At 40.5% G+C, this 56,670-nt stretch carries 63 protein-coding genes (2 of these 63 running past the window's edge); 25 read left to right on the top strand and 38 right to left on the bottom strand.

The genetic code is table 11. The features are described from left to right. The 8 genes from pdeM to BM192_RS03790 form a co-directional block, all read right to left on the bottom strand. A protein-coding gene (gene pdeM, locus BM192_RS03825) for a ligase-associated DNA damage response endonuclease PdeM (RefSeq protein WP_037440417.1) crosses the window boundary here: on the bottom strand, positions 1-533 show its 5' portion. 103 nt of this gene lie to the left of the window's left edge; only the first 533 of its 636 coding nucleotides appear in the window; its start codon is at positions 531-533; its stop codon lies beyond the left edge, outside the window. 2 nt (positions 534-535) lie between these two features. Next, positions 536-3,019 (bottom strand): ligase-associated DNA damage response DEXH box helicase, encoded by a 2,484-nt coding sequence (locus BM192_RS03820; RefSeq protein WP_037440415.1) that lies wholly within the window; start codon positions 3,017-3,019, stop codon positions 536-538. Further along, positions 3,016-4,608: an ATP-dependent DNA ligase gene (locus BM192_RS03815; RefSeq protein WP_037440413.1), complete on the bottom strand. Its 1,593-nt coding sequence runs from the start codon at positions 4,606-4,608 to the stop codon at positions 3,016-3,018. Before BM192_RS03815 ends, BM192_RS03820 begins: the two co-directional genes overlap by 4 nt. Position 4,609: 1 nt before the next feature. Then, positions 4,610-5,632, bottom strand: coding sequence for a ligase-associated DNA damage response exonuclease (locus BM192_RS03810; protein ID WP_037440411.1), 1,023 nt, complete (start codon positions 5,630-5,632; stop codon positions 4,610-4,612). Positions 5,633-5,948: 316 nt separating this feature from the next. Next, positions 5,949-8,123, bottom strand: coding sequence for a S9 family peptidase (locus BM192_RS03805; protein WP_037440409.1), 2,175 nt, complete (start codon positions 8,121-8,123; stop codon positions 5,949-5,951). A 20-nt stretch (positions 8,124-8,143) separates the two neighbouring features. Beyond that, positions 8,144-10,012: an LTA synthase family protein gene (locus BM192_RS03800; RefSeq protein ID WP_037440406.1), complete on the bottom strand. Its 1,869-nt coding sequence runs from the start codon at positions 10,010-10,012 to the stop codon at positions 8,144-8,146. A 61-nt stretch (positions 10,013-10,073) separates the two neighbouring features. Then, positions 10,074-10,745 carry a hypothetical protein gene (locus tag BM192_RS03795; RefSeq protein ID WP_037440454.1) on the bottom strand — a complete coding sequence of 224 codons (672 nt, stop codon included), beginning with the start codon at positions 10,743-10,745 and terminating at the stop codon, positions 10,074-10,076. 17 nt (positions 10,746-10,762) lie between these two features. Then, positions 10,763-11,539: an enoyl-CoA hydratase/isomerase family protein gene (locus tag BM192_RS03790; protein ID WP_037440404.1), complete on the bottom strand. Its 777-nt coding sequence runs from the start codon at positions 11,537-11,539 to the stop codon at positions 10,763-10,765. A gap of 329 nt (positions 11,540-11,868) precedes the next feature. Here BM192_RS03790 and BM192_RS03785 point away from each other — a divergent pair, with 329 nt between their 5' ends. From BM192_RS03785 to BM192_RS03720, 12 genes are all read left to right on the top strand, one after another. Beyond that, the gene (locus tag BM192_RS03785) at positions 11,869-13,092 is read left to right on the top strand and encodes a site-specific integrase (protein ID WP_234797501.1); all 1,224 of its coding nucleotides are present in this window, start codon (positions 11,869-11,871) and stop codon (positions 13,090-13,092) included. 159 nt (positions 13,093-13,251) lie between these two features. Further along, positions 13,252-14,640: a hypothetical protein gene (locus BM192_RS03780; RefSeq protein ID WP_037440401.1), complete on the top strand. Its 1,389-nt coding sequence runs from the start codon at positions 13,252-13,254 to the stop codon at positions 14,638-14,640. A 1-nt stretch (position 14,641) separates the two neighbouring features. Continuing rightward, positions 14,642-15,517 carry a DUF4238 domain-containing protein gene (locus tag BM192_RS03775; protein ID WP_074963894.1) on the top strand — a complete coding sequence of 292 codons (876 nt, stop codon included), beginning with the start codon at positions 14,642-14,644 and terminating at the stop codon, positions 15,515-15,517. A 676-nt stretch (positions 15,518-16,193) separates the two neighbouring features. Next, entirely contained in the window at positions 16,194-16,586 is a 393-nt protein-coding gene (locus tag BM192_RS03765) for a single-stranded DNA-binding protein (protein ID WP_037440395.1), read from the top strand. A gap of 44 nt (positions 16,587-16,630) precedes the next feature. After that, the gene (locus tag BM192_RS03760; RefSeq protein WP_037440393.1) at positions 16,631-17,704 is read left to right on the top strand and encodes a DUF932 domain-containing protein; all 1,074 of its coding nucleotides are present in this window, start codon (positions 16,631-16,633) and stop codon (positions 17,702-17,704) included. A gap of 52 nt (positions 17,705-17,756) precedes the next feature. Further along, complete coding sequence (locus BM192_RS21110) at positions 17,757-18,140, top strand: hypothetical protein (RefSeq protein ID WP_229678301.1); 384 nt, start codon at positions 17,757-17,759, stop codon at positions 18,138-18,140. Between the two features lie 16 nt (positions 18,141-18,156). Then, positions 18,157-18,495, top strand: a complete 339-nt coding sequence (locus BM192_RS03750; RefSeq protein WP_037440452.1) for a hypothetical protein — start codon at positions 18,157-18,159, stop codon at positions 18,493-18,495. A gap of 221 nt (positions 18,496-18,716) precedes the next feature. Beyond that, the gene (locus BM192_RS03740) at positions 18,717-19,319 is read left to right on the top strand and encodes a PRTRC system protein E (protein ID WP_037440389.1); all 603 of its coding nucleotides are present in this window, start codon (positions 18,717-18,719) and stop codon (positions 19,317-19,319) included. Positions 19,320-19,345: 26 nt separating this feature from the next. Then, a complete protein-coding gene (locus BM192_RS03735; protein ID WP_037440387.1) occupies positions 19,346-19,564 on the top strand; it encodes a PRTRC system protein C in 219 nt (72 codons plus the stop codon). Positions 19,565-19,581: 17 nt separating this feature from the next. Next, positions 19,582-20,736, top strand: a complete 1,155-nt coding sequence (locus BM192_RS03730) for a hypothetical protein (RefSeq protein ID WP_037440450.1) — start codon at positions 19,582-19,584, stop codon at positions 20,734-20,736. 10 nt (positions 20,737-20,746) lie between these two features. Then, positions 20,747-21,472 carry a PRTRC system protein B gene (locus BM192_RS03725; protein ID WP_037440385.1) on the top strand — a complete coding sequence of 242 codons (726 nt, stop codon included), beginning with the start codon at positions 20,747-20,749 and terminating at the stop codon, positions 21,470-21,472. Next, on the top strand, positions 21,472-22,278 hold the full coding sequence (locus BM192_RS03720) for a PRTRC system ThiF family protein (protein ID WP_037440383.1): 807 nt from the start codon (positions 21,472-21,474) through the stop codon (positions 22,276-22,278). Before BM192_RS03725 ends, BM192_RS03720 begins: the two co-directional genes overlap by 1 nt. Here the strand turns inward: BM192_RS03720 and BM192_RS03715 are convergent. Continuing rightward, on the bottom strand, positions 22,264-22,536 hold the full coding sequence (locus tag BM192_RS03715; RefSeq protein ID WP_037440380.1) for a hypothetical protein: 273 nt from the start codon (positions 22,534-22,536) through the stop codon (positions 22,264-22,266). The genes BM192_RS03720 and BM192_RS03715 overlap by 15 nt on opposite strands. 108 nt (positions 22,537-22,644) lie before the next feature. Next, entirely contained in the window at positions 22,645-23,022 is a 378-nt protein-coding gene (locus BM192_RS03710) for a Fur family transcriptional regulator (protein ID WP_037440378.1), read from the bottom strand. Between the two features lie 272 nt (positions 23,023-23,294). On the opposite strand from BM192_RS03710, the gene BM192_RS03705 reads away from it, so the two are divergent. The 8 genes from BM192_RS03705 (at position 23,295) to BM192_RS03665 (ending at position 29,153) form a co-directional block, all read left to right on the top strand. Beyond that, complete coding sequence (locus tag BM192_RS03705; protein ID WP_037440376.1) at positions 23,295-23,894, top strand: class I SAM-dependent methyltransferase; 600 nt, start codon at positions 23,295-23,297, stop codon at positions 23,892-23,894. A gap of 176 nt (positions 23,895-24,070) precedes the next feature. After that, a complete protein-coding gene (locus tag BM192_RS03700) occupies positions 24,071-24,397 on the top strand; it encodes a hypothetical protein (protein ID WP_028069035.1) in 327 nt (108 codons plus the stop codon). Positions 24,398-25,003: 606 nt separating this feature from the next. Continuing rightward, entirely contained in the window at positions 25,004-25,771 is a 768-nt protein-coding gene (locus BM192_RS03690; RefSeq protein WP_037440372.1) for a sensor histidine kinase, read from the top strand. Then, positions 25,771-26,433, top strand: a complete 663-nt coding sequence (locus BM192_RS03685; RefSeq protein ID WP_037440370.1) for a response regulator transcription factor — start codon at positions 25,771-25,773, stop codon at positions 26,431-26,433. The genes BM192_RS03690 and BM192_RS03685 overlap by 1 nt, the downstream gene beginning before the upstream one ends. Before the next feature lie 110 nt (positions 26,434-26,543). After that, on the top strand, positions 26,544-27,218 hold the full coding sequence (locus BM192_RS03680) for a hypothetical protein (protein WP_037440368.1): 675 nt from the start codon (positions 26,544-26,546) through the stop codon (positions 27,216-27,218). 84 nt (positions 27,219-27,302) lie between these two features. Continuing rightward, on the top strand, positions 27,303-27,878 hold the full coding sequence (locus BM192_RS03675; protein ID WP_074963891.1) for a hypothetical protein: 576 nt from the start codon (positions 27,303-27,305) through the stop codon (positions 27,876-27,878). Between the two features lie 187 nt (positions 27,879-28,065). Continuing rightward, a complete protein-coding gene (locus BM192_RS03670) occupies positions 28,066-28,671 on the top strand; it encodes a hypothetical protein (protein WP_037440363.1) in 606 nt (201 codons plus the stop codon). Beyond that, complete coding sequence (locus BM192_RS03665; protein ID WP_074963890.1) at positions 28,668-29,153, top strand: hypothetical protein; 486 nt, start codon at positions 28,668-28,670, stop codon at positions 29,151-29,153. Before BM192_RS03670 ends, BM192_RS03665 begins: the two co-directional genes overlap by 4 nt. Positions 29,154-29,522: 369 nt before the next feature. Here BM192_RS03665 and BM192_RS03660 read toward each other — a convergent pair whose 3' ends face one another. From BM192_RS03660 to BM192_RS03540, 25 genes are all read right to left on the bottom strand, one after another. After that, positions 29,523-29,966, bottom strand: a complete 444-nt coding sequence (locus tag BM192_RS03660; protein ID WP_051759847.1) for a response regulator — start codon at positions 29,964-29,966, stop codon at positions 29,523-29,525. Continuing rightward, entirely contained in the window at positions 29,963-30,220 is a 258-nt protein-coding gene (locus tag BM192_RS03655) for a hypothetical protein (RefSeq protein ID WP_037440359.1), read from the bottom strand. The genes BM192_RS03660 and BM192_RS03655 overlap by 4 nt, the downstream gene beginning before the upstream one ends. Positions 30,221-30,487: 267 nt before the next feature. After that, entirely contained in the window at positions 30,488-30,787 is a 300-nt protein-coding gene (locus tag BM192_RS03650; RefSeq protein WP_037440357.1) for a helix-turn-helix domain-containing protein, read from the bottom strand. Then, positions 30,768-31,079, bottom strand: a complete 312-nt coding sequence (locus BM192_RS03645; protein WP_037440355.1) for a helix-turn-helix domain-containing protein — start codon at positions 31,077-31,079, stop codon at positions 30,768-30,770. Before BM192_RS03645 ends, BM192_RS03650 begins: the two co-directional genes overlap by 20 nt. 338 nt (positions 31,080-31,417) lie before the next feature. Then, positions 31,418-31,960 (bottom strand): dihydrofolate reductase family protein, encoded by a 543-nt coding sequence (locus BM192_RS03640; RefSeq protein WP_037440353.1) that lies wholly within the window; start codon positions 31,958-31,960, stop codon positions 31,418-31,420. 65 nt (positions 31,961-32,025) lie between these two features. After that, positions 32,026-32,763, bottom strand: coding sequence for a helix-turn-helix transcriptional regulator (locus BM192_RS03635; protein WP_037440351.1), 738 nt, complete (start codon positions 32,761-32,763; stop codon positions 32,026-32,028). Positions 32,764-32,801: 38 nt separating this feature from the next. Further along, entirely contained in the window at positions 32,802-33,080 is a 279-nt protein-coding gene (locus tag BM192_RS03630) for a hypothetical protein (RefSeq protein ID WP_037440349.1), read from the bottom strand. A 101-nt stretch (positions 33,081-33,181) separates the two neighbouring features. Beyond that, positions 33,182-33,631 (bottom strand): DUF3872 domain-containing protein, encoded by a 450-nt coding sequence (locus BM192_RS03625; RefSeq protein ID WP_037440347.1) that lies wholly within the window; start codon positions 33,629-33,631, stop codon positions 33,182-33,184. 11 nt (positions 33,632-33,642) lie between these two features. Further along, positions 33,643-34,203, bottom strand: a complete 561-nt coding sequence (locus tag BM192_RS03620) for a conjugal transfer protein TraO (protein WP_037440345.1) — start codon at positions 34,201-34,203, stop codon at positions 33,643-33,645. Between the two features lie 20 nt (positions 34,204-34,223). After that, positions 34,224-35,117 carry a conjugative transposon protein TraN gene (gene traN / locus BM192_RS03615; protein ID WP_037440343.1) on the bottom strand — a complete coding sequence of 298 codons (894 nt, stop codon included), beginning with the start codon at positions 35,115-35,117 and terminating at the stop codon, positions 34,224-34,226. 87 nt (positions 35,118-35,204) lie between these two features. After that, complete coding sequence (gene traM / locus BM192_RS03610; RefSeq protein WP_037440341.1) at positions 35,205-36,545, bottom strand: conjugative transposon protein TraM; 1,341 nt, start codon at positions 36,543-36,545, stop codon at positions 35,205-35,207. Beyond that, on the bottom strand, positions 36,532-36,816 hold the full coding sequence (locus BM192_RS03605) for a nitrogen regulatory IIA protein (RefSeq protein ID WP_028069014.1): 285 nt from the start codon (positions 36,814-36,816) through the stop codon (positions 36,532-36,534). The genes traM and BM192_RS03605 overlap by 14 nt, the downstream gene beginning before the upstream one ends. Positions 36,817-36,834: 18 nt before the next feature. Further along, entirely contained in the window at positions 36,835-37,263 is a 429-nt protein-coding gene (locus BM192_RS03600) for a hypothetical protein (RefSeq protein ID WP_037440339.1), read from the bottom strand. Positions 37,264-37,273: 10 nt separating this feature from the next. Next, the gene (gene traK / locus BM192_RS03595) at positions 37,274-37,897 is read right to left on the bottom strand and encodes a conjugative transposon protein TraK (protein WP_037440337.1); all 624 of its coding nucleotides are present in this window, start codon (positions 37,895-37,897) and stop codon (positions 37,274-37,276) included. A 19-nt stretch (positions 37,898-37,916) separates the two neighbouring features. Further along, positions 37,917-38,912, bottom strand: a complete 996-nt coding sequence (traJ, locus tag BM192_RS03590) for a conjugative transposon protein TraJ (protein ID WP_037440335.1) — start codon at positions 38,910-38,912, stop codon at positions 37,917-37,919. Positions 38,913-38,914: 2 nt separating this feature from the next. Beyond that, positions 38,915-39,547 carry a DUF4141 domain-containing protein gene (locus tag BM192_RS03585; protein WP_037440333.1) on the bottom strand — a complete coding sequence of 211 codons (633 nt, stop codon included), beginning with the start codon at positions 39,545-39,547 and terminating at the stop codon, positions 38,915-38,917. 27 nt (positions 39,548-39,574) lie between these two features. Beyond that, a complete protein-coding gene (locus BM192_RS03580; RefSeq protein ID WP_037440331.1) occupies positions 39,575-42,079 on the bottom strand; it encodes a TraG family conjugative transposon ATPase in 2,505 nt (834 codons plus the stop codon). Next, on the bottom strand, positions 42,076-42,405 hold the full coding sequence (locus BM192_RS03575; RefSeq protein WP_037440329.1) for a DUF4133 domain-containing protein: 330 nt from the start codon (positions 42,403-42,405) through the stop codon (positions 42,076-42,078). Before BM192_RS03575 ends, BM192_RS03580 begins: the two co-directional genes overlap by 4 nt. A gap of 11 nt (positions 42,406-42,416) precedes the next feature. Further along, a complete protein-coding gene (locus tag BM192_RS03570) occupies positions 42,417-42,722 on the bottom strand; it encodes a DUF4134 domain-containing protein (RefSeq protein WP_028069006.1) in 306 nt (101 codons plus the stop codon). A gap of 199 nt (positions 42,723-42,921) precedes the next feature. After that, positions 42,922-44,001, bottom strand: a complete 1,080-nt coding sequence (locus tag BM192_RS03565) for a hypothetical protein (protein WP_051759845.1) — start codon at positions 43,999-44,001, stop codon at positions 42,922-42,924. A 27-nt stretch (positions 44,002-44,028) separates the two neighbouring features. Beyond that, a complete protein-coding gene (locus BM192_RS03560; RefSeq protein WP_037440327.1) occupies positions 44,029-44,853 on the bottom strand; it encodes a hypothetical protein in 825 nt (274 codons plus the stop codon). 47 nt (positions 44,854-44,900) lie between these two features. Further along, entirely contained in the window at positions 44,901-45,536 is a 636-nt protein-coding gene (locus tag BM192_RS03555) for a hypothetical protein (RefSeq protein ID WP_037440325.1), read from the bottom strand. Positions 45,537-45,548: 12 nt separating this feature from the next. Further along, entirely contained in the window at positions 45,549-45,854 is a 306-nt protein-coding gene (locus BM192_RS03550; protein WP_037440323.1) for a DUF3408 domain-containing protein, read from the bottom strand. Beyond that, the gene (locus tag BM192_RS03545) at positions 45,854-46,264 is read right to left on the bottom strand and encodes a DUF3408 domain-containing protein (RefSeq protein ID WP_037440321.1); all 411 of its coding nucleotides are present in this window, start codon (positions 46,262-46,264) and stop codon (positions 45,854-45,856) included. Before BM192_RS03545 ends, BM192_RS03550 begins: the two co-directional genes overlap by 1 nt. A gap of 12 nt (positions 46,265-46,276) precedes the next feature. Beyond that, positions 46,277-47,044: a ParA family protein gene (locus BM192_RS03540; protein WP_037440319.1), complete on the bottom strand. Its 768-nt coding sequence runs from the start codon at positions 47,042-47,044 to the stop codon at positions 46,277-46,279. 684 nt (positions 47,045-47,728) lie between these two features. Between BM192_RS03540 and mobA the strand changes: the two genes are divergently transcribed. Then, positions 47,729-48,166, top strand: a complete 438-nt coding sequence (mobA, locus tag BM192_RS03535; RefSeq protein ID WP_037440317.1) for a conjugal transfer protein MobA — start codon at positions 47,729-47,731, stop codon at positions 48,164-48,166. Positions 48,167-48,168: 2 nt separating this feature from the next. Next, positions 48,169-49,455 (top strand): conjugal transfer protein MobB, encoded by a 1,287-nt coding sequence (gene mobB, locus BM192_RS03530; RefSeq protein ID WP_037440315.1) that lies wholly within the window; start codon positions 48,169-48,171, stop codon positions 49,453-49,455. A 39-nt stretch (positions 49,456-49,494) separates the two neighbouring features. Here mobB and BM192_RS03525 read toward each other — a convergent pair whose 3' ends face one another. The 3 genes from BM192_RS03525 to BM192_RS03515 are packed head-to-tail and all read right to left on the bottom strand — an operon-like array spanning position 49,495 to position 52,376. Next, on the bottom strand, positions 49,495-50,736 hold the full coding sequence (locus tag BM192_RS03525) for a hypothetical protein (RefSeq protein WP_037440313.1): 1,242 nt from the start codon (positions 50,734-50,736) through the stop codon (positions 49,495-49,497). Continuing rightward, positions 50,729-51,175 (bottom strand): QcrA and Rieske domain-containing protein, encoded by a 447-nt coding sequence (locus BM192_RS03520; RefSeq protein ID WP_051759843.1) that lies wholly within the window; start codon positions 51,173-51,175, stop codon positions 50,729-50,731. Before BM192_RS03520 ends, BM192_RS03525 begins: the two co-directional genes overlap by 8 nt. A gap of 1 nt (position 51,176) precedes the next feature. Then, positions 51,177-52,376: a di-heme oxidoredictase family protein gene (locus BM192_RS03515; RefSeq protein WP_051759837.1), complete on the bottom strand. Its 1,200-nt coding sequence runs from the start codon at positions 52,374-52,376 to the stop codon at positions 51,177-51,179. 197 nt (positions 52,377-52,573) lie between these two features. Between BM192_RS03515 and BM192_RS03510 the strand changes: the two genes are divergently transcribed. The 3 genes from BM192_RS03510 to BM192_RS03500 all read left to right on the top strand — a co-directional run. Next, positions 52,574-53,242: a metal-dependent transcriptional regulator gene (locus tag BM192_RS03510; protein ID WP_037440311.1), complete on the top strand. Its 669-nt coding sequence runs from the start codon at positions 52,574-52,576 to the stop codon at positions 53,240-53,242. A gap of 121 nt (positions 53,243-53,363) precedes the next feature. Continuing rightward, positions 53,364-55,364, top strand: a complete 2,001-nt coding sequence (gene mobC, locus BM192_RS03505) for a conjugal transfer protein MobC (RefSeq protein ID WP_037440309.1) — start codon at positions 53,364-53,366, stop codon at positions 55,362-55,364. A gap of 261 nt (positions 55,365-55,625) precedes the next feature. Then, positions 55,626-56,670: the 5' portion of a cytochrome c/FTR1 family iron permease gene (locus tag BM192_RS03500; protein ID WP_037440307.1), read on the top strand. Its footprint extends 851 nt past the window's final position; the window shows 1,045 of its 1,896 coding nt (coding positions 1-1,045); its start codon is at positions 55,626-55,628; the stop codon falls past the right edge of the window.

Here is a 56,670-nt window from a genome sequence, read left to right as displayed (position 1 = left end):
GCGGTGTGGTCGCCAAAGTAAAAGCAAGGCAAATGTATGCGCTGTCTGGACCTCCCATACAGCGTTACACCCGGATGAATATGGCCGGAGATATTGTAATATTCATCCTGTCGCTTTGGGGGCTCATGGATAAAGCGATACGGAAAGCATAAATATTCTTTTTCGTAAACCTCAATATCCATCGCTATATAGTCTTCTGGAGTGAGCAGGTCATGATTACCTTTAATCAGTTTGAGATTGAGGCTCGGGTATTTTTTACGCCATTCCTGGAATAGAGCGACTTCAGTATTCAACTCAAAATGGACCAGATCGCCAGTAATAAGCAGTATATCCGGGATAATATTTTCAATAAGGTCACTTAATCTTTCTAAATCATCCGTTGCAATTGTAGCAGGAACCGGAATTCCGGATTTTCTGAAATGGGCGGCCTTGCCAGTATGAAGATCGCTGATGATCAGCATTTTTTTTCGGGGCCAGTAAATTGCCCTTTCAGGCATCAGTGTGATTTGTTCGTCTCGGCAATTAATAATCATGCTTATTTCTTTCTCTTTCCTTTTTGTGATTTTTTCTCCGCTTCGGCTGTCATACGCAGTATGCGTTCCCCTAATTCTTCAGTGCTCATCTGTTCACGCAGACTGTCAACTTTGATTGGAAAACAAAGGGGGGTATAGCTCTCAGCATAAACTACCACTATCTTACTCAATTGAATTCTGTGCAAAGCTGCGGCCAACCTTGGTTCCTCTATCTGCTGATAAAAAGCTTCGTCATAAGCTTGACGCAATAATAAGTTATGTTTGTCATAATCACTGAAAACGTTGAAAAATAGTGCCGCTGAAGACTGCAGGTGTTTGTTAGCTACATATTTACCAGGGTATCCCTGAAATACAAGTCCAGAAATACAGGCGATATCCCTGAATTTTCTGCGTGCCATTTCCGTCGCATTAATACTGGCTACGATGTCTTCACCGAGGTTTTCCGGAGTAAAAAGAGATTTCATTTCGTCTTCGCTGACCGGAATAGGTTTTTCACTCAGTAATTCAAAGCCGTAATCATTCATTGCGATAGAGAAACTGATCGGTTTGATTCTTCCCAGTCTATATGCAATAAGGGCAGCCATGATTTCGTGCACCTGCCTGCCCTCAAAAGGATAGGCGAAAAGATGATAACCGTCTCTGGTCTGAATCATTTCAATAAGAAATTCATCCGCAGAAGGTACATGTGAAACTTTAGCCTGCCTTTCAAATAATGGCTTCATCAGCGCCATTTCCTCGTCCTGAGGATTTTTATCCAAAGCCTGGTTATACTTGAAACGGAGAACTGCGCCCAGGTTGGCACTTAAAGACATTCGCCCACCGAGCCAGCTGGGCGACAGGGCGGTCTTCAATTTGCTTATCCGGACCATTACCATCATTTCCTTAACCATAATAAACTCCAGTACACGACCGGCAAGGGTAAAGCTGCTGCCTGGTTTAATTTTAGCAATAAAAGATTCTTCTACCATACCGATAAACCCACCTGTCAGGAACTTCACCTTGAGCATTGCATCGCTTACAATAGTGCCGATGTGGAGCCGGTGCCGCATGGCAATCTGGCGGCTCTTTACTTTATAAAGACCATCTTCTTTTTCTACTTTACTAAATTCGGTATAGGCTGTAAGACTGTCTCCTCCTGTTGTAATGAATTGCATGAGCCATTCCCACTCTGAGGGTTCCATTTCCGAAAAAGCATGGGTGCTTTTTACCTGCTGATATAAAGCCTCTTTTTCAAATCCATCGCCGACAGCCAATGTTACCATATATTGAATTAAAGTGTCGAAAGCCATTACAACAGGCTCTCTGCTCTCCACCTGATTGTGTTTTGCCGCCTCTTTAATAGCAGCAGCTTCTACCAGTTCAAGCGCATGAGTAGGCAGAAAATAAATTCTCGAAGTTTCGAAAGGAGAGTGTCCGCTACGTCCGGCCCTTTGCAGGAACCGCGCAACTCCTTTGGGAGATCCGATCTGTACAACCGTGTCGACTGGCTTAAAATCTACACCGAGATCCAGAGAAGATGTACTGATTACTGCTTTGAGCGCTCCTGTGTGGATAGCATCTTCAATCCAGTTCCGCAATTCAAAATCTATGGATCCATGATGGATAGCCAATTGTCCCGCTAACCCTTCATCTAATTTTAACAAATTCTGGTACCATAATTCAGCCTGTCCCCTGGTATTACAGAAAATAAGTGTTGTTTTGCTCTTCGCAATGATAGGCAGCAGTTTATGTGCTAGTTTATGGCCCAGATGCCCGGCCCAGGGTAACATATCGATATGGTCCGGCAGAATACTTCTGATTTCAATTTTTTTCTGGATATCAGCAATAACAATGGTCTTCAATAACTCGGGGTAAGGAACCAAGACCTGCAGTGCCTGTTCCATATTACCAATTGTAGCAGAGATTCCCCAAATGCGCAAGAGTCTTTCCGGATGACGGCTGGTAACCAGTGCTTTTATTCTGGAAATAGCCAGTTCGGCCATCACACCTCTTTTACTGCCCATTAGTTCATGCCACTCGTCAGCAACAATACATTTGAGCTCATTGAAATAACCGGACGTGTTTTTTTGTGCCAGTAAAATATGCATGCTTTCGGGAGTAATAATCAATACTTCCGGCATTTGCTTTTTCTGCTTAAGTTTTTCACTTGAAGAGGTATCTCCATTTCTGACACCGACATGCCAGTCGAGCCCTAACTCGAGGCAGGCAGCCGTCATCGCTCTGGCCAGATCTTTAGCAAGAGAACGTAAAGGTGTTATCCAAAGCAATCGCGTACCATATTTGCCGCCGGGTTCATTTAATTCGTCAATTACAACAGCCAGGAAGACCGAAAATGTTTTTCCGAAACCCGTTGGTGCATTGACCAGCCCGCTATAACCCTCTGCATAGTATTGCCAGGTCTCAGATTGAAAATCAAATGGCTTTTTACGCTGACTGCGCAACCATTTCATCACCTGTTTATACCCTTTACTTTTTTCCAGTATCATAAAGTAGACGTATAAAGTTGACGGAGGTCTTCCAGGGTATTGATCTCTGCAGCGATTTTATCTTTCCTCCAGCGTGCTATTCGTGGGAATCTCAGGGCAAGCCCGGCTTTATGCCTTTTGCTGATAGCAATTCCCTCGAATGCGATTTCAAAGACAAGCTCGGGTTTAACCGTTCGTACCGGTCCGAATTTCTCGATTGCATTTTTTCTTACAAAGGAATCTACTTCTTTTATTTCTTTATCGGTTAATCCAGAATAAGCTTTGGCAATAGTGATTAACTGTTCTCCGTCACGGATGGCAAAAGTATAATCTGTAAAGTGATTGGCACGGCGTCCGCTGCCTTTTTGGGCATATATCATAACCGTATCTATAGTATAAGGATTAATCTTCCATTTCCACCAATCACCTTTCTTTCGTCCGCTATGATAGGCTGAAGTCAGTTTTTTAAGCATTATTCCTTCACTGTTCATAGCGCGCGATTCTTGCCTGATCTCTGCCAGTTCTGTCCAGCTTTCATAAGTAATCACTGGAGATAGGACTGCTATGTCTTTGGTTTTGAGCTGCATGGTTATCTCTTCCAATAATGCCCTGCGTTCACTTAAAGGCTGCTCCCTTACGTCCTTCGCCTTGTATTCCAGTAAGTCATACATGAAAAAGCCTACTGGAATTTCATTTAACTGATTTTTGCTGATTGTTTTTCTATTCAGTCTTTGCTGAAGTATACTAAAGGGTTGTACTTTACCATCTTTCACAGAGAGAATTTCACCGTCCAGCACAGTACCATCCGGAAGTTCATCCATCAAAAAACTGAGTTCCGGAAACTGGGCTGTAACCAGTTCTTCTCCTCTGGACCAGATAAAAAGCTCTCCGTTTCTTTTAACAATCTGCCCGCGAATACCATCCCATTTCCATTCTGCCTGCCACTCCTGCGGTTGTCCCAAGTTATCTGCTTCTGCCTCCAGTGCATAAGCCAGGCAGAAGGGATAGGGCCAGGAGCTATCTGTATTAACATGTACACCTTCAATCAGTTCCGTATATGTTATCTCCGATGGATCCCATTTTCCCATGATACTGTGCATAATTTTACTGCTATCGGTATCACTTTGTTTAGCCAGCGCATTGACCAGCATTTTAGAAGATATGCCGATCCTGAAGTTTCCGGAAATCAGCTTATTGAATATAAATCGTTCTTTAGTATTCAGCTGGTCCCATGCATCCAGGATAAATGTTTTTTTTTCTTCATCAGTTTGCCCGTTTAACTGCGCAAGTTCTGTAATCCATTGATTTAAAGGTTTATCCGTCTGTTTCGAGGCAGGGGGGAGAATTAAGGCGATCGTTTCGCTCAAGTCTCCAACACTGTGATAACTCTCGGCAAACAGCCAGTCGGGTATCTGACTCAGCTGGGTAGCCCATTCACGTATTAGTGCTGTAGATACCGGTCGCCTTGGTTTTTTACCTGTAAAAAGAGCAATGACATAAGGTTTGTCCTTATCATTGGCGGTACTGAAGTATCCAACTAAAGCCGCAAGCTTGTCATTGGTCTTATTGCTGTTTTCCAGCTCATGTATGAGTTGTGCGAATCTTTTCAATTTATGCTTCCTTTAAATTGGTTACTGTTTCTGCAGTTTCCTCTTCTTCCTCTCCGTATCTGGTCTGTACTTCACTGGCAGTTATACCAATTTCATTCAGGTATTTGGTAAATGGGGAAACGAAACCATGTGTTACATATACTTTTTCCGCGCCTGTTTCGTGTATAGCCTGCAACAAGCCCTGCCAGTCAGCGTGATCACTCAAAGCGAAGCCGGCATCCGCAGAGCGCCACCTTCTGCCTGCACGCACCTGCATCCAGCCGGAGCAAATACCTGTAGCAGCAGATTGCAGACTCTTCATCCATTTCCCATCTGCCAGTGCAGGCGGAACGATAACGATTCCCTGCTGTAAGGTTTCTTTTTTAATTTCCGGCGTAATACGAATCGTTTCTGGCAGGTCTACACCCGCTTTGATCAATCCCTCATTCAGGTTTGCTATGGAAGAATGTACATAAATCGGGCATTGAGCTGACAGATTTTTAATTAAGCGCTGAGCCTTACCCAGACTGTAAGCGATTAATACACTGGTTTTCTGCTGATCATGGTTGTCGGAGACCCAGTTGCTGATTTCTTTAAAAATCTCCTGTTGTGGCTGCCATTTATAGATAGGAAGACCAAATGTACTTTCGGATACAAATGAATGGCATCGAACCGGTTCGAAAGCAGTGCTGATCCCGTCATATTCTACCTTATAGTCACCTGAAACTACACAGATTTCTCCTTTATATTCAAGTCTGATCTGTGCAGAACCAATAACATGCCCCGCAGGGTGCAGCGAGACTTTTACTCCGTTGATTAAGATCTGTTTGCCGTAAGGAAGCGTTTCTACCGGTAAATCCAAACCCAGCCGCTGTTTTAGAATAGGTTTGGTTAAGTCATGGCATAAATAGGCTTTGTTTCCCCACTTTACGTGATCTGCATGCCCATGTGTTGTAACTGCGAGGTCTACAGGTTGCCAGGGGTCTATATAAAACCTGCCCTGTGGACAATAAATTCCTTTTGAGGTAAATTCGATAATTGCCATGTTGACAACAACAATACCCGCGCGCTAAAGTTTGCCGGTATAACCGAAGGCGATTTGTATATGACATATGCCCTTTTATTACTTATAGTCTTGTGAAATGTTTTTTCAATGTAAATTCATTATCTGTTCAATATTCCTTCAATTCCGATTGAATAAACAATGAAGAAGGAATGAAGGAACAATGAAGGAACTATGAACAAACCCTTGGCAAAACCAGAAGATGGCCAGCGCTTAACCCTGAGTTAAATCGAAGCATTCTTAAAAATAACAGCACAAAAAAAGGGGAGCTAAAAGCTCCCCTTTAAAGGAATAAGATTTATTTACCACCCGGAGGACAAAATTGCTGCAGGAATGTGGTATAAGTTTTGGCGAGATGTTCACTTGTTCCGGCTCCTTCGTTAATACTGTGACTCCGGTTCGGATAGGACATTAATTGAAAGACCTTACCATTTTTAATCAGCTCGTTAATCAGCAACTCGGCATTTTGATAATGCACATTGTCGTCACCTGTGCCGTGAATATAAAGCAGGTGGCCCTGCAGGTTCTTTGCGTAAGTAATAGGGGAGCCTTTAATATAAGCCTCTTCTGTCTTCAATGGAGAGCCCATATAACGTTCCTGATAAATATTGTCATAGGTCAGTTGGCTGCCAACTGCTGCTATAGCGACACCGGTTTTGTAGATTTCCGGATACTGGAAAAGCAGGTTTAATGTTGACGAACCGCCACCACTCCAGCCCCAGACTGCTACGCGGTCTTTGTCTATAAACGGCCAGTTAACGATTTGTTTTGCCGCCTGTGCCTGATCTCGGATATTGAGTGTACCTATGTTTTTATAAATACTTTTTCTAAACTCTCTTCCTTTTGGCGCTGGCGCACCCCGGTTTTCGATAGAAATATAAACATAGCCATCTTTAGGCATATCACCATAATACAGAAAATTGTAACCGGTGCCGTAAGTGTCCGTAACAGTTTGTGCCGCCGGTTCACCATATACATAGAATACTACAGGATATTTTTTTGTGCGGTCAAAATTATCTGGTTTCTTCATCCAGCCATCCAGTTCTACACCGTCCTCGGTTTTAATTTTAAAGAATTCGACTTTATTAGCAGGCGGTTTCACTGCAGCAAGTTGATTTGTAATACTACCTTCCATAGTGAAAGGATTGCCGGTATTCAACCGCATCCATTCATGAATCGGTTTGATCTCAGCACTTTCATAAGTGTGTTTTGCAAAAAGACCGTTCGGAGAGATATCGTATTCATGTGTCCCCGGCAAGATAGAAGGGGTTACCATTTCTGCGGTACCCTTGCCATCCAGTCTGGTCTGATACAGATATTTCTGAGTAGCATTGGTTGGTGAAGCCATAAAATAGAATTTATTGTTCTTCTCATCTACCAGGCTGCTTTCTATCACATCGTAATTACCTTTGGTAATTAAATTTTGTTTCTTACCATCTTTGGAAATACTGTACAGGTGTCTCCATCCGTCTTTTTCACTAGTCCAGAGAAACTCCTTATTGTTGTTAATCCATTTCCAGTCTTCAGCCGCATCTATCCATGCTTTGTCATTCTCAGTCAGAATTGCGGTCACATTACTGGTTTCAGCATTAGCGACAAATAGTTTACTTGTATTCTGTTCGCGATTGAGCTGCTGCAGGATAATCTCGTTTGAATTTGGTATCCAGTTCATTCTGGGAATATAATGCTGAATGGCATCACCAGGAACCTTTAACCAATTTGTAGTTGCAGTAGCGACGTTAACCACACCTATTTTACAGGACGAAGGGTCTTCGCCAACTTTCGGATATTCTACCGGAATTGTAAAAGGATAAATGGAGTCTGTGTTATTAATCATTAGAAAATTACGGATTTTCCTGGCATCGAGCTGCCAGTAGGCAATAGTTTTACTGTCCGGGCTCCATTTGAATCCATCGCGGCAATCAAATTCTTCCTCGTATACCCAGTCGAACGTTCCGTTGATAAGTCTGTCGGTACCATCAGAAGTCAGGGCCTTTGGATTGCCTCCGGAAGCCGGCTCCACAAAAATATTATGACCACTCACGTAGGCAACCTGGTTTCCGTCAGGCGAAAATTTAGCGAACATCAATGATGATGCAGGCTTATCTGTCCCTAATTGGTGCAGAGCGTTGCTTTTAAGGTCTACCACCCAATAATCTCCACGGGTTTCATACCGCCATACTTTTTTACTATTCGTGTAGATCAGAACTTTAGAACCATCAGCTGAAAGCTGAAAACTCTTAACTTCCAGAGGGGGGGCACCCTGCGGCCTTAGCAATGTACTGTTAACTACCGTTTTTCTTTCATTTGAGGGTAGGCTCACCAGTGTGATATTCCCATTGTAAATCTGATAATAGCCATTACCATCAGCAGCCCAGTTAATGCCTTTGTTCGGCTGAGCAAATAATACTGAAGTGTAAAAGCATAAAAAGAGTGTGAAAGTGAGTCTGAAATAATGAAAGGGATACCTCATAAGATAAACTGTTTTTTTTTTTAAAGTGCCAGAAACGATTCATAAACCTGCTGCAAGAATGATTTACTGTTATTAAGCAGCTCAGTTGTACGTTCTTTTAGTTCAGGATGCGTGTTGTAAAGGATTCTCTGTCCTACATTATCAAATGTAACACATTGCTGGTTATCAATAAAGCCCATCCCGTTGTCCCAGCTAAAAAAAGCAAATGGTTTAGTCTGCGGATCAAGCAGGTTTTTGCTCCAGGTATAGGGCTTTGCATCAAGTCCAAGCTGGTGCAACAGGGTGGAAGCGAGGTCTATCTGGCTTCCTACCTTATCAATTATTTTACCTTGGTATTCTTTTTTAATCACGTCACCAAAAAACAACATCGGTATGTGATAGCGCTCCGGTATGTAAATTTCTTCTCTCCCTTTAGGCTGAATATGTCCGTGGTCAGCCAGCATAATGAATAACGTATTTTTATACCAGTCCTGCTTCTTTGCAGATTCTATAAACGCATTCAGGCAGGAGTCGGTATAAAAAGCCGTGCTTTTAAACTTCTGGAGATTGTCTGCATTACCAAATTTATAAGCTCCCGGAAGTTCAAAAGGTTCGTGATTCGTAAGTGTAAGCTGAACAGAAAAGAACGGTTTGGAAGCCTTATTCAGTTCTTGCAGCTGACGATTAAATACAACGCCATCATACGCGCCCCATTTGGAATTCATGTCTTTTGCGTCAAAATTGCTTTTGTCGACCACCATCTCTATATCATGGCTCAACATAAAAGCCTTGTAGTTATCGAATTCAGACTGTCCGCCATAGAAAAAAGAAGTATGATAGCCCAATTTTTTAAAGGCTTGTGGTAAAGCTGGTATCTTTTCCATTTTGTCGGTGTATTTTACGACATTTTCGGCAGCCATAGTGGGGAAGCCAGCTAACGTGCCAATTACCCCCTTATCCGTACGGTTCCCGGCAGAGTAGATCTTGCTAAACAGGATGCCGGATTTGATCATTTCATCAAAGTTAGGCGTAATACCTTTTTCCTGCCCTAAAGTTTCAGTCAAGTCTGCCGTGAAACTTTCCATGATAATCAATACAATATTGGGGCGGTCTGTATTGAGCATTTTGACTGTCGAATCTGCTTTTATCGGATATAGAGCCTGCATTTCCCTGCTCACCTGATCCTGCGGGAAGAACTGATATTCATTCTTGTGTTTGCTGTTAGACTTAATCAGGCTATAAACCAAATTCCATTCTGTATTAACAGCTGCATGATTAAGTGTGAGTACTTCGCTATAATAGGCCATGCTCAGATTATTGGTAGATACACCAATACCACCACGGACCATTAGAAAGTTTACGCCTAATAATAATGTGCCGTATATAATTTTAATCCAAAACGGGCTCTTCTGCGGACTTATCTTATCCTGTATAAGTACTTTATTCAAAAATATACCAGAAGCGATCAGGATAGCTAAAAACAGCAGGTTCTGGAGGATGGGGGAGGACGCACTGGAGGCCAGGGCCTCATTTGGCGTGCGGAACGCAAATTCTAATGCTTTTGCATTAATTTTGCTACCCCACTCTCTGTAAATATTCAGGTCGGCGACGGCAATTATACCGAATACGACCACAAGAACGGTGTTATAGATCTTTATCCACCTTAACTGTATATGGTGCTTGCCAGCCACATAACAGGCCAAAAGGTATAATAGCGGGACAGCAGAAACATAACCTGTCATGGCCAGGTCGAGCCTCAACCCATGATAGAAGGCAGCTATGCATTCGGTTAAAGTAGTACGACCGGAGATGCTGCTATAAAAGACACTCAGAAAAATAACTCGTTCCAGAAAAAAGAACAGCATCCACAACAGCAGGAAGCGCGTAAAAAAAATCAGGCTTTTTAACATCGCTCCAAATTTAATGAAATGCGATGTTAAAAAGCCTGAACCTTTAAATTTATTAAACCGGTTATTGTCCGCCCATTGAACGCAGTGCATCCATTGTGGTCAGCTCATAAGAAGGAGGTACATCCAAGGTTAAAGGACCTACTTTGTCTTCGTTCAGGTTTTTAATAGTAACAGTTGCTTTTACACCATTTTGCGTACGGGTAAATACTACCGGAGTACCTTTTACAGCTTTAAATTCTTCTCCAATAATACCTTCAGGCAACTGAATATCTGTAGTAGCCCAAAGCTCATTTTGCACACCTTTATCATCCTTATAAGTGTATTTTTCGGTATCGTATGTACCTATTTTTTTCTTTTCTCCGGTGGCTTTAAAGTCCGTCAGAACAGGTGTTTTACCCATCGATTCCTCAGTTTCTTCTTTAGTTACTTTTACGGCAAATTGTTTTTGTGCAATCGGCACATCCACCAGAAGTAAACCAGTTTTTTGAAGACCGTCTGACAGTATGGTTATTTTTGCCGGTCCTTGTTCCATTTCTATCTTCAGGATGTTACCATTAAACTTGAACTTTGTCTCTGCAGGCAGTTGAGATGCCATAGATTTTTGTTCAGGCGTAAGTTCGTAAGTCATGCCATAGGTAAGGGTTCCTTCGTTTACTTTTTTCTGAGCCTGTGCAATAACGGCCGTGCCGATCAGTATTGCTGCAACGACAGTAGTTTTAATTGATTTTAACATATTTGTTTGAATTGATTTTACCATTTAATCTGCTCTTTCTGAAGAAAGGCGGCAATACCTTTTTTGAAGTCTTCACTTTCCCTGACCCTTGCATTTAACTGCACTGCAATATTCAGACTCTTTTCCAATCCAGGATTAGTCGTTTGGCCTATGAGTTGCTTTGTGATCATCAGCGAGTTACCTGATGTTTCGCTGCACAGTTTTAAGGCATACTTCCTGACTTCGTTCTCTATTTCATCTTTAGGGTAAATATAATTGATCAAATTATAGGCCAGAGCTTCACCCGCAGTGAATAAATCTCCGCTAAGCAGAATTTGTTTGGCGATTGTTTCAGAAGTCTGGCGAACAAGAAAGCAGGAAACAATTGCAGGAACGAAACCCAATTTAACCTCTGTATAGCCAAACAAAGCCTCAGGGACGGCAAAAGTGAGATCGCATATGGTAGCTAAACCGCATCCTCCGGCTATCGCATGTCCTTCTACCTGGGCAATTACAACCTTGGGCAGATAATATAGCGTAGTGAATAGTTTTCTCAAATTCTCGGAATCACGTACATTCTCTTCGAAGGTGTTATCACTCAATTCCTGCAGATAGGCCAGGTCTGCGCCTGCGCTGAACACAGATCCTTCGGCTTTCAAAATTACAACTTTAACCTGTTCGTCTTCGGCAGCCCTGAGCAGGGCCTGCGTTAGTTCACTGACAAGCTCCGGACTAAAAGCATTTCTTTTTTCCGGCCTGTTCAGTGAGATGGTTGCAATTCGTTCCTCAACAGAATAAAGCAATAGTTCGTTCATCTACCAAATATGCCGTATTTTTTAAAAAAAAACTTTAGATAAAAGTAAAAGTAAGCAAAACGATTAAAACCGTTACTAAACAGTGGTTTATAAAATAGCAGTCTTTGTTTGGAAGTCGGTGTCTGATATGTTTGGGGCTTAAATAGGCAGGGTTAGGTTACTAAATCGTTACCTGTTTTAAATCAATATAGGTAAATATAAGTGATTATATTTCAGTCTTTTGCACCTCTTTTCATATTCCCTTGTAACTCATAAAAAATTAATTTTAAACATTAAATCTTTGAGTTATGGAGCGCGAGAAAAGATCCACTTTCAAGTTATTGTTCTACTTGAAAAAGAACGAACCTAGGAAAAACGGAAATGTCCCCATTATGGGCCGTATTACGATTGATGGAACTCCAAAAACATTTGGAACCAAATTAGAAATCAATCCTGAGACGTGGGACTTAAAACACGGTCGTGTTTTGGGAAAGAGCAATCTGGCAATTGACATCAATCAAAAACTCGATAAAATACGCGTTCGCATCAACAAAATCTATGAAGACATGATGAAAGATGATGGCTTTGCGACCTCACAAAAAGTAAAGCTGTCTTTCCTTGGTGTGGGTGTTATGGAAGACGCTATCTTAAGGGTATTTAAAGAGCAAAATGAAGATTTTGAAAAAATGGTTTCAAAAGGAAAGCGATCGCAGAACACTTACAATAAATACAAGACAGTATTCAATCACCTTTCCGAATTTATCAAAGAGCGATACCATAGAGATGATATGGCCTTTAGGGAGTTAACAGGTGATTTTATTCGTGAATTTGATTTTTTTCTTCGCATTGATAAGGAATGTACACACAATACGGTTTGGGTTTATACGATGCCTGTTATTGCCTTGGCTGACCTGGCAATTAAAAAAGGCCTAATAAAACAAAATCCTTTTGAAGATTATGAAATCAGTATGCAAGAAACTGATCGTAGCTATCTCCTAAAGGAAGATGTAGAAAAGCTCATGTTATTAAAGCTTTCTAAACCTAAATACGAACTTGTAAAAGACCTCTTTATTTTCAGTTGTTTTACAGGCCTTTCATACATTGATATTAAGAAGCTGAAATGGGGTAACATCCAATCTTTCTTTGATGGCCATCAATGGATCATTAGCAGGAGGAAGAAATCTGACGTTTCTTCAAATGTCAGACTTCTGGAAATCCCCAAACGTATTATAGAAAAATACCGGGGGTTAACCAGGAATGATTATGTATTTCCTATGCCCTCAAACGCAACCTGCAATAGCCATGTTGCTAAACTTATTAAGGAAGCTGAGATTGTTACTGAGCAGAAAGTTACCTTCCATACCGCACGTCATACATTCGCTACAATGTTTCTAACTGAAGGCGTACCCCTTGAGAGCCTTAGCAAAATGATGGGTCATAAAAATATTTCGACCACACAAATCTATGCAAAGATTACAAGCCAGAAAATCAGCAAGGATATGGATTTGGTATCTCATAAATTTGCTGGAATGGAAGCTGCTTTTATTGACATGGAAAGCGATGTTCTTGTTTAGAGCCTTTGTTCCGGTATAAATTGAAGCAGGATTAAGTCCTGCTTTTTTTTGGCGATTTCATAATGTAATACTGCATTAAGTTCGACTGATATTTTTAAATTTACATAGCTAAAGCAAATATAAATCAGCATCTAAAAGAAGATATAAAACAACAAGATAATGGAAGAAATCGACCTCACAAAAATTAAATATTATCCTGATAGATTTTATATCTGTTTAGACGGTTTTGATATTGAAAATCTAACGGATTTCCTAACCGACTTGCAAATTGGTCAACATCAATCTATATTCATTCATGAATATTATCATTACCTTACCAACATAGCTACATTGCCTGGTATTCGTCAGTTTTGCCTGAACTTTTGCGACAGGTTTCGTGCATCAACCATTTTAACGGCCACCGAAGGAATCAATGCTTATCCCATCAACACAAACACTTTTCAAAGCTGTAAGAACATGGTAGATTATTGGAACGATGTAGCTGCAACACTTTCCGAAGATGATATTGATTATAAAGTTGTAGAGGATACAAATAACGCAACGAATAAAAAATTCGGGATTGCATCCATAGAAAAGACTCACCGGTCAATGGAAGTTATTGTAGATGGAGTGAAACATACTGGGGAAAGGCACTTTATTACCATACATACTACAGGTCTTATCAATGTACATAGCTTTAACCTGACATTTGGTGCTATTGACGAATTTTTAAGTTCCGCAATCGATGAATACCTTTTTGAAAACGACCTATCGGATATAAATCCGAGTATGCTCAGTCAAAGGCCCTTTTATCCATATTGCTTTTTTGACGAAATCCTTTCATTTTATGGAATGAAAAGACCTTCAGCATTTGAAAAAATTCTTATTGCATACTTTGCCTTGAACTCATCAAATCCCCCGGTAGTCCTTATCGAAATATTGGAAAAATTAAGAGATGGTGGTTATGAGCAATTTCTGGAAAACCCAGAGACATATTTACTATCTAATTTCTCGGAAACACCGCAGTACAATGACGTACTCAATAACATAAAGTATTTTGCGGATCTGACATCCCAGCAAGGACGCGTCCACATTTCACAGGCATTAAAATATTATTACGATAAATTTTACGTGGCACAGAAAGTAAAGGAAAATGATTTCTTTTTCTTTGTCAGACCTTTCTTTGTTTCGGACGAAAACACGATCAAATACAAACAGAAATTCCTTCTGGAACTTTCGAGGATATTAAACCTCTTTACGCCGCCTCTTATACTTAAAGACAAGCAGTTTTTTTATATTGATAAACTCACGACGTTTGGTGAAGCAACTGTGTTGATATTGGCTACTTACGAAATTTTTGAAAGCCTGCGAACAAATCGTTTTGCATCAAGACCGGCATATCAAAAGGCTAAGTACACCTTTCCTGATAGAGATCCTGACTGTGACAATTTTGAAAAGTTCACGCCGCCGCCAATTAATGGTGTAGCATTCAGGCTGGCTCTTAATGAGCTGAACCTGTATGGCCTTTATCTTCAGGAGTTGGAAAATCTAAAACAGACTAATAGCTAATATGGGTATTTCCAAGAGACACCACTATATCCCGCAATTTCTCATAAAGCGATTTGCTGACAAAGACAATATGCTTTATCTCTACGACAAGGAGAAACAGGCTTTTGCAAAAGAAAAAAGAAGTCCCAAATCTGTCTTTTTCGAGATGAACAGAAATACCTGGTACTTTGAGGGAGCGCCAAATGACAACATGGAAAAACTCTATGCCGAACTTGATGAGAAATTTTCAAAAGATATAGTAGAAATATCACGTACATGCATTATTACAGAAGAGGCTTTAACATCCATATTGGTCATGGCATCATCCATGAAATGGCGATTACCATCAAATGATGGTCTCTTTGATGCCAAACATAAAGAATACCCTTATGATAAACTCCCTATCAACATTGTAATCAAAAGGGAGGATGGTTCCGACCACAAGGAAGCATTAGAATATCTAATGAACTCAGAATTATTTAAACAGACAAAAAAATTGATCTTTCCTTTCCTTCCTTTCTATGACAACCTTAACATCAGTCAAGAAAAATTACTACAGGTTCACCGCAATAGTTATGTAAATACCAATCCCAACATCAAATCAATTCTTGGCGATGCCCCATTGATAGAAAGCAACACCGATAATCTCGAAGATTTTGGCAATTTCATATTACCACTTAGTAGCAGCGAAACATTTATTTGCAATGATTCGCAGGCAAAAGGTGTCCAGAATATTGCATTCTACGTTAATAAGGATTTAGCAATGTTCCATCAGGCTAAAAAATATGTCGTAAGTAATGATAAAGAGTATCTTAAGCAGATTATAGATGCCTATTCCCTGCTTCAAGCTAATGGGCAGGTAGAAATGATACCCCGCCACTTGTTTCGATTAGCATAAGTAGCACAATCATAACATTTAAAGGCGGACAGTTCTGATCCGTCTTTTTTTATGACCATACTTATTACTTAACGCACATTCACTTCTCCGGAACACACCTATTGCCATAAAAAAGCCTTGAAAGAATGTATCGATCAATCAAAAAAAATCTTTACTTCTATCTCCAACTACATTTTTCTGTACCGTTTACGTGGCTTCCCAGGCCACGATACTTTCAAATAATAAAAGGTCTTTAAAAAATTCTGCTGCATCTGAATGCAGATTTTGTCATCACACCGGACCGTTTCCCAAATGCCTTTTCCACCTGCTTCCACATGGTTTTTTTATTCAAGAGCCAGTATGCCGCTTTTGTCCCATTTCAAGAGCAAAGGTATGATCGTGTTCTTAACCCAGGAACAAGGTCATGCCCTTGGGTTTGCCAAAAAATCTCCACCTATTCAGGTCGTATTTGTTTGGCAAAACCTTGTTCCTGCTAAACACTAACCTTTTATGCTCGTGAAACGAAACAAAGCATACTCCGGCTCTTTAGACGAATAAAAAAAATGTCAGTAATGGAAAAATACAGCATTGGAAACGGCAACAAAGTGAAACGAAACTTCAGCACCTCCTCTCATTGCCGAATAAATCTAAAAAAATCAAATAAGAACAATTTTCAATAACGCAAAAAGTAGAAATCATGAACATCACAGGAAGACTGACAAGGGATGCGGAAGTACGCACAACGTCACAGGAAAAACAAGTAGTAAACTTTTCAGTAGCAACAAACGACAGCTACAAAAACAAACAAGGCGAACGCATAGAGCAAACGACCTATTTCGACTGCTCCTATTGGATAAGCCCGAAAGTAGCCAAGATACTTACCAAAGGAACTTTGGTAGAACTCACAGGCAGGGTAAGTGCAAGAGCGTGGACAGGCAATGACGGCGAAGCACACGCAGGACTGAATTTCCATACCTCAAACATCAAACTGCACGGAGGTGGCAAAAAATCAGAAACCGTACAAGCTACTGCACAAACAGCAGGTAACAACACATCGGGACAAGGCACAGAGGATGATCTCCCATTTTAAGAACAAGTATTCAATCATTTTTTAACATCAAAATTTTAGGCATCATGGCACATAATATCAATTTCAACGAGAGAACAGGACGTTATTCATTCTTTAGCGTACAACAAAAAGCGTGGCACGGTTTAGGGCAAATTGTAGAGCAATACCCAACAAGCGAGGAAGCTATCAAGTATGCAGGGTTAGATTACGAAGTCGCAAAATCCCCACTGTTTACCAAAGGTTCGGGTATTATCGAAACTTCGGGCGGTATCGAGATAGGCAGTAGCGAATTGGAAGTACCTAACTATTTCGCCAACATACGCACCGATAACAATGCAGTATTGGGCGTAGTGGGTAAAGATTACCATATCGTACAGAACCGTGAAGCCTTTAATTTCTTTGATGCCATTGTAGGCGGTGGCGAGGGAATTTTATACGAAACCGCAGGAGCGTTAGGCAACGGAGAACGCATTTTTATCACAGCCAAACTGCCCGACTATATCCGTGTAGGCGATGGCGATGACGTAACGGAAAAGTACATTTTCCTAACCACTTCGCACGATGGTAGCGGAAGTATCACAGCCGCATTCACTCCTGTCAGGATTGTATGCCAAAATACGCTGAATGCCTCCTTACGTAGTATGACCAATGTAGTCCGTATAAAACATACTTCGGGAGCAAAACAACGTATTGAGAACGCTCACAAGATTATGGGACTTGCCAACACGTTGAGCAACCAATTAGAGGGCATTTTCAACGAGTGGACGAAAGTAAAAGTATCAGACGGAGAAGTAAAAAAGCTAATCCAATTGGCACTTTGCCCCAACAAGGAAACACTTGACCTACTCAAAAAAGGTGCAGAGGATGAAGTATCGACCGTATTTAAAAATGTGGTTGATGATGCTTTTAGCTATGCGATGATAAGCGACACACAACAAATGGACACGACCAAAGGTACATTGTTCGGAGCGTACAACGCTGTGACGGGCTACTATCAGAACGTAAGAAACTACAAGAACGATGAAGCCAAGCTACAGAGTATTGTATTGGGTGGTACTGCTCAACTCAAATCACAGAAAGCATTTGAATTGTGCACCGCATTTGCTTTGGACGGTGCGGAAATCCTAAATCTTAACTAAGTAACCACAGGCTACCGCCTTAATCGGTGGTAGCCTACTATAAACAACAGCTATGACAAAGGAAACCTATAAAGCAACGCTGAAACACGACACAGGCACGGTAACGCTGACAGTGGTATCACTAAGTGGAAAACAGGGAGCTATACAGCAGATAACAACCGCAGAGGGTTGCCCCGAATGTGCCATTGCAGATATAGTGCAGATTGATAAAAATACAAGACAGGATGAAATGAAAGCAAAGACGATAGAGGAAGCCAAAAGTTTGGCCAAAGGCAAGAGCCTTGAAAAGCAATACAAAGCTGAAGCGATATACATCATCTATTGCAACAGAACCAAGTATTTCTATATAGATACCGACAGCCTTATACGGCTATGGGAACAGCTGATAGGTTACTATGAAAATGGAACTTATACCGCTGAGAAATCACAGTCATAACCTTAAAGCAAATGCAATGGAAACTACAGTAATAGCTACAAAGTTTGTTCGCCACGATGTTCCCGAATTGAAATCCCTGCAAAATGCAAAAGTCTATCTATTGAGGGAAAAATTAAATAAAGGCGAAAAGATGAACAGAGCCGAAAAGAATTGGCTTGCCGAAGCCGTAAACAGAAATGCTTTTTTTAAAAGAGCCATTCCCTTGCAAGGTTATCGGTTCGGGTTTGAAGATGTGCTAAAAACCTACGTTGTAAAACAGTTCGGCAATTGGGCAGAATATAATGCTCCCGATAAAACGAGCCTTAGAAGCATTGTTTACGGCAGGATCGACCAGATAGCAGAAATCGGTAAATAACAATCAGACCAGTAATGAAAATAACAGATTTACACGGTTGCGAAATTGAAGTAACCGACCTAAAAGAAGCTATCAAGACAGCTAAAAGGAACACAGGCTACAGTCACGTGGACAAAAGTTTCTCAGAGTTCGATAAAAGGCAAAAAGCCTATTGGACGGACATACACGAGAAATTGACAGCAATAAAAAAACGAATAGCAAACAATTAAAATTTCAGAACGATGAACAGCAATTTTTTCAATCAGATACAGCAGTTGGACTTTACAGGAGTATTGCAACTGAACATTTCCAAAGGAGCAGAAAATAACCTTATCGTATCGGTTCTGCTCAACAACGAGCAGTGCGGAGATAACGCCAAAAACCTAATTCCCCCATTGACATTTAACGCCACTCCCCAGGAGTTTGACGAGGGATTTTTTCAGCAGATAACAGCACCTATCCAAACCATTTCGGGTGTAATGGTCGATATGGAGAAATTCCTTAAACAAATGGAAATAGTAAAACAGCAATCGGCAATGGAAAAGGAAAAAACCGAGAAGGCGAAAAAGGAAAAGGAAGCCAAAGACAAGAAGTTTAAAGACGGAATGGCAAAGGCTGACGAATTGGAGAAAGAGGGCAAATTCCGTGAAGCGTGGATGAAAGTTCCCGACATAGCGGAGTTTCCCGAAAAAGCAGACGAGATACGAAAACGTAAAACATCATTGTCCGACAAGTTTGCCACACCAAGCCTTTTCGGAGCAATGGAAGAAGCAACGCCCGAACCTCCACAGGTGGAAGAAGTTACAGCCGATTATCCTTTAGATGAAACAGACGAAAAAGAATAAAGTGTAAATCCCAAAATCGAAAAGTCATGTTATTAGCAACGCAATTAGAACGAGTTTTTATAATCAAAGATAAAGGACAGGACATCAGACTGACCGACCCCGAACCACGTTGGAGCGTGGAAGCCGTAATGAATTTTTACGCTAATATGTACCCGATACTCACAACCGCAAAAGCATCTGCACCACAGATAAAAGATGATGCGGTAGAGTACAAATTTGAGAGCGTAATGGGAACGAAAGGTTGAACCAAATATTTAAAGCAATGAATTATGCACAAACATATCCTATCGGGAACTATCACAATACCCGAACAGCAACGACAACGGCAATTGCACCGCCAGTTAAACGAGTTCGCCAATTGGATGCAAAAGCCAAAAGATGCAACCGAAGTACGGAAAGACAAACGCAAATCAGTACCGACAGCAATGTTGCCAATGGTTTTCTAAACTGTACATTTCTACCTAAACTAAAAGAAACAAAAACCGTACAGGCTTGCAGGAAATCGGATAAAACGGAAAGGGATTTTTTTCAGTCCCTTTCCAAACTTGCCGAGCATTATGAAATTGAGCCTATGCAGAGCAAACAATTTCCATATCCCTACAATATGGCATTGGCAATGTCGGATATGGAAGAAAAACTAAAGCAAAGGGTATTGGATTGGGAAGAAATCCGTTTGGTACAGGACAGTAAGAAAACCTATTTTGTAAGTGAAGAACGCTACAATACGGGAGCAACACTCTTTTATATTCCCGTTGCTTCCCTATACCGAATGTTGCACAATCCCAAACGAAAAAGAAACGCCCACTTACTATTGTCCGTTTGTGCCTATCTCTATCATATAGCCGACATTCCTTATTATAGACAGGAAGCAAGCTATCTGTATTGGATGTATGAAATGATGAACGATTGGGTTGAACAGGACGACTATACCGACCAAACGGAGGTTTATCTTTCAGAGATCAAACAAGCCGAATATCTCGGGGATTATATGGAACAGCGGATTTACAACCGCATCAATCTCACCGTATTTGAACAACGTATTAATGGGTTTAAAGTGAAAGATGATATTGACGGAGAATGTTTGAGCGTAGCAAAAGAAGCCTTTGCCCTCTATCAGACCTACCCGAATGAAAACGTATTCCGCAATGCCAAACCTAACGGAGAAGCATCAGAGGAAGATATGGAAAACATTATCGGAATGGAAAAATACATATCCTTTTACGCAGACCACAAAGGTTGGCTAAATGAAACGCTCATAGAATCGGTTAACAACGAAATACAGGAATACGGACAAATGGAAGAACCCATTATCCAAAAACAATTTGACGGCAGTGATATAACCACCAATAACCTTTGTTTTGAAAACCGATTGTTTGAACTACTGCACAGAATAAGCGACATATTGCACACCTTTTAAAACTGCAACTATGGAAGCTATAAACGACATAACAAAAGACTTCGGCACATTGTACCACCCTAAATCGGCTTTGGTTTTTTACGAAACCAAAGGAAGCAATACTGATGTATATGTAGAGCATTTTGATATGGATAAAAACGGCAATCCTATCAACGCCCACCCATTGACAGTAAGAGAAGCTGGCGTATTGGCAAAGGCACTCAATACCGAACAGGAAAAGAACAAGGCATTTTTAAAGTCAAACGGAATTTTGCCTACCAACATTCTGCACATCAATCCCAATGCAGATAAGGGAGCGGTAATTTGGTACAGCAAAGCACAGCAAAGACAGATGTATTTTGTGGATAGTCTGCAAATACCGAGTGGTATTGCTCATGTTCCGCCCATGCTTTGGAAAGCCAGTAAAAACGGTTTGAGCATGTTTGCCCTTTCAAGTGATAAAAGACCCACAGAAAAGACAAAATTGTACCATACACCATATTTCAATATCTATGAAGACGGCAAAGTCTGTATGGGTACGGTAAACGTTGATATTAAAAACTCCGCTTCGGTTGAGGAATTTATACAGGCTTGGGAGTTTTACTTTTTCAATTCCTATTTCAGCCACTTGTTAGGCAATCACAACCCGATAAAAGGGAATTGCATAACTCTTTGGAAAGACCTTGTAAGCACAGATAAACCATTTCCAAAAGAAGTATTGAAACCGAACAATAAAACCCTCAAAAATCTATTATAATGGAAACAGTAAAAACAGCAGTCCATTTTACGGACAACTATTTAATAAGTCCTACCAACCCGATAGAAGTCAATTTGATTGGTGCAGGTGGCACAGGCTCAAAGGTGCTGACCGCCTTAATGGAAATGAGCCATAGCCTAACGGAATTGGGACACGCAGGTTTACAGGTGCGTTTATGGGACGATGATATTATTACGGAAGCCAATTTGGGAAGACAGCGATTTGCCCCAAGTGAAACAGGATTGTACAAATCAGTAGCCTTGATAAACCGTGTCAATCGGTTTATGGGAACAAATTGGAAAGCCGAAACCCAAAAGTTTGAACTTAATGTGTTGGGTAGATTGCCCGAAAATGCAAAGGCAACGATATACATTACCTGTGTGGACAATGTACAGGCAAGGTTTGACATTGCAGAAATGCTCAAAGCTATGGGCAAACGCAGAACCAACCGTGATGAGCCTAAGTATTGGTTAGACTTTGGTAACAGCCAACAGACAGGACAAGTCATACTATCCACGATCGGAGAGATTAAACAACCCAATTCCGAGAAATACGAAACCGTGGCAAGCCTGCCAATGGTTACGGATGAATTTGGCGAGTTGCTCAGGACATCCGAACAATCGGACGATACGCCAAGTTGCAGTTTAGCAGAAGCATTAGAAAAGCAGGATTTGTATATCAATGCGACATTGGCTCAAATGGGTTGCTCATTACTTTGGTCTATGTTCCGTTATGGAATTACCGAAAACAGGGGTTTTTTCCTTAATCTGAAGAATTTCCAATCCCAACCCTTAAAAGTCGCCTGACACGAAAAGTCGGGCGGCAAAAAGACACTCCCTCCCGATAGTCAGGGCAGTCTTTTTGCATCTAAGCGGTGCAACCATTTTGTCGAAATGACAGCCACGCATATCCAATACTTTACATTTCAGCAAACAGGTAGCTACATTTTCGAGTGGGATATTCGTTATCCCTTTCGTTGTTTTAGCAGACTTCTTTTCTTTCCACACGGCGACCAAAGAAAAGAAGCAAAAGAACGCCGCCTGATTAGGGGTCATTTTTGCCATACTATCTGTGTAACGATGGGCTTAAATTTAAAATTTTACTGGTCTATAACTATACAGAAGCATTGTAAGACATCAATCTTCAATGAAAGCAACTGTATTAACGCTTTGCTACAAAGAACAATCTTTACATGTTCCCATAAGTATGCAGTTCACACTTTCTATACGGTAGCCAGCGTCTAAAGGTAGATTGACTGGCATAGCCAGGCACTCTATAGTCTGGCATTTTGAGCATTGGAAATGAAAATGATTATCTGTAAACTTATTCTCATCGAATTTCATACGTGCAGCAAAATATTGCTTTCCGTCTTCGGCTACAATTCTATGTGCTAAGCCGTCTTCGCAAAAGCGGTTAAGGACCCTGTAAATTGTAGCCCGGTCTATTTCGACATCTATTTTCTGCTCAATGGCTTCACGACTCATGGCTTTTCCGGCACTAATTAATAAATCAAGTACGGCATGTTTTGAGGGTGTATTTCTACGATTCATTTCTGATATTTTCAATAGCAAATTTAATGCAAATAAATCGCATTAAATTATTGCAATGGTGTCGCAACAATTAAAATCTTTCTTACATTTACCTAGAATAGAGTTTTCGAAGCAATATCATTTTGGCAAAAATCCACAACGCTAAATTGCTGACTACTTCCTGCTTACATCAGAAGCAAAATGTAGGCAGTAATATGGCTGAAACTTTAGAAACATGTTTCTTAAAGATACAAGTTTACACTTTGTTATTATGATTTTTATAAGGCAACATTATGAAAGAATTTTGGGAAGAAAATTTCATCGAAAAACAGGCTATATGGGGCTTTCAGCCTGCTGACTCAGCTATAAGCTCAAAAGACTTCTTTCTAGCAAATGGTTTGAGGAATATTCTTATTCCTGGCATTGGTTACGGAAGAAACGCACAAGTATTCGTAAGCAGCGGAATGCATGTAACAGGCATCGAAATCTCTAAAACGGCCATTGAACTTGCGAGAAAACATTATGGGACGAAAATGACCATTCATCATGGCTCTGTAACAGATATGCCTTTTGATACCAACGAATATGACGGAATATTTTGCTATGCCTTAATTCATTTGCTTGATGATAAGGAAAGATCAAAGCTTATTGCTGATTGCTATAAACAATTAGCTAAAAACGGCTACATGGTTTTTACCGCTATCACAAAGGAGGCAATAACTTATGGACAAGGAAAGGAAATTGGTAAAGATCGCTTCGAAATGTTTGGTGATCTTAAAATGTTTTTTTACGATCGAGAAACTGTAGAAGAAGAATTCGGGAATTTCGGTCTATTTGAAATAGTGGAAGTAAACGAAAAATATCCATTTTATATGATAAAATGCCGCAAATAAAATGAGTTAACCGACTCGCATAAAAGTATATAAGGACGGCAACTTATCAAATACAGCGGCATTTTACAGCTAAAAAAGCCAACATACAGGATTCTAAAAACTTGGATAATATAGGTAATTTACCTATTGTTTTTTACTCTACTTAAAAAGAACTTTGTTATTTAAAATACAGGAAAATGACGATAAATGAAAATACAGGTAGGGTAATTTCTTTAGAAGAAGCAATGTCATACACGGCAACATTTCAAAAAAACAACCCAGATTCCATTAAAGCATTTTTTATTGGATCAGAAAAAGTTAACATGATCCTGCAACAAGAAAACTGTATTGGCATACGGGTATACAACGGGTACAATGAAACGTTAGACAAAAATAATCTTGTTTTAGTTGGTGTCGATAAAAAAGGGGAAGACATTTCGGAAGGAATTATTTTGGAGGATTTATTTCCCTGTCCTCCCCATTGCTCAAAACTAAGCCCGTTAATTGATCCTGATTTTGTATGATGCTCTTACATACATAGCGCTATTATCTGGAATATTGCCCTTATCAATACTTGTCCTTAGATACAAGTCCTTTTTAGTAAAAGGGCATATTATGCCATTTATTTACCTCACAGCTACTGCAACGGCTTATGAGTTTTTCTGCTCACTTTTATTGAATGTAAATAGTTCGTATTGGTCACAAGCTTATTCTCTTTTCGAATTGTGTACAATTTATTATTTCTATAATAAGACATTCCAAAGAAAATATAAAAGCCTCTTCGTTCTTTCTTTTGTCGTTTTGGTTGTGACTTACTGCGTCTCTGCCTTTTTTTGGACTTCGACCAATAGTCTGCTGGCAAAGGCTATCAATAAACTACCGATTACAGTATTCGTACTTGGCTTTTCATTTATGTGGGTGAAGTGTCTTTTTAGGGAAATGGCTATTGATGCGCTTAAAAACCCCTCTACTTTTTATTTTATAACAGGGCTATCAATATACTACTCAATAACATTTTTACTTTTCCTGTTTGGCTACTATATAGCAAATAGCAGTGATTACTTCTATGATTTTTGGGTGATCAATATTATAGCAACGATAATTTTAAGAATCTGTTTAACTGTTGGTGTATGGAAAATGGAACCGAATTGAAAATACTTTTTTATATAGGAACCGCAGTAATGGCACTATGTGTATTAGCTGTTATACTCCTTATCGTTGCATACAGAAGCAAGATCAATTATGTGAATCGTAGAGAATCCGAAAGCCTGTTGCGTAGCTCTCTGGAGTCGGAAAAAAGAGAACGAAAACGAATTGCTTCAGATCTGCACGACAGTATCAGTGGGGATCTAAGTGCGATCCAGAATTACATAACCATACTTCATAATAAGGAAAAGGACACTTTTAAAAAATCAATATTCCTGGAGATTGAGACAGCATTAGGAAATGTATTAGAAAATGTTCAGGATATAAGCTATAACCTAATGCCTCCGATGTTGGAATCTTTAGGTCTTATTTCAACACTAAGAAGCTACTTTTCAAGAATAAGGAAATGGAATAATGTAACAATTTATGAAGAATGTGTTGTAGAGAATGTGTACGTCCCTTCTTCGAAAGCCTATGAACTATATCGTATAATTCAAGAACTCATTAATAATATGATCAGGCATGGGAAGTCCAGCAGAATTGATTTTACCGTCAATAGGACTGATAAATGGATCGTTTTTGAAATTTCCGATAATGGTACTGCTTTTGATTTTTACAAAAGTGTAAAAGAACCAAATGGAATGGGTCTTAAAAACATAACTTCAAGGATGAGGCATATCGGTGCAAATCTGACTCAGCTTGATACAGATACAGGCAACAAATTACAAATTCATATAGAAAACGAAAAATAATGCTACAAATTGCAATAGTGGACGATCATACACTTTTTAGGAAAAGTTTGGCTCTCTTAATTAATAGTTTTTCTGAAATGGTTGTGGTTATCGAAGCTTCGAACGGCGTAGAGCTACTCGATAAACTTAAGGGTAAGCCTGTCGATATCATACTTCTGGATCTGCAAATGCCAGAAATGGATGGTTTTGAAACGTGTAGAAAAGTGAAGCAATTGTATCCCAGCATCAAAATTTTGGTACTTACTCTTATGAATGAGATTGATACTATTCGAAACGTTGTAAACATGGGAGTACAAGGATATTTTACAAAAAATACCCCGCCCAAAGAGCTGGAAGATGTTATTTGGAAATTGGAAGACAATGGATTCTATTTTGAAAAGAGCCTCACTTCGGTAATAAATGAAATACTTGCAAATCCCGATATTAAAATCTATGAACAAAATGTTCAATTCACTGATCGTGAACTTGAAATAATCTTATTAACTGCTCAGGGAATGAAAGCTAAGGAAATTGCTGAAACTTTATTCATTAGTACTAAGACGGTAAACGCACACAAACAAAACATTCAGCATAAATACAATTTCGAAAATATCATGTCTGCCATATTATACTGCGTCCACCATAACATCATTGATTTAAAATCAATTTCCTCGAATAAATAGTTATTTTACCTATTGTACAGGATTTCAGGGTGCGCTAATTTTGAAATGAATCATTAGGTAGCTACAATGATGAATAATTATGATTATTTAATTTCTAAAATTTAAGTATTATGGCTACAACCTCAATTTTAAGCAATCCCTACAATCAAGTTGGGCAAATGCACAACGACGGAATGCAATTTGTTATCGGCAATATTAATCCGTCTTCGACCATTGAACAGATTGTTCAGTCTTGTGCATCGTATGTTCAAAAATTGTCAGACAATTCCAGTTCGGAAGCATACTTAAATTGGAACGCTTTCATCGCTGAATCAATTAACAGAACTGAAAAATTGCAATTGTCCGGTATGATCGACTGGTTGCAGCAAAAAGATTTAATTACAAAAGAAGGGATGGATTTTATAAACTCCATTAATGATTTATCAGATGATCTATCGTTAAGCGAAGTAGTAAGTAAAATCGACAGCATTGAAAATGATATTCTATCGAGTAAGATGAGTGTCGAACAACAATCGTATCCTCTTCTTTATGCAGCTGTTGCAAAATACAGTGCCCAATATGGTGAATTACAGGAAACGAGTTCTAACTCAAAATGGAAAGAGATCAAAACTGCAAGAAAGTTTAGTTGGCCTTGGAAAAAAGATGCTGAAGGAGCAATAAGCGGAGCAATTGGAGGTGCTATCGGTGGAATAGGTGGCGGCTTAGCTGGTGTAGGCATAGGGGCATTACTAGGAGCTGTCGGTGGTGGGCTCGGATCTTCAATAGCAGCGATTTTTATCAAATAATAACTGTTGAATTTAAATCTTAAAAAGCTAACTTAAGTAAGGCAGTTGTTAAAAATTGCCTTACTGTTTAAATATATTGAAAATATGTTATCGAGAATTTTGTTTGTGCTTCTGTTAAACCCTTTGCTATTATTCTCTCAAACAAAGGCTGCTGAAAATTGCATTGAGAGTATCAAGCTTTACAAAAGCTATAAGAACTACGGAAATAACCAAGCTAACGATAGCATCTGCCTTTCAGGTAAATCTAAAAAGTTCCGCATTTTCTATAATAAGTTGATATTGAAAGATGGACAAAATAAACGTAAGTATGCACATGGGAGTTTATGGGGATATCAAAAAGGCAACGATTTATTTCGTTTTTTCGACAAAACTACCACTTTTGGTACGTACGGGTATCATAAAATTATAGATACAGCAGGGCTTATCATATATTCCAAAATGGAATCAGGTGGTTACCGGATGTCTTCAACGTATAAAGTGTATTTCTACAGTATGGATCTGAATTCGCCTTTAAAAAAGTTAACGATAAAAAATTTAGAAGCCGACTTTCCTAATCCTGAGTTTATTGCCGAATTGAAAAAATTGAAAAATCTTTCGATTAAACAGGCCAACTCTAACCTGAGGATTAACGATATCTACAACAAATTTTATAAACATTAATTTCATGCATCTTGCTTGAGCTTAGTATAACTAGGTGACTCCCTTAATATTATTGGAACTTGCTAGGAGCTGTTGGTAAAGCATTGGTCAGTTCAATAGCAGCGGTATTTTCCCAGAGAAAAAAGTGTTAATTATTTGCACATGTCAATTCAATTAATTGACTTATGCTTTTGTAAATAAATATTTTATGTCATTATTATTTAGATTTTTATTAGTACTGAGTCCTGCATTTATTTTTGCTCAAGGACATGAAAAAGAAATTGATTGTGTAAATAATATTAAGCTTTACAAATCGTATGAAGACTATTCAAAAGGAAAAGTCCTTGATAGTGCGTGTCTATCAAAACAAGGAAATGAACTTGAAAAATATTGGGGGAGAATAGTACTCAAAAAAGAAAAAGAAAAGAAAAAATATAACCATGGCAGTTTATGGGGATATCAAATAGGAGAGACTTTATATAGATATTCTGACGATGGCAAAACTTTTAAAATTGTATATGGTTACCCCGAATTAGTTGATTCAGATGGATTGTTCATTTATATCTTTCGGGAAGGTTATAACTATGGCATTAGGGGAACATACAAAATTCACTACCAATATAGTAAAGACTTAGAATCTCCAATAAAAGAGCTAACCATTAGTAATCTTGCAAAGGATATACAGAATGCAGATTTTATTGCTGATGTTAAAGCAATTGTTGAGGATTTATCAAAAAACAAAAGTAGCACGATAAAACAAAATGCAATTACCGAATTCAACACAAAATACAGAACGCACTTTCCAAAAAAATGAATCTCACATATCAGAAAAGTAGAGGCACCTTTATATTCTTATTAATTTTTCCAATGTTTTTGCAAGCTCAAATACCAGGAGTTTATAAGTATCATATACCGCATAAAAATAAATCTCTTACAAATAATCTATACAGACAAGGTGTTTTACCAAAAGATGCCTTTCCTAATAAGATTATAGAATTGGACAACAAACAATTTCTCGTAGTTCAAAAATCTGAAAAAAGTGTTATAAGGGCTTTTAAAATACTGGAAGAAAGGGAAGAATTTTACATTTTATGTAGTGAGGATGTTGATATTTGTTCCTGCAAATCAAGTAGTTTTATTTATTACAAACCTAGTTATAAGCTTCAAAGAATTGAAAAGGCTTTTAGTTTTTCGTTAAAGCGAAACTTAATTGCAAGACTTCATCAATTCAATATTCCAGTTCCATCAAATTATGAGGATTTGAAATTTTGTGAGCTTTTGAAACAATTAGAGTAGACAAAAAGGTGTCACATTTCTGTTGTTATGCGAGTAGTAAGAAAGATCGAAAACATCTAAAATAATATTCCATCGGTGCAATTACAGGTGCCATCGGTGGTATTGATGGATGTAATTGGATAAGGCTTCAAAAACTAGTATACCTGGTGATACAAAGAGTGGCTGATAAATGGACGATGCCACTGCACAATTGGAACTTGTCTTTATCTCAGTTATACATTATGGTTGAGGATAGAATTAAGCTGCACTTGCTCAATGCTTAAAAACGTGGCTGACACAGTTCAATTTACACTTCCGCCGCCTTAGAGCTAATAATATTTACAATAAATATTATCAGAAATACCTAAATCACTACTGCGCCTGATCACTTCAATGAACATCCCTAAAATACTGCTCTGCCATTTCCTTTACCCCCGGACTAAAGTATCTACCACCATTATAAAGTACGTGCAGAGCTGCTTTCAATTCATCAGGATCTGCACCTTTTAAAATATATCCATCAATACCCGATTGCAGCATCCTCAAAACATCACTCTCATCATCATTAATACTAAAACCTAATATTTTTATCATTGGATACTTTTCCTTGATAAACTTAGCGGTTTCGATACCATTCATCACCGGCATATTCACATCAAGGATACATACATCAGGCATTGTATCACATTTTTCCATTTTTGCTAAAGCTACTTTTCCATTTTCGGCTTCAAATATGGTCTGGAAACCAAAACTTTCAAGACATTTACAAAGTTCACCCCTAAGCAGATCATGATCGTCGATTAGAGCGACCCTGATGATTTGTACTATACTCATTTTGTCTTCTTTTTGGATTTTAAAGATACATGTGGTTCAGGTTGTTGTTTGCTGGTAATCCCGTCATCAACTGCGATATCCCTTATACCGTTAGCTATTAACCAATCACCAAAATTGGTAATATCGGGAGGTTTAAAGCGGATAATGTCGCCATTTTGGAGAGAAATGATAAAAATATCGATGCAGAGGCTAAATGCTGATAACTGTGGGGCAGCATAATTAAAATCGGGGTAAAAAATATCCTTTTTGTCCATAATCTCAATGTTTTGTATGTAGAGCATGGCACAAAAAGAGGCGCAGGCAACCACACTTAACGCACATTGAGGTACTGGTATACCCGACAACGAATAAGCGAGCGCCCACGCCTATAGCATGAGCGTTCTTCCTTATCGTCCCGTTGTCTAAAAATTACCAGTTTTCAATGTGGGACTTAAAGCAAAAACACTTTAAGATTTTTCTAAATGTTGCCGCAAAGATACAAAAATCGTTCCTAAATGGAAGGTTATTTGGGACAATAATGGTTAGTGTCGATCGGTTTTAGTGGAAATATAATTTTGCTCCAGTATGTGTAGAATATCGGTTTCCTTATAGATAATCTTACCTCCAATCTGTATAAATGGTAGGATATTATCATCACGATATTGCTGTAAAGTACGTTTGCTAATATGTAACAGTTTGCATATGTCTTCGCCCGAAAGGAATATTTCCCCGTTCATTACAGGACGGTAATTTTTCAATATACTTTCGATACAGCTTTTTAGCTGTGTTATCATTTCCTGATAGGCAACGATTTCTTCATTGTCATTCGTAAATAAATCCATTATCGGCGGTATTGTACGGCTGCCCGGCTTCGAGCAAAGCCTGCACATCCGAGCGTTTATAATAATTCTTACGATTCAGTCTGGAATAAGGTAATAAGCCTTTGTCTTTATACGTCTGCAAGGTCCGTTTGGTAATGTTCATTATTAGGCACACTTCCTGGTGATCGAGCCATTGCTCTTTTGCGAAAATTGGTGTGTATTTTTTCGTGGCATTTTCGGTCAGTTCCAAAAGTGCCTTCAGCTCATTTTTCATTCCCTCCAGTGTGGATTTTTGTATTGCGATAACTTCCATAGTTTGCTCATTTTTGCTGTGGAAGTCGAATTTATAAAGGTTTAGTGCTGCATTGGGGAATGTTGCAGGGTTTGGCGTTGAGAGGCAGTGTTTGGCAGTTTACTATTCGTTGTAAACAAAGTATTTTGCTCCGTTTGCGCTTAACAATTCTAGCCAGGCTTCAGCTAGGCAGCCACTTACAGAGATTGACAAAGTTAAAAAAACGAAACACTCCTTCCATCTTAATGAACCTAAACTCAAACAATAGCCGAACTGTTGAAACTATTGGAAACGATAAAGCCCCGAAAATCAGGGCTGTGTTTTAATTATTTCAAAAAGGACTGTTAACGGCTACTTGTTTATTCAGATTCGTAAGTAAGTTCAACAACTCCCGATTTAAAAATGTTGGTATTGATTAGTTTCAAACCGATGCGGCCTTTCAAATCTTCAAACAATGGTTTCCCACTTCCCAAAACAACCGGATGTACCGATATTTTGTAGATGTCAATAAGTCCCAGATTAATAAACGTCTTTATGAGATTTGCTCCTCCGTAAAGCCAAATATCTTTACCCCCCTGCTGTTTAAGTTCAGCTACTTTATCTGTTATGCCAGAAGTGACGAAAGTAGCATTCTGATCTCTTTTGTCGTGATGCGAGAAAACAAATTTATTTTTTGAATGTATCCCATTCCACATTGTTTTTTCCGCTGGACTTGTATTTTCATCAGGCTGATAATTTCCCCAGGCATCATAACTAACCCTGCCATAAAACATCGTGTCTATGCTTTCTATAAAGGCATTAAAATTCATGTCATCATCCATAATGCACCAATCAATTTCGCCGTTTGTTCCTTCTATAAACCCATCTAAGCTAACTGCTAAATTTAAGATCACTTTTTTCATATCAAACTATTTTTAGCAAAATTAGACATTGGTCTATACTCATACTTTGGAAAAATGCGACAAAATTAAAGTTGGGAAGGGACAACACCCGTGTTTCTTTTTATTTCATTGGCAAGGTGCGAATGGTCATAAAAGCCACACTCAAAGGCAATATCCAATAAACTTTGCTCAGTGGAAGAACTTTTAATCAGGACAAAGGCATTTTGAAAACGTACGATATTTGAATATGATTTCGGGGTAATGCCAATATATGTTTTAAAATTCCGTTCTAACCATCTTACCGTTACGAAGTTTCTTTTAGCAAGATGGTCTATACTCAATTGACCGTTTGATCTATGAATATCCGCAATGACCGATTGAAGTAAGCCATTATGGGTGGTTTGTAGCCTGTTGACAAAAAAACTGTTGAGATAATCGGCTGGATTTCTAATAAGTTTTTCAATGCTAAATGAATTTGACCTTTCAAACTGAACAGTCTTGCCAGTCAGTTCGTTTAGTGCCGCAAAGCTGTAAAAATTTGAGAAAGACGCAGGTTTAAGGCATACCCCAAACAGATGGGTATCTGCTTCAATAAAACTGTCTTTGAAGGAAGTCATCGTTCCCACTGCATACGTTTTACCGAAATCCATACGAAGCGCCCCGTTGTCTGTAATACATTCATTTCCTAAATTGATGACCAACCCCGGACATCCGTCGGGGAAATTCCGTTCCCATTGGCTATCGGTTTCGTCGCCCTTTAATTCCCAAAAAGAATGGATATAGGGTTCTAATGCTATGGTAGGTTTTAATTCTCTATATTTCATTATCCTGTGGTTGGTAGTTTTTAAAGCTACTGGATTGCTTATCGTAATTGTTCCGTTTTTACTTCCGGCTGCTGTTTTTCCTTATCTTTTTTTTCACGAGAATAAACCCATATCGACAATAGCCCAAAGATAACCAAAGCATAGGCTACCCATTTACCAACCCGTTCAATCAATTTAATGAAAACCGAACTTTCATAAGAGGAAAAGCCTTCTGCGCCCATCGGCCCACGCCTGTAAAATTTTCTCCGGTTGATCCAATAACGAAGTCCCAAGCCTGCAACCAAAAATATGATACCAATAACCAATGATGCGACCATAACAAAAACACTTTAAATCTATCTTTTAAATTTACAAAAATTTTAGCTTCGAGGTGCCTTAAAAAAGAAATCCTGCTTTTGGGCAGGAGTTCTTCTATTCACTAATCAGTACTATTAAACTGAAAATTCATCTGTTTTTCATTCCCAAAGCTGTCTGAAATCCAAACATCAAAGGACTGTGATACGGCAGATGTTGAAGTGTAATATAACCGAAACTGCTCCTTTGGTAATTGGTAAAGGTCATTGGGCAGATAAGGCGGTTCATCGTAGTATTGTAAAATTCCCTGACCATCAAACTGGAAATAGCGTAGGTAATATTGCGTGTTGCTATAATTGCCAGTACGTTTTATGGTCATACGTATTTCTACCGTCTGTCCATTGGTAATGTCTTTTGGTACAGGCATCACATTTACCTCAAAAGGAAAATCGTTCTGTATTTCGAGTTCGTCATCTTTGCTGCAAGATACCAATGTTACCGAGGCTGTGAGCATTGCTAACAGTATATATAATGGCATTAGTCCTGTTCTGAATTTATTGAATATTGCTATCATTGTTTTACGTTTTAAAAGTTAAACCTTAATCCCACACCTGCAGAGGGTCGAAACTGCTGTAAATCCGTACCCCATAAGACTTTTGTGCGTCCTTGCAGGACTAATACAAAACGGTCTGACAGGTACGTTTCAAAGGTGAGACGACCACCTGCACCATAAATGAAATTGTCCTCGCTCAATATTTTCGCACCATCATACAACATTGCTTTTCCCCGGTTAATGGTTTCGTAACCGACCACGCCCGTTATCCCTAAATTCAGCGTAATATTCTTTCGGGCATCGCCCAACAAAAAGAAACTATAGCCGCCTTCAGCGGAGTACGTTTCTTGTGGTATACGCAAATCTTTATAATCGTGGTATTGATGGGAATATTCAAACGCCCAGAGCTGGTAGTTACCGTTCTTTCCGTTTACGGTCATTGCAGCACTGATGTAATAATCATTGCCGATTTTATCATTGGATAATACGCCTGCACTTATTTCCAATCCTTTCTGCTTTGGCAGCATCCTTTGCGCCTGTGCAGCCGTGATGCCTATCAGAACAAGCAGCACGCTATAGATATACTTTTTCATATTTTTGTTTTAAAGGGTTATTAAAATTTCAAGTGCATGTCGTTTAACAAACGGGCTTTGATAAGATCCGAATTTTCGACCTGCAATGTTTGATGCCGGCCGCCGTTTTTCTCGAAAACCTCAATCAGCAGCACCTTGTCATCGGCAATGGTAAACTTGTCTAACAGGAATACATTTTGCTCGGTCGATTTTCCGGCAATGCCATTTAATGGCATGTAAGTTCTCAAGGGAGTTAGTGGGCGTTCCTGAACTACGGTGCGTTTAGCTACCTTTTTATCCACCACTTTGAAATTGATAAAATCAATCTCGTAAGGCACATTGGTTCGGTTTCTCAATTCCGTGTGGAAATAGTATTTACCGTTGTGGATGTAAATCCCTTTAAGAATAAACTGAATGCCGAAACTCTTAGCCCCGATATGCTTTACGACGCGCTTGTCTTTCTTGTAAATGGTTTCCAGTAGTAATCCGGCCAATGAGGGAGAATTGTTACCCAGTTCCTCAAAAAGCACGTCATTACCGTTAGCTTTATCCACTGCCTTTTGCATCGTGAGCAGGTCATAGCTCATTGCCTCCGGGTAGGAACTGTAATGCACATTGAAGCTGTAAAAACGTCCGTCATTGGTGATCACGGAAAAATTGGTTTCCGGCTCAAAATCCCTTACCGATGCTTTTACACGCAAAACATTTTCGGCATCTTCTACTTTACCTGCAATCAGGTATTCGCTGCCTAAATCCACATAACGGATAGCGGTCGGAAAAATCAGGTGAGAAGTTTTGTCGTAAGTGACTTCCAAACGGTAGGGTTCTATCTTACCTAATGCAAGTGGCGTTCTGATACTATCCTGGGCATAAGACTGTACGGCAAAGCCGAGTATAAGGGCAAAAGCCCAAAAGGTTTTTAAATGATTTTTCATTGTCGTTAATATTTAATTTTTAATGGTAATGAAGCATATTCCGTTGTGCGGAACAGGTTTCAATTTCTTATTTAGTTGAGTTGAACATTATTTTTTTGATACAAGGAAGACCTGATGACCAGCTTTGAGTGTAACTTTGGGTGTTCTTACTTTTTTGGAGAAGTAGCCAGAAATTCCCTGTATTACGCCACGGCTCATGTCAGCAGCGATCTGTTGCCCTGCCGAGCGGCTTAACATGAGGCTAGTCCCCGAAGTTTGGCTCATATTGCCCGCCATTTCTGTCAGCGCGTTCATTTCCGGCGAGTACGGAACATATAAGCCCTGTTGTCCATCTATGTCGTAAATCGTAATATCTACCGGAGTGATATTGCCTTCCAGTTCTACAGAAATTACTTTTAACTGTAAACGTCCGCCCTGAAATTTGGCATTTGCGGTCACAATTGTTCCTTTAGGGATGGTACGTTGTGGCGTTTGAGCTGGCTCCAATAAACGCAAACGCACTCCGGTTTCGCCTATAACCGTTTGGGCTTCGTGTACGCAGGCTTTGATACTATTTTTGGGTTGTACTACCTGTTCGGTAGCACCTGCGCTGTAGAAACCCCGATTTTTGGATTGGCTATAGTCCTCTAAGAAAGCACTGTCCGTCGGTTCTCGATAAAGGGCTGAAACAGTATTTTTCCGTGCCGGTGTAAACGCTACAAAATGCTCTTTTTGGTTTATACCCGCAGCAGCGGGAGTTGTACCGCCCGTGGGGGCAGCGCTTCCGGTATTGGCATTTTGTGGCAAATACTTTGCAGCCATTTCGTAGGACTTCTCCATTAATTTTAATTGATCATCTACTGTTGCTACAGGCGGCACATCTCTTTCTGATAATTTTTCTTTCAGTTCATCTACTTGTCTGCGGAGTTCCATTGTTTCCGAATTATCGTCCTGATAGAATGAACCCAATGTACTTTGCATATTGCGGTAGCTGTTCAATGTGGGATTTCCGTTTCTTCCAGGTTTTCTGCTATTACTGCCAAAGCCATAATTCTCCTCCTCTTTTGTAAATTGCTCCTCTATAGGCTCTTCTTTTTCTTCCGAATTCCAGTAGTCTGATAGTGTTGCCAGAGCATTGCGTTTTTCCTGGTCTTTACGTTCCAACATTTCCTGTTCATAAGCCTTGCCTTTATCGTCAGGCATTCCTGCTCCCGTAGCCTGTGGAACAGCATCGTTCAGTCCGATATTCTCAGTGGTCTTTTTATCTTCAGAGGGCTTAAATATGAGGTACATACAACCCACGAAGACAATCGCCATTAAGCCAAAGATTAAAGGCTTTTTGAGCTTTTCCTTATTATTCTGTGCGCCGTTTTGCAGCACATCAGCAGTTGCTGCCGGATTTCCCTCGGTTACCCGAACAACCGATTTTTTGTTCTCATTTTCTTTCATAAATCCTATTTTTTAAAATTGTTGATACACTATCCTGCAACCTTGCAGGATTTTTACTTTTTAGGACAGGGTTTTCAATATGCTCTATGACCATATCGTTACCGGACTTTGAGGTATCGTACATCACTTTGCCGATGACCGCTACGGTAAGCAGCAGATAACCCACAAAGAAGTACAGCGTATATTGGTGCTGTTTGCGTACTGGCAATGCCCGCCAACGGTCATCCAACTTGTCAAAGTACCTGTCCATATTTGCTCTTAATTTTTTCATAGCCTTACTATTTCTGTGTTAGAGCTTGAAACGTTTAGGACTTTTCCCGGCCTGTTGCTTCGGCGCATCGTTGACCAATGCGACCGCTTCCGTTAATTTAGGTGCAGATATTACGGATAGGTTTGCCAGTTCCGCTTTTTTGAGCAGTTGCCCGAAGCCGTCCTTCTTGGCTATTTCCATTCGGCTCAGTGAGAATTTGCCATTCAGGTACTTTATCCACATATTGCATTCTACACGGGGTTTGTCGTCGCCCGACCATTGCAGGTAGCCTGTCAGCAATAAATCCTGTTTAGGCAAACTGTCTGCACCTTTTTGGCAGCTTTCGAGGTAGTCGCTGATGCTGTCTTTCAGCTTTCCGGCATACGCACCCTGCGTGTGGAAATACCCGTTATATCCTTTGTTGGTAAGGATTTTTGCGAACGTCTTTAAATCTGATAATGCTTCCATATGATTGTTTTTAGCGTTCGATAACCTCTATATCCTTATTTTCCACGACTGCAAATTTTTCAATATTGAAGCCCTGCGGATTATTGTCGGAACGAACGGAGTTGACGAGATAGCAGGAAGTAATCAGGTTTCGCCTGGTTACATTGCTTGACCGAATAATAAACTGTTTGGCATAGGTGCGTACTGCATACGGGTAGTTGTCGAAATTGCACACGACACTATCCACCTCTATGCGTTGCTGCACGTTCCCCGAAATGATGCGGCTGTAATAACCCTTTTCCGACAAGTCTTTGTAGTAATCGAAAGCACTTTTATCGGCAAGGTTAAATGCCCTGCTCATATTGCTTTCAATAGCGTTCTTGTCGGGGGCAAGCGTAAAGAACAGTTCGTGAAATCTTCTGACGTGTTCCCTTGCTTCTACGGGGCGGTTGATGCTAGCATCCTGCGACAAGGCAAGCATCAGGGATTTGCCGTTATCCAGTACATAGATTTTTTGGCGCTGTTCTTCTGCAAAGCGGTAGGAACGCCATACGGCGTAACCTACCACGCTGATGCAGAGAACCGCAAACACAATGGCATATAATCTTATCTGCCTAAAGCTGTTTTCGATATTTCTTAGCGTTTTAAATTCCATTTTTTAGAATGATTAATGTTTATTTATTCATCAGTTTACCGCCGATGTTTCCAACTGTTGAACCTGCGCCTGCTCCGGCGATGTTTCCGGCTTTCATTGCTGTGGAGTTCACATTGCGGGTGAAGTTTCCTGCGCCTCCGGCTTGGATTACCCAACCTGTTACCGTAGGGATAGTGAAGTACCCGATGATGCCGATAATCATAAAGATGATGTACACGGTATTGCTCGTATCAGGTATATAGGTGGGGTCGGCAAGCATTGCTATATCCCGTTCTAAAATGAGGGATTGTATTCTTGCCAACATTGAGCTGAACAAATCCGAAACGGGAAGCCACAGGTAAACGCTGACGTACCTGGTGAGCCATTGCGTAAGCGTGGACTGAAAGCCGTCCCATACGGAAATAGCAAAGGCTATTGGTCCGAGTATAGAGAGGACTATCAGGAAAAACGTTCGTATGGTATCAATGACCAAAGCCGCCGCCTGAAAGAGTATTTCCAGTAGATTACGAAACCAATCTTTTATGGCTTTCTCTATCTTGTAGGCTTGCCTGTCCATATACATACCCGCCATAGTTCCAATGTTGGAGGGCGACCATCCCAATTCGTCCAGTTTTTTATCAAACTCTTCGTCTGATACCATATAGGCGGTTTCGGGGTTTCTGACCATTGCCTCGTATTCCAACTGGTCTTTCTGCTGTTGCAATTTGTTCAGGTCAAGCACCTGGTCTTGGAGTATTTGGTTGGTTCCTACTACCACGGGGCTTAATACCGCATTGATGGTTCCCAAAACAATGGTCGGAAAGAACATAATGCAAAGCCCCAAAGCGAACGGGCGCAGCAAAGGGAACATATCAATAGGTTCGGCACGGCTTAAAGCCTGCCAAACCTTTAATGCCACATAAAACAACGCACCCAATCCCGCCAAACCCTTAGCAACAGCCGCCATATCGCCTGCAAGCGGCATCATATCGTCATAAAGCGACCGCAGGAGTTCGTGAAGATTATCCCATTCCATTTTTACCAGTATTTTTGGTTAGCAGTTCCGTAGAGGTCAAGTACTCTTTTGGCATCGTTTTTCTTTTTCGCTCTCAAGTAGCTCACAGAAATGTTCTTATTGGTGTAGTAGCGTACCAAACTGTGATATTCCTTTACTTCTTTGTACACCCTGTCTATGATATCCATACGTTCCTTGTCGTTCAGCGAAAGGCTTGAAGAGGTTACAATCTGCTTTAACTCTTTTAGCAGTTCAGCACTTTCATTGAGCAGTGCCGAATAGCCATTGCCGATAGCTACCAATTCCTGCGGTTTGAAATTTGGATCGTTCATCATTTTCCCGAAGTTGTTCACATACATTTCCGAAACATCACCTACCAACAATACCGTTTGTTGCACTTTACGTGCATCTTTCACCAGATTGTTGATGGCTTTCAACTTGTCGTAATACTCCTTGCCCTGTTCATACACTCTCTTCACCTCGTTGAAGTTTTTTACAACATTGCTCACAGTCGAAGAAGTCTGTATGATTTCGTTTGCAGAGTTGATAATCCCCGAAGCCAGATTAGCCGGATCTGTTACTACCCATTGGGCGTTTGCTGACGGTGCTGCGGCAAGCATTAAAGCCGTACACACCAGATACAATACTTTTTTCATTGTTCTTGAAATTTTAAATGTTAATGACTATTGATTTGCTTTGTCACGCCTTTGCATTGCGATATGCTTAATGGCGAGTTCTACATTGCCGTCGAGTTCAGCAGCAAGCTGCATCACTTCCATTTTTTCGGTTTCTTCGGTCGTGTAGGCGAGGTATTCCTCCAAACTAACTTCGGTGGCATAGACTGCCGAGTGCGTACCACCTAAGCCAATCCAAACCTCCTTGTACAGTCGGCTGGCATCGTTGTTCATATTAATGGAAAGCACCTGACCTTTCTCCTTATCAGTAAGTCCTAGCATTGCCTGTATATCATCGAACTTGTTCATATACTTGCGTTGGTCTAGGAGTATCTTGCAATCGGAATTGTTGATGATACTTTCTTTCACAATAGGCGACTGGATAATGTCATCTACCTCTTGCGTTACGACAATTGCTTCACCGAAAAACTTCCTAACCGTTTTGAAGAGGTATTTTATATATTCCGCCATTCCTTCCTTCGCAATCGCCTTCCAGGCTTCTTCGATTAGGATGAGCTTACGGATACCTTTTAGCCTTCTCATTTTGTTGATGAAGACCTCCATGATAATGATGGTCACTATCGGGAATAAAATTTTGTGATCCTTGATGGCATCAATTTCAAACACGATGAAGCGTTTGGAAAGTAGGTCTAATTGCTTATTGGAGTTTAACAGGTAGTCATATTCACCACCTTTGTAGTAAGGTTCGAGTACGTTGAGAAAATTGGCAATGTCAAAGTCTTTTTCCCTTACCTGTTTTTCCTCCAATACCTTGCGGTAGTCACCTTTTACATATTCATAAAAGCCATTGAAGGACGGATACACATTCTCCGCTCTGATGCGTTCGATATACCCGCTTACCGCATTGGAAAGCGCAACTTCTTCTGAACGGGTTGGCGGCTCATCGTCACGTTTCCATAAGGTCAGTATCAAAGTCTTGATACTTTCCCGCTTTTCAATGTCGAACACGCCATCATCGGTATAGAATGGGTTAAAGGCAATGGGATTATCTTCGGTATAAGTGAAGTAAACACCGTCTTCGCCTTTGGTCTTTCCTTTGATGAGTTCGCATAAGCCCTGATAAGAGTTACCCGTATCTACGAGCAGTACGTGTGCGCCCTGTTCGTAATACTGCCGTACCATATGGTTTGTGAAAAATGATTTACCCGAACCCGACGGACCAAGTATAAACTTATTCCGGTTGGTGATGATACCCCGCTTCATTGGCAGGTCAGAAATATCCAAATGGATAGGTTTTCCAGTAAGCCTGTCGGCCATCTTGATACCGAATGGCGAGGGCGAATTGTGGTAGTTGGTTTCTTCCGTAAAGAAGCACAGCGCAGGCTCAATAAAAGTGTAAAAACTTTCCTCACTCGGAAAGTCGCCTGCATTGCCGGGCATACCTGCCCAGTACAAAGTCGCTACATCCGTGGTATTGTGGCGTGGCTTACATTCCATCAGCGCCAACGCACTACCGCAATCGTTCTTTAACTGTTTCAGTTCCGAAGGGTCTTCTGACCACGCCATAATGTTAAAGTGCGCACGGATAGAAGACAGCCCGAAGCTGTGGGCTTCGTTCAGATACTTCTCTATCCACTCCTTGTTGATCTGGTTGGCACGGCTGTACCTTGCCAGTGAGTGCATATTCCTTGCGGACTTTTCAAACTTTTGTAAATTGTCTTCGCTGTTATCTAAAAATAAATACTGGTTATAGATATGGTTACAGCTAAGGAGCAAACCTACAGGTGCGGCGAATGACAAACGGCAATCACTACGGTCGGTAGAGAGCTTTTCAAAACGGGTATCTGCCGATACAGTTCCAGGCAAATCGTCTGTGTCAGAAAGCGTGTGCAGGCTTAGCCTCTTGTTTCCGATGCGTACTTCTTCTGTACCGAGCGCGATATCCTGCATCGGTGTTCCTGCTTCCCTTGATAAAGTGAGATACTGCTCTAACAATCCCTGTGTTTCCTCCGTTCCGATAATCTCCTCTTCGGTAAGGCGTTTCAGGATTACAAACCCGCTATCGTTCACGATACGCTCAAACTGGGCGACCGCCTCCATGAAGCGGTGTATCGTTTCCTTGTTCCTGATTTCCTTTGGTATCAGTGTGCCTTTACAAAGCGAACTGAAGTTACTTTGCATCCGCATCCTATCCTTAGTAGTCTTGGTCAGGAATAGGTAGCAGTAATGGTTTAGAAATGGCCGCTCATTGAAATGGCGTTGGTAGGATTTTGATAAAAAACTCTGGTCTTCCATTGCCAAATCCGGCGAATAGCTTTCTTTGATGTACCAATCCTGTTTGTGAATGACCGTAAAATCAGGCAAGGTTTTAATGGCCTTGTGCCAAGCGGAATGTATCACTTCATACTCAACAGAAGCTACTGTGAACAGTTCCGGCAAGCGCACTTCAAAACAGGTGGTAATGTCTGCATCTTTGGAAAGAATACAATTGTTCTCTACTGCCAACAAAGGAAATTTGTTTTCCAGTGTAGTAGTTTTTGCTACGTTTCTCATACCGTGTTCTGTTTAGGTGTGAATTTTAAATAGCGGTGTACAGGCTTGCGGCAAATGATATAGCGGGGGTGCCTTTTGTTTGCTGCAATTTTCATCAAGCCGTGTTCGCCGTACTTCCTGTTTAGCGAAAAAGTCTGCCATACAATGAGCGAAGCTCCACCTGCGCCAAGGAACAAGCAGATGTAGGAATTTACACCCGCCATGTACAGTACCATCACGAAGATGAGCGTACCGAGCAGTCCTCCAGCGAAGATGAAAAGGTATTGAGCCTTCAGGCCTCTAAATTCCACCGTTCTTCCGATGCCTTTGTTGATATTATAATTCATAAGGCACAGGATTAAAGGAAGAATGAGCGCAGGATAGTAGCTGCAACAATCAAGAAGATACACGCACCAAACCAGCTTGCTGCAGTTTTAGAAGTGTCGGGGTCGCCGGAGCTAAACTTGTTGTACACCTTAACGCCTCCGATGAGCCCAACCACCGCGCCGATGGCGTATATTAACTTGGTTGCGGGGTCGAAATAGCTTGTTACCATTTGGGTAGCTTCGTTGATACCTGCTGAACCATTTCCCTGTGCAAGAGCACCCATTGCTGACAACGTTGCCACTGCTGCCAGCAAAACTTTTTTTCTCTGTTTTTCCATAATTGAAACACATTAATTTGTTACTGTTTATCCCGCACCTTGCGAGCTTTCGGAACAAATGTCTAATGGAAAAAGAGGGATTGCCTTAAAGTGGCAGTCAGAGGAAGTATTTGGCCGCGAGTGGCATTACAGTAGATGCTTAGACATAAAAAAACGCCAAACTTTTTACGGTTTGACGTTGGTTGACCAGGGAGGTATTCTACATTTTCCGCCCTTTTTTACTTTGTTGGTGCTGTGAGGTTTTAATGGGTTTGTTCTGCTGCTTTTCTCTTTTTAGTTGCGCTAAATTTTCTTTGATTTTTTGAGGAACATAGATGTCTTCCCATTTGGCTTGTTTTGCGGTAAAATTCATTTGTAATCCTGTTTCCCTCAACCCGTCTTTAAGATCGAATCCGTGCAGTCTGTTCCAACCTATCGGGTCCATTTTAATCTCGCTTGGTATTTCCACTACTACCAAATCTTTGGGGATTTTGGTAATGGTTTCATAGTCTATTTCACCCAATTCTTTTTTTTGAGGATTATAGGGTATGACATATTTTTCAGTTGTATCATTGAAGTAGTCTTCAATTTGGGAGAACCCAATACCATTGGATAAAAAATCATCTTTGGGCCTAAGTTTATCCATTCGCAGATCCACATAGAATGTGTGCTCCTCAATTTCAATCGTAGGTAACATCCCCTTGTTTACCCGCATGTCATAAGCTTCCTTAATCATTATATCCAAATCGCTATTTTGACGAATATAGTCAAGGGAGCAATTGTACTTACTGCTCATACCCGTCGGGTCAATATCGCCCATTCTTGGTACCGTAATAATAGCAAAGCTGTGTTTTCCGGTAATGTAGGCATCTATTCCATTTTCTGTTCTTTCTGCATCAAGGCGTTTGGAGTTCCTGTTGTACACAAACTCATAGTGTGTACCATAGTCTTTCATCTCGTCAAAAAACAGTTTCCTTTCTTCAGGTCGGTCTTTCTCGACTAATGCTAGTTGGTTTATATCGAAAAGATATTTAGTTCCGTCAATTTCGATTTCCGGCTTTCTTTCCAGCCAGTCTATATAGCCCTTTGCGTCGTCCATATTATGAGGAAATGCCTTCCTGCGTCCTGACATTTTGCTATCGTCCAGTCCAACAATATACCCATATTCAGGAAAGTCCTCTTTTCGGTAGGTGATGATAAGATTGTCTGTAGACTTTTCCGGTACATTGTTCTTGTGACTTGCTATTATATGCCCTCTATATTCTTCCAGAATATAATCGGGATCATCTTTTTTAATCATAATTCTATTCTTAAGTTACTGTAATGATTATATTCTGCGACCACGATTACGCTTATTGACTAAAGGTTTCGTTAGACCAGATTTTATCTTTTCTACTTTCTTTTGTCTCAATTCTTCCAAATTTTCTTTGATAATATCGGGCAGATCTGTTTTTTCCCAAGGTATTTTGGGGGAGCTAAAGTGCATGCTGAGGTTTGATGTTTTCAAGGCAGTTTTTGCGTCCCGGTTATTCTGCCAATTCCAGCCTACAGGATCTAGCGAGAAACTATACGGTAGTCTGACTGCTATAAGGTTTTTTGGAATTTCCGTTATCTTCAAATAATCGAGTTCTTTTATTTCTCGTTTTTTGGGGTCGTAGGCAAATACATTCTCTCCGAGTACCTGGTCATACTGTATGAAAGACGGCATGGGTATTCCCACGGACTGTGGATCATCCTTAGGGATAAGCCGATCTTTGTCGAGCACCACATAAAATAAATCTCCTGCAATATCTATGGTCGGAAGAACACCTTTATTTACTCTGAGATCAAAGGCCTGTTGGTCTACCATAATTTCAAAATCCGTTTTCCCTTTTAGCTGTTCCATTGATACTTGATACCTTTGCGACATACCAAAAGGATCAAGTTCTACCAACTCAGGTATTTTTATCCTTACACTTTCTTCGTCTGTCCAGATGGTGTGGATGTTCCTGCTATCCAGCCCATACTCAAATTCATATCCCCCAGGTACATCGGCCATATAACCAAAAGGAATAAAGTTATTTTCATTTGCTCTTTCTTTCAAGCTTAGACTTTCTACATCAATAAAGAAATCAGTACCATGAATATTGATGATTGGCAATTCTCTTTTCATGATCGTATGTTGTTATTTGTTCATAAACAATAAAGGGGAATTGCCTTTCAGACAAAATCCCCGATATCAAAATCCTCCAGATTATTTTTCCGCATTAAGGAAGAGCGGACTTCCGTTTCAGAAGTGATTGTACTGTCCAAAAGTTCGGCAATCTTTCGGGATGCACCCTCAATGGAATTTTCCAGCAGGGCGAATAATTCAGTCCCTTGTAATCTTTGAACTATGGCTACCGCTGTTTCCTTTTGAGCTTGTTCCAAACGTTCTTTTTGGAGCAAGACTCCTACGGAGCTTAGTTCTTCATAGGTAACCCCTTGGGCAAGACTGCTATCACCACCGGAAATTCCATACCTGTTCCATTCTTCTTCCTCTTCCTCCAAATCAGGCATATTTCTGAAAACATCGTCCAGCTCTTCTTGCGGAACCTGAATACTGACATCTTCGTTCTCGTCGTAATCAATGTCTAAATTATCAGGGTTTATCTCCGGTTCGGCTATTTGGCTTTCATTGGCAGTGTTTGGCAGTGAAAGGCTTCTTATTGGCTTGGGCTGTCCCATAATATCGGGCAGGTTCGGGTTAACTTTTTCCTGTTTGGGCTTTTGCTCCGACCTTTTATGAATGACAATCTTATCCTGCAAAAGCAGTATAATCACGATTAGCAGGCATATCACAATTACTATTTCCATAAATCGAGAATTTTAAAACAACGCTTTGTATTTTTCTTTATACTCCTTTGAAATCGCATCTTCAAACACTTTAAAGTGATGGTCAAGAATATTGTTCAGATAGGCGAACAACGGTATTTTGTCATCGCCAATTATCTGTATAATACGAGTCAATCGTTCGTGATGCTCCGGGCTTAGGTAGATGCTCTTGTTACCTCGTGCCTGCACTGTATCCATTTGCAGAAATGTTTGCTCATAGCTTGTTTGTACTTCGTTTTTTGTGATGGCGGAAGTATTGTTTGCAACAATAGCGTTCCTCTTTTTATTTGCATTCTTCATTATAAAATGGGTTTAAAGCGTTCGTTGAAATAATCTGTAATATCGTCCCCGAACTCCCTAAAGTGGTGTTCAAGGATATTGTCAATGTATGAGTAGAGTGTTGTTTTTTCTTCCCTAGTTAACTGCACAATGCGGAGCAACCTTTCGTGATATTCAGGACGTATGTAAACCACTTTGCCGCTTCGACCTGACGGAAAGCGATTGACCAAAAATGTTTCGTCATAGTCCGCTTTCTTTGACGAATTGCTTCGGGATTTTTCCCTGGGTTTGGGCTTGATTTCGTTTGGTTCTTCCTGTTGCTGATTATTTTGAGGTGGAGCAACTGGCTCATCACCGCTGATGATGTTCATCAAATAATCTTCATCAACATTTGGCTTTTTAAAATCTTCGTTTTTGTTATCTGAACTCATAGCTGAATGATTTTATAGATGTGTGATTTTCAAAAATTCCTCGACAAACAAATCCATTTTGGTTGCCTTCATCAATTGAGGTTCTGCAGGTAGCAGGCTTGACCGGAACACATAACTTTCGGTATCGTCCGTTTCCTTTCGGAAACGCTTACTGTCCATTATCCTTGTTTCCATTATGGGCAGGTTGAGTGTTTTAATGACACTTTGATATGCCTCGTACAAACCTGTTTTTTCCCTACCGTCCACTTGGTTCCAGAACAGCCACAGCTCTTGTTGCTCATTGCCCTCAATAGTTTTGGGAAGTTCAAGAAAGGCTTTGGTAAAGCCCAATGTGCTTTCCACTACTAAGCGGTCGGCTGTAATTGGCGAAAAGATAAAGTCCATTATTTTTAAGGTTGTCAATACACCTTTGGTATTGGCAGTTCCGGGCAAGTCGAAGAAAATAACATCGGGCGCAACTGCCGACTGGCTTACATATTCCGACGCTTTATCCAAAGCATTTTCAGCCTTGCTTTTGATAATCGGATATGCCTTTTTGTTGATGGTCTGGAATTGCTTCATTGCCGCTTTTTTGTGGTAGTCATTTTGCATCAGGGTTTTCTTATCCCGTTCACGCATATTGGTCAGGCTGTGCTGTGGAAAGTCGCAGTCCATTACCAACACGTTATATCCTAAACGGTAATGAAGCACACTTGCTAGCAAGGTGGTCATTGTTGATTTTCCCACGCCGCCTTTTTGGGTAGAAAAGCTGATTTTTAAGGTTTTCTTCTTTGTTTCCATTATTTAAAAATTTATTGTTACACGCTTTACCTGTTTTACAGGTTTAAATATTTGTCTATTGGAATATTCCTTTTTAACTGTATTCCTGCATTGGCATTTTGGAATGTTCCTGTGCCGTTTTACGCTTTCCCTACAACCTTGTAAGGAGTATGATTTGGCAGGTTGTAAACCTTGCAGAAAACAAAATGCTTTACCGCTTTTATGCTTTTACGCTTTTATAGTTTTATGCTTTTATGGCAAACTGCCTGTTTGCAAACCCGATTTCCCTTCCTGGTTAAATACATTTTTTACTGCCTGCATTAAAACTGTAAGGCAAATAAAACGGATAATTTACCTGCTGTAAGATGTATGGCAGTGTTTGGCGTTCAAAGGCAGTGTTTGTCCGGGTATTGCATTGCAATACTCTTACGTACAGGTGCTTACTTTGTAAAATGATTTTTATTAACGGATTTATGCAAAAGACTTTTGACAAATCGGAGGGTAACAGCAACGGCATCGAGACCTTTTTCCCTGTTACATTCAATCCGTCCCGCAGGGCGGATTTTTGTGTTCACCGGAACACGGCAAGTTGTGTTTTGAGGCACTCGAAACCGAGTTAGTGCCTCAAAACAACTTGCCCTTTGCAGGGGGCAGAAAACACCTTCCGAAGTCAGGGTTTTGTATGGATTTTAAAATGGATTTGTGATGAACGAGAACAGAAACAAAAAACAGAATAAGGGTGGACGGACACCCAAAACAGACCCAAGCATCCACCGCCACGTTTTCCGTCTTACAGACGAAGAAAACACGAAACTTTTATCGCTTTTTGATGCATCGGGAATGACCAATAAAGCAAAATTTATCATCGGCTTGTTGTTCGGTAAGGAAATGAAATCAGTAAAAATTGACAAAGGAACGGTTGATTTTTATATGCGATTGACTTCGTTTCATAGCCAATTTCGCTCCGTTGGTGTAAACTATAACCAGATTGTAAAGCTGCTGTATAAGCATTTTACCGAGAAAAAAGCGGCTGCATTCCTGTACAAACTGGAAAAACAGACGGCTGAAATGGCGATGCTATGCCAAAAAATCATTCAACTTACCGAAGAATTTGAAGCAAAACACCTGAAAAAACAAGCTTAGAAATGATAGCAAAAATCGGTAGAAGCGGAAATTTATATGGGGCATTGGCATACAATCAACTCAAAGTGGAGCATGAAAACGGACAAATTTTGTTTGCCAGTAAGATGATTGAAACCGCTAACGGGCATTATTCCGTAGCACAATTAGCCCAATCTTTTGCGCCTTACCTAATAGCCAACCGCAATACCGAGAAACATACGCTGCATATTTCGCTCAATCCCGACCCGAATGATAAGGTAAGCAATGAAAAATATCGGGAAATGGCAGAACAGTATATGCGGGAAATGGGTTACGGCGAACAGCCTTTTGTGGTGTTCAAACATACCGATACCAGCCGCAGCCATATACACATTGTATCGGTTTGCGTGGATGAGCAGGGAAAAAAGATCTCGGACAAATTCGAGAAAATGCGGTCGATGAATGTATGCCGTGAACTGGAAAAACAACACGGGTTGATACCCGCCACCGACAAAGAGCGTAATCAGACTGATCAGGTTTTCCGTCCGGTTGATTATCGGGCAGGCGATGTTAAGAGCCAAATCGCTTCAGTCGTTCGTCACCTGCCAAACTATTACCAATATCAAACATTGGGAGAATATAATGCCCTGCTTTCCCTGTTCAATATTACCGCCGAGAAAATAGAGGGCGAATTGCAAGGGAAAATGCAGCAGGGCTTATTGTACATTCCATTGAATGAAAATGGTGAAAGAGCCGGGCATCCGTTTAAGGCTTCATTATTCGGGAAGAGCGCAGGGCTTTCGGCTTTGGAACTGCATTTTGCGAAATGCAAAACGGCTTTGAAAACCAGCCCCACCAAACAGACCTTAAAATCCGCCGTTAGCATTGCCCTGCAATCTACAACTGATGAATTGAGCTTTAAAAAGCATTTGGCAGAACAAGGTATTAATGTCGTGGTAAGAAGAAATGATACGGGCCGAATATACGGAATGACATTTATAGACCACAACTCAAAAGCTGTATGGAATGGTTCACGTTTGGCAACAGAACTTTCTGCCAACGCTTTTAACGATTATTGGAATAGTAGTCGTCAATCGGAGAAAAAAGAACCAGACATACGACAGTCAAAAACACCCACATCAGATGATGCAGATCTTCCCGAGGAAGCCCCACACCATCTGTTCAATTTCTTAAATACTGACAAACATGAAGATGGTTTGATCGAAGCGTTGGGCGGATTGCTTCCCGAAGCTCAAGGCGAAGATTACGAGGAACAGGATTTTGCTAACCAAATGAAAAAGAAAAGAAAACGCCGCAGAAATTCTGGATAAGCAGATTAAATACACTGGTATATTAAGACGGATGCTGAATTAAAAATAGGTTGAGATACCAAAACTAAAACCACCGAGCAATACCGGAGGATTCGCAAAGAAGTCACGGCTACGCTGGTGCCTGTAGTTCAATCGCAATACGGTTTCAGAATTTGGACGGAAGCTCAATCCTCCCACCACACTCCACAGATCTTCACCAATATTATCGCCAGTTTCCCTAAGCTTCCCCACATTCCAATCCACATATTCCAAACGGCAGGCAAGGCTTAGGGATGCTTTTGGCCATCCCAATATTTTTCGTTGTAAAACAGGTTGGACGATATCGACAAATCCGCCTTGTTGCCGCTCACCATATTGTTGAGTATAACTTTCCGGAACCATTAGTTTAATCCATGCCCATTCACCGGTAATAAAAGTCTTTATGTGCGGAATCTTCGTGTTAAAATCAACTGCATATACACTCAATGTCCGTTTTTCGTCGATAACGTTGCCATTGTCAATGTACCTGTTGTAAATACCACCCATGTAAGAAATGCCAATTTCACCTATCCTGTTATTTCTTGCTGCCAGTTTTCCTGAAAAGAGTGGTTGCCCGGTGAGACTTAACTCGAAACGGTCGGTGTTGGATTTTGTCGCAGCCAGGTACGTTTTGCCCTGTTCATTGTTAATGATGGATTGATCAAATCCTCCCGAAACATAAGCTTCATAACCGAACATCCAGTCGTCATCGTAATGTTTACCATACAATCCGAATCCGGCGTTGCTCCAGGTGGAAGGCAAAAGCTGTGTCGCTGAAATTGGACGGTCTGTAAACTCCCACTTAGGCCCGTCATGGTTTTGATTGAATGCACCGATCGGACTAAGGATAATCCCCCCACGCAAGTTCAGCAAAGGATGAAACTCCATGTCCAATGCCGCAAATTCGATGTTGATCTCCTTAGTACCATTCTCAAATTCAAGCTCGCTCATGAACTTGATGCGCTTGCTGATCGTGGATGCCATAAAAATGGTGAACCTCCTGAATTGGAACTGGTTTCCCTGGCTTACCCCGTCCTGGCCAATATGTTGCCAGTTGGCCTCCATATATCCACCCAAAGCAACGGGCAGTTTGCCTGCTGAAAGCATTGGTCTATTATATATCGCATCCATATTCATCGTATTGTTCAGGGAATCCTTGTTTTCCGCTCTCCTGAACAGGGTAGAATCAATCTGAGCGTGTACCAGCGCTGGTACAAACAGACTGACACTGATTAAAAGTGTAACGTAGTATTTTTTATGCATGTTTAAGTGATATTTTGAGTTGGTCGTTAACGATATTTACAGAAAAGGAGCGCAAGCTCTCCCGGGCTGGCCCATTTTGTACCTGCCCTTTGTTGTTGAATTCACTGCCATGTGCAGGACATTGCAGTATATCGCCGAAAGCCTGTAATTCTGCGCCCTGATGAGTGCATTGCATTAGCACTGCACTGTATTCGCTTTCTGAAAAACGGAATACATATATTGGGTATCTTAGTTGGCCGTGTTCCACAATAATGTATTTTCTGTAGGTTTCCTGTCCGCCCTTACCTGAAAGGAAACTACTCAACGGAACGGAAAGATCGGAGCCCATAATCTTACCTGATATGGACTTCCCCGTAGCACATCCTTCCAACAGTACAAGTGCCAGACCTGTACTGAGGCAGGCAAAGCCACATTTTTTGATAAATTGCTTTCTGTCCATATTATAATGATTTGAGGAATTTGATAATCGCGGCTTTATCTGTTGGAGACAGTTTGTTGTACTGCTGACGGGAAGCTGCCGCTTCTCCTCCGTGCAGCTCTATTGCCTGTTCAATGCTGGTTGCCCTGCCATCGTGCATCAGGAAATACTTTCCGCCCTGTGAATTAGGGGATAGACCCAGCCCCCATAATGGCGGTGTCCTCCATTCATTGGTCTTTGCAATACCTTCGGTGTATCCGTCATCCAGGCCCGGACCCATATCATGCAGCAACAGATCGGTATAGGGATAAAAATCCTTGAATGCAAGTGCCGAAATCGGGGCATTGCCCGTAGTTAGTTTGGGTTGGTGGCAACTGCTGCAATTCACCTGCGTAAAAAGGGCCTTTCCCTTTATTACCTCCGAATCGGTCTGATTACGGGGGATGGGTGCCTTCAAGGTTTGTAAATAAAAACCTACGTTGTTCACTCGCTGGGTAGAAATTTCAGGATCTGCATTCTGCCCGGAATACACATCTATGGGATGGTAGAGCGTAGATATCCCCATATCCTGTGCGAACGCGTCTACCGTCTGTTGAAGAAGATCATAAACACTGGCCTTCTTACCGAACCGCCCGATATACCTGCCATTCTGAGAAATGCTTCCGCTACGGGGCTTGATATAAGATGGAATATTTATCCAGTTTACCCTGCCGGAGATGCCGTCCCCATCCAAATCATTTGGATCAGCCATTTGGAGCAGTACATCATCAGGAACAAATTCAAGAAGCCCCAGTCCTGTAACTGCTGGGGGCGTAAACCTCGAAAAGGTAGCTCCCATAGGTAAAACTTCCGGTTGATAGCCTGGGATAGCTCTGTTCTGTAACTGTGGACCGCCCAGATGCAAAAACTGGTTACCCGTTTCGTCTACCTGACCAAAACGTGTCAATGTGCTGAATGGGTTTCCCTTACCGTCTCCTGCATGGCAGCTCACGCAACTGTTTGAAACAAACAAAGGACCGAGCCCCTTTTCAACGGTAAATACTTCATTATTAAAGGTTCTGTCGCCATCATTGAAGCGTTGCATTTCCGAAAGACTAAGCCCCTCAATCGGACCGTCCAGCAAGCTGTCTTCCAAAGGCAATCCGGGCTCAAACTTTTCGCAGGCCTGTATTCCGACTATCAGGGCTATAATTCCCCCGATTATAATTTGTGATTTTCTCATTTGCTACTTGTTCTATTCATTACTTTTCAATTTGGTTCATTATCCATCTGGAAACACCTAATAAGTCAATGCTAAAAAACATTAAAAGACTACCTTAAAATATAAATTAGTCTTACAAAAATAATAAGTTAGACTAAGCTAACAAATAAAGTTTGTTTAAAATGTTAGAGCGGTCTAATAATTTGTAGATTTGTTATATGATTTCGGAAACTGAAGAAAATTACCTGAAAGCTTTATTTGTCTTATCCATTGACAAAGGTGAAGTGAATATATCGGAGCTGAGTAAGCAATTGGAAGTTAAGATACCTACAGCTAATAGCATGATGAAACGCCTTACCGAGAAAGAGCTGGTCATTTATGAAAGCTACAAGCCAGTCAAGCTTTCTGCGAAAGGAAAAAAGGAAGCCGCCCTGATAATCAGGAAGCACCGGCTTACCGAAATGTTCCTGGTGGAAAAGATGGGCTTTGGATGGGAAGAGGTTCATCTTATTGCCGAACAGATCGAACATATCCGGTCATCGGCATTTTTCGAGAAAATGGATGAATTACTTGGGCATCCGAATGTTGACCCTCACGGATCACCGATACCGGACATAAACGGAAAGATCACAACCGAACACTATCTGAGGTTAAGCGACCATAAGAAAGGAGATAAGGTCGAATTTATGGCAGTTTCCCATTCTTCCGAAGATTTGCTGAAATTCCTGAACAGCAAGGAACTTGTACTAGGTACTGTTTTGTTTATTGAGTCCATAGAACCATTCGATGGAACAATGTCGGTTTCCTATGATAAAAGACAAAATGAGATGCTGAGCAGCAAAGTCTGCGACAAACTTCTGGTGAGAGGAGCTGAAGGTAATTCCTAAAATCAATCTGAAAATTATAGTCTTCCCGCCAAATACTGCCACTCGATGCCACTGGCTGCCACATTCCTATAGCCACCCCTTATAGCGTTTAAATTCACGCCCGAACATTAAAACTAAAATAATGCAAGGGGAAGATGATTTAAGAGGGTTGGCCAAGATAATGGCTTTTATGCGGGCAGTGAGTATTCTTTTGGTACTGATGCACCTTTATTGGTTCTGCTACGGTTTCTTTTTAGAGCGTGGCTGGACGTTGGAAGTAATCAACAAAATATTAGGGAATTTTGACAGAACTGCTGGTTTGTTTTCACATACCCTTTATACCAAAGCATTTGCTCTGGTGTTGTTAGCTTTGAGTTGTTTAGGTACAAAGGGCGTAAAGAATGAAAAAATAACATGGTCAAAAATTTACGCGGCTTTAGGCGTTGGTTTTGTGCTGTTTTTCCTGAACACACCATTGTTAAAACTATCTCCCGCAACAGGTACATTCCTATATATCCTTACTATTTCGTTAGGTTATATCGTTTTGCTTATGGCTGGGGTATGGATGAGCCGCTTGCTCCGCACCAATCTTATGGACGATGTTTTCAATAATGAAAACGAAAGCTTTCAACAGGAAACCAAGCTGATGGAAAATGAGTATTCCGTCAATCTGCCCACCAAGTTTTACTACAAAGGCAAATGGAACAACGGTTGGATAAACATTGTAAATCCTTTCAGGGCATCTATTGTACTCGGCACTCCAGGTTCCGGAAAATCATATGCTATCGTAAATAATTACATCAAGCAACAGATAGAAAAGGGCTTTAGTATGTATATATACGATTTTAAATTCGACGACCTTTCTACCATCGCCTACAATCACTTACTGAAACACCGGGACAAGTACAAAGTGCAGCCCAAATTCTACGTCATCAATTTTGACGACCCTCGCGGAAGCCATCGGTGCAATCCACTCAATCCCGACTTTATGACGGACATTTCAGATGCTTACGAAGCGGCCTACACGATAATGCTGAACCTCAACAGGTCGTGGATACAGAAGCAGGGCGATTTTTTCGTGGAAAGCCCAATTATTCTTTTGGCTGCTATAATCTGGTATTTGAAAATTTATGAGAATGGAAAGTACTGCACATTCCCACACGCCATCGAATTACTGAATAAAAAGTATTCGGATGTATTCACGATTCTTACCTCGTACCCTGATTTGGAAAATTACCTATCGCCATTTATGGATGCGTGGCAAGGTGGCGCACAAGATCAACTGCAAGGTCAGATTGCATCGGCAAAAATTCCTTTATCGAGGATGATCAGCCCGCAACTCTATTGGGTGATGACAGGTGATGATTTTACGCTGGACATTAATAACCCCAAAGAACCAAAAATTTTATGCGTTGGCAATAATCCTGATCGTCAAAATATTTACTCCGCAGCTTTGGGTTTATACAATTCACGGATCGTAAAACTGATTAATAAAAAGGGACAGTTAAAGAGTTCTGTTATCATAGATGAGCTGCCTACGATTTACTTCAGAGGACTGGACAACCTGATCGCAACTGCCAGATCAAACAAAGTAGCAGTATGTTTAGGATTTCAGGATTTTTCGCAATTAACAAGGGACTACGGCGACAAGGAAAGCAAGGTAATTCAGAATACTGTCGGTAATGTATTCAGTGGTCAGGTTGTAGGAGAAACCGCAAAGAGCCTTTCGGAACGCTTTGGAAAAGTGTTACAGAAACGTCAGAGTATGACCATCAATAGAAATGATAAATCAACATCTATCTCCACACAATTAGATAGCCTGATACCCGCATCCAAAATATCAACCTTGACACAAGGTATGTTTGTGGGTTCTGTATCAGACAACTTTGATGAACGTATCGAGCAAAAGATTTTTCATGCAGAAATTGTAGTGGACAATGAAAGGGTAGCCGCTGAAACCAAAGCTTACCAGCAGATACCACAAATCCTTTCTTTTGTAAATGAGCAGGGAAAAGATCAAATGAAAGAGGAAATTGAAAGCAATTACAAACGTATAAAGTCAGACATCCTGCATATTGTTGTGAGTGAAATAGACCGGATAAAAAATGATCCTGATTTGCAGCATTTGGTACAGCAAGATTAACCATATTGACTCAGTAAACAACTGAAGAATTTAGCAATAGTAGCCATTTGCGGGATTTCATTTGAATAACGGCGTTCGCTATCGCAAAACATCATAGTAACCTTGATCATCAGAAATAATCAGAATCAATGTAACAGACATGTGTACAAATAAATAAGACATTTTATTAGGCTCGCTTATTTTTTTCACTTTTTACTTGACCGTTGCCTATACTCCAACGTTTATCTTTGCGGGTTTAATGAATTTATATTAAATAAATATATGAGGAAAATTGGCATTTACTTTCTTTTCTTTTTCTTATGGTCGGCAAGCGTTTTTTCGCAGACCGTAGATAAAGATAAAGATTTACGAACATTAGTGAACCTATTAGATTACGTTTCCAAAGATTATCCGGTAGCGGTCGAAGACGGAAAAATCATCAACGAAGTTGAATTTGCTGAAATGACTGATTTTGCAGAAAAGTGTATCGCCCTGCAAAAAGAACTGTCATCTGTTATCAGTGATAAACGCTTTAATGAACTTCAAGGTTCGTTAAATGTGTTGCAACAATCCATATCCCAAAAAAAGGATAGTGAGGAAATATCAAAGATTGCCATCAACGCCAAAAACAAAATTTTAGACTTAGGAATTTTAAAGATTACGCCGAACCGTTACCCCTCATTAAAAAACGGTGCAGTTCTGTTTCAGGCAAACTGTGTATCGTGTCACGGAAATAAAGGGCTGGGCGACGGTATTGCAGGGAAAGGGCTTGACCCCAAGCCGACCAATTTTCACGAAGCTGAATTATCTCCACTGCAAGCATACAACGTGATAAAATTGGGAATTGAGAGGACGGGAATGGTATCTTACGACCATCTTTCAGAAGATGAAATTTGGGATTTGTCCTTTTATATCTTATCGCTTAAACACGATAAAGCAGATGGGAAAATCGCATTCCCCAACCGTTTGCATTTGGACAGTATCAGTAAGTGGAACGATAAAGAACTACAAAACTTCTTAGACAAATCATCTTCCAATAAAATCACTGTTGGGCAGGTACGCCATTATGAGCCTGAAAGACCGAACCCGTTAGATGTGGCAATCGAAAACCTGAACCTTTCTTATGATACTTTCAAGAATGGGGATAATAAGCAAGCCGAAAAATATGCTTTGACTTCTTATCTGGAGGGCATAGAACTGGTCGAAAATCTACTTAGTGCATCTTCGCCGACATTGGTAAGGGATATTGAGCGGGATATGATTGCGTATAGAAAAGCACTTCAAAATAGTGACAAAGCAGATGCGGAGCGATATTACAATACGCTGA

Origin of the sequence: Pedobacter antarcticus (genome assembly GCF_900112985.1) — a bacterium.
GTDB classification, from domain to species: domain Bacteria; phylum Bacteroidota; class Bacteroidia; order Sphingobacteriales; family Sphingobacteriaceae; genus Pedobacter; species Pedobacter antarcticus.
Note: the sequence above shows the minus strand (reverse complement) of the source record. Positions and strands in the feature narration are given on the sequence as shown.

What these genes read in the sequence shown, in the direction of transcription:
- BM192_RS03820 (WP_037440415.1), bottom strand. Translation starts at nt 3,019, where the DNA reads ATGATACTGGAAAAAAGTAAAGGGTATAAACAGGTGATGAAATGGTTG.
- BM192_RS03810 (WP_037440411.1), bottom strand. Translation starts at nt 5,632, where the DNA reads ATGGCAATTATCGAATTTACCTCAAAAGGAATTTATTGTCCACAGGGC.
- BM192_RS03805 (WP_037440409.1), bottom strand. Translation starts at nt 8,123, where the DNA reads ATGAGGTATCCCTTTCATTATTTCAGACTCACTTTCACACTCTTTTTA.
- BM192_RS03800 (WP_037440406.1), bottom strand. Translation starts at nt 10,012, where the DNA reads ATGTTAAAAAGCCTGATTTTTTTTACGCGCTTCCTGCTGTTGTGGATG.
- BM192_RS03795 (WP_037440454.1), bottom strand. Translation starts at nt 10,745, where the DNA reads ATGTTAAAATCAATTAAAACTACTGTCGTTGCAGCAATACTGATCGGC.
- BM192_RS03790 (WP_037440404.1), bottom strand. Translation starts at nt 11,539, where the DNA reads ATGAACGAACTATTGCTTTATTCTGTTGAGGAACGAATTGCAACCATC.
- BM192_RS03780 (WP_037440401.1), top strand. Translation starts at nt 13,252, where the DNA reads ATGGAAGAAATCGACCTCACAAAAATTAAATATTATCCTGATAGATTT.
- BM192_RS03775 (WP_074963894.1), top strand. Translation starts at nt 14,642, where the DNA reads ATGGGTATTTCCAAGAGACACCACTATATCCCGCAATTTCTCATAAAG.
- BM192_RS03765 (WP_037440395.1), top strand. Translation starts at nt 16,194, where the DNA reads ATGAACATCACAGGAAGACTGACAAGGGATGCGGAAGTACGCACAACG.
- BM192_RS03760 (WP_037440393.1), top strand. Translation starts at nt 16,631, where the DNA reads ATGGCACATAATATCAATTTCAACGAGAGAACAGGACGTTATTCATTC.
- BM192_RS21110 (WP_229678301.1), top strand. Translation starts at nt 17,757, where the DNA reads ATGACAAAGGAAACCTATAAAGCAACGCTGAAACACGACACAGGCACG.
- BM192_RS03750 (WP_037440452.1), top strand. Translation starts at nt 18,157, where the DNA reads ATGGAAACTACAGTAATAGCTACAAAGTTTGTTCGCCACGATGTTCCC.
- BM192_RS03740 (WP_037440389.1), top strand. Translation starts at nt 18,717, where the DNA reads ATGAACAGCAATTTTTTCAATCAGATACAGCAGTTGGACTTTACAGGA.
- BM192_RS03735 (WP_037440387.1), top strand. Translation starts at nt 19,346, where the DNA reads ATGTTATTAGCAACGCAATTAGAACGAGTTTTTATAATCAAAGATAAA.
- BM192_RS03730 (WP_037440450.1), top strand. Translation starts at nt 19,582, where the DNA reads ATGAATTATGCACAAACATATCCTATCGGGAACTATCACAATACCCGA.
- BM192_RS03725 (WP_037440385.1), top strand. Translation starts at nt 20,747, where the DNA reads ATGGAAGCTATAAACGACATAACAAAAGACTTCGGCACATTGTACCAC.
- BM192_RS03720 (WP_037440383.1), top strand. Translation starts at nt 21,472, where the DNA reads ATGGAAACAGTAAAAACAGCAGTCCATTTTACGGACAACTATTTAATA.
- BM192_RS03715 (WP_037440380.1), bottom strand. Translation starts at nt 22,536, where the DNA reads ATGGCAAAAATGACCCCTAATCAGGCGGCGTTCTTTTGCTTCTTTTCT.
- BM192_RS03710 (WP_037440378.1), bottom strand. Translation starts at nt 23,022, where the DNA reads ATGAATCGTAGAAATACACCCTCAAAACATGCCGTACTTGATTTATTA.
- BM192_RS03705 (WP_037440376.1), top strand. Translation starts at nt 23,295, where the DNA reads ATGAAAGAATTTTGGGAAGAAAATTTCATCGAAAAACAGGCTATATGG.
- BM192_RS03700 (WP_028069035.1), top strand. Translation starts at nt 24,071, where the DNA reads ATGACGATAAATGAAAATACAGGTAGGGTAATTTCTTTAGAAGAAGCA.
- BM192_RS03690 (WP_037440372.1), top strand. Translation starts at nt 25,004, where the DNA reads ATGGAAAATGGAACCGAATTGAAAATACTTTTTTATATAGGAACCGCA.
- BM192_RS03685 (WP_037440370.1), top strand. Translation starts at nt 25,771, where the DNA reads ATGCTACAAATTGCAATAGTGGACGATCATACACTTTTTAGGAAAAGT.
- BM192_RS03680 (WP_037440368.1), top strand. Translation starts at nt 26,544, where the DNA reads ATGGCTACAACCTCAATTTTAAGCAATCCCTACAATCAAGTTGGGCAA.
- BM192_RS03675 (WP_074963891.1), top strand. Translation starts at nt 27,303, where the DNA reads ATGTTATCGAGAATTTTGTTTGTGCTTCTGTTAAACCCTTTGCTATTA.
- BM192_RS03670 (WP_037440363.1), top strand. Translation starts at nt 28,066, where the DNA reads ATGTCATTATTATTTAGATTTTTATTAGTACTGAGTCCTGCATTTATT.
- BM192_RS03665 (WP_074963890.1), top strand. Translation starts at nt 28,668, where the DNA reads ATGAATCTCACATATCAGAAAAGTAGAGGCACCTTTATATTCTTATTA.
- BM192_RS03660 (WP_051759847.1), bottom strand. Translation starts at nt 29,966, where the DNA reads ATGAGTATAGTACAAATCATCAGGGTCGCTCTAATCGACGATCATGAT.
- BM192_RS03655 (WP_037440359.1), bottom strand. Translation starts at nt 30,220, where the DNA reads ATGGACAAAAAGGATATTTTTTACCCCGATTTTAATTATGCTGCCCCA.
- BM192_RS03650 (WP_037440357.1), bottom strand. Translation starts at nt 30,787, where the DNA reads ATGGATTTATTTACGAATGACAATGAAGAAATCGTTGCCTATCAGGAA.
- BM192_RS03645 (WP_037440355.1), bottom strand. Translation starts at nt 31,079, where the DNA reads ATGGAAGTTATCGCAATACAAAAATCCACACTGGAGGGAATGAAAAAT.
- BM192_RS03640 (WP_037440353.1), bottom strand. Translation starts at nt 31,960, where the DNA reads ATGAAAAAAGTGATCTTAAATTTAGCAGTTAGCTTAGATGGGTTTATA.
- BM192_RS03635 (WP_037440351.1), bottom strand. Translation starts at nt 32,763, where the DNA reads ATGAAATATAGAGAATTAAAACCTACCATAGCATTAGAACCCTATATC.
- BM192_RS03630 (WP_037440349.1), bottom strand. Translation starts at nt 33,080, where the DNA reads ATGGTCGCATCATTGGTTATTGGTATCATATTTTTGGTTGCAGGCTTG.
- BM192_RS03625 (WP_037440347.1), bottom strand. Translation starts at nt 33,631, where the DNA reads ATGATAGCAATATTCAATAAATTCAGAACAGGACTAATGCCATTATAT.
- BM192_RS03620 (WP_037440345.1), bottom strand. Translation starts at nt 34,203, where the DNA reads ATGAAAAAGTATATCTATAGCGTGCTGCTTGTTCTGATAGGCATCACG.
- traN (WP_037440343.1), bottom strand. Translation starts at nt 35,117, where the DNA reads ATGAAAAATCATTTAAAAACCTTTTGGGCTTTTGCCCTTATACTCGGC.
- traM (WP_037440341.1), bottom strand. Translation starts at nt 36,545, where the DNA reads ATGAAAGAAAATGAGAACAAAAAATCGGTTGTTCGGGTAACCGAGGGA.
- BM192_RS03605 (WP_028069014.1), bottom strand. Translation starts at nt 36,816, where the DNA reads ATGAAAAAATTAAGAGCAAATATGGACAGGTACTTTGACAAGTTGGAT.
- BM192_RS03600 (WP_037440339.1), bottom strand. Translation starts at nt 37,263, where the DNA reads ATGGAAGCATTATCAGATTTAAAGACGTTCGCAAAAATCCTTACCAAC.
- traK (WP_037440337.1), bottom strand. Translation starts at nt 37,897, where the DNA reads ATGGAATTTAAAACGCTAAGAAATATCGAAAACAGCTTTAGGCAGATA.
- traJ (WP_037440335.1), bottom strand. Translation starts at nt 38,912, where the DNA reads ATGGAATGGGATAATCTTCACGAACTCCTGCGGTCGCTTTATGACGAT.
- BM192_RS03585 (WP_037440333.1), bottom strand. Translation starts at nt 39,547, where the DNA reads ATGAAAAAAGTATTGTATCTGGTGTGTACGGCTTTAATGCTTGCCGCA.
- BM192_RS03580 (WP_037440331.1), bottom strand. Translation starts at nt 42,079, where the DNA reads ATGAGAAACGTAGCAAAAACTACTACACTGGAAAACAAATTTCCTTTG.
- BM192_RS03575 (WP_037440329.1), bottom strand. Translation starts at nt 42,405, where the DNA reads ATGAATTATAATATCAACAAAGGCATCGGAAGAACGGTGGAATTTAGA.
- BM192_RS03570 (WP_028069006.1), bottom strand. Translation starts at nt 42,722, where the DNA reads ATGGAAAAACAGAGAAAAAAAGTTTTGCTGGCAGCAGTGGCAACGTTG.
- BM192_RS03565 (WP_051759845.1), bottom strand. Translation starts at nt 44,001, where the DNA reads ATGATTAAAAAAGATGATCCCGATTATATTCTGGAAGAATATAGAGGG.
- BM192_RS03560 (WP_037440327.1), bottom strand. Translation starts at nt 44,853, where the DNA reads ATGAAAAGAGAATTGCCAATCATCAATATTCATGGTACTGATTTCTTT.
- BM192_RS03555 (WP_037440325.1), bottom strand. Translation starts at nt 45,536, where the DNA reads ATGGAAATAGTAATTGTGATATGCCTGCTAATCGTGATTATACTGCTT.
- BM192_RS03550 (WP_037440323.1), bottom strand. Translation starts at nt 45,854, where the DNA reads ATGAAGAATGCAAATAAAAAGAGGAACGCTATTGTTGCAAACAATACT.
- BM192_RS03545 (WP_037440321.1), bottom strand. Translation starts at nt 46,264, where the DNA reads ATGAGTTCAGATAACAAAAACGAAGATTTTAAAAAGCCAAATGTTGAT.
- BM192_RS03540 (WP_037440319.1), bottom strand. Translation starts at nt 47,044, where the DNA reads ATGGAAACAAAGAAGAAAACCTTAAAAATCAGCTTTTCTACCCAAAAA.
- mobA (WP_037440317.1), top strand. Translation starts at nt 47,729, where the DNA reads ATGAACGAGAACAGAAACAAAAAACAGAATAAGGGTGGACGGACACCC.
- mobB (WP_037440315.1), top strand. Translation starts at nt 48,169, where the DNA reads ATGATAGCAAAAATCGGTAGAAGCGGAAATTTATATGGGGCATTGGCA.
- BM192_RS03525 (WP_037440313.1), bottom strand. Translation starts at nt 50,736, where the DNA reads ATGCATAAAAAATACTACGTTACACTTTTAATCAGTGTCAGTCTGTTT.
- BM192_RS03520 (WP_051759843.1), bottom strand. Translation starts at nt 51,175, where the DNA reads ATGGACAGAAAGCAATTTATCAAAAAATGTGGCTTTGCCTGCCTCAGT.
- BM192_RS03515 (WP_051759837.1), bottom strand. Translation starts at nt 52,376, where the DNA reads ATGAGAAAATCACAAATTATAATCGGGGGAATTATAGCCCTGATAGTC.
- BM192_RS03510 (WP_037440311.1), top strand. Translation starts at nt 52,574, where the DNA reads ATGATTTCGGAAACTGAAGAAAATTACCTGAAAGCTTTATTTGTCTTA.
- mobC (WP_037440309.1), top strand. Translation starts at nt 53,364, where the DNA reads ATGCAAGGGGAAGATGATTTAAGAGGGTTGGCCAAGATAATGGCTTTT.